The organism is Pseudoselenomonas caprae (assembly GCF_008271345.1).
Classification (GTDB): domain Bacteria; phylum Bacillota; class Negativicutes; order Selenomonadales; family Selenomonadaceae; genus Selenomonas_A; species Selenomonas_A caprae.
The window spans coordinates 1-44499 of record NZ_VTOZ01000026.1 but is presented as its reverse complement, the minus strand read 5'-3'; the positions used below and the strand labels follow the sequence as shown (position 1 = coordinate 44499).

Below are 44499 nucleotides of genomic sequence, written 5' to 3'. Positions count from 1 at the left end.
ACACGGTAATTTACAAACTGCAATTCAACGAAAAAATCCGCTAGCTCTCTACTGAGCCAGCGGATTCAAACCGTTCCTCATATTACATAAAACCAAGCGGCATCTGGATACGCCTCGATTTCCTGCACTTCGCGTTTTCCTTGGTTGTAGCGCAGTTCCTGATTCTTGACGCTGACCTTGGTGCCAGGCGCAATGGACTTTGTCAGGAAGACATTACCGCCGATGACTGCGCCCTTACCAATGACCGTCTCACCGCCAAGGATTGATGCTCCCGAGTAGATTGTCACATGATCCTCGATGGTCGGATGGCGTTTCTTGTTGAACAGCTTGCGGCCGCCAGAAGTCGACAACGCGCCCAAGGTCACGCCCTGATATACCTTGACGTGCTCACCAATCTCGGTCGTCTCGCCGATAACGATGCCTGTGCCATGGTCAATCATGAAGTACTTGCCAATCGTCGCACCGGGGTTGATGTCGATACCCGTCTTGCTATGGGCAAGCTCCGTCATGATGCGCGGGATTACCGGGACGCCAAGCTCATAGAGCACATGGGCAAAGCGGAAAATCGTGATCGCGTAGAGTCCCGGATAGGCAAAGATGATTTCGTCGGCACTCTCGGCGGCGGGATCGCCGTCAAAGACCGCCTCGACATCGGTTGCCAGGTACTCGCGGATTTCAGGGATGCGGCGCAAGAAGGCCAGCGTGATCTTCTGGGCTTCAACGCGTGTTTCCTCCAGCTTTTCCTCGTCGGGATGCTCCCCATAACGCAGGGCGATAGCAATCTGCTTGTTGAGACGGAAGGCGATATCCTCGATGACCATCGACAGGTTGTTGCGGATATCGTAGATGCGGTAGCTCTTGTCCTTCGTAAATCCCGGATAGGCCACGCGCACGAGTTCCTGGATCAGCTCATAGATGACCTTCGTGTCCGGCTGGTTGAATACGTCGAGTTTATCGATATGGCGTTTCTTGTCATAATCCGCCAATATATCTTTCGTAATATCATGTATCTCCGTTGAAATATAGTCCTTCATGCTGATACTCCTTCTGGCAATATCCATATAATATACAAAAAAGGTTCCAAAACCTGTCCAAAACAGGATTCGGAACCCTTTGATCTGTCCACTCATTGGATTCTTGTTTCATGGTAGCATACAAGCATACATCTGTCAATCAAAACCCACAAGTGCCAAAGCGAATTCAGAACAAACGCAAGGCTCTTACCAATGCGTCGATATCCTCCGGAGAATTATAGAAAGCAAGCGTCGGGCGAACTGTTCCTTCCAGGCCGAAATGACGCAGTACCGGCTGGGCGCAGTGATGACCTGCCCGCACGGCAATGCCGAACTGATTGAGTTTCTCGCCGACCGCCGTGATGTCATAGCCGTCCAGCACGAACGACAGCACACTGGCTTTATGGTCTGCGTGACCGATAAGATGCAGGCCCTTGACTTTCGCCATTTCTTTTTCGGCATAGACCAGCAAGTCATGCTCATGCTGATTGATGGCCGGCATGCCGATGGCCTGGATATACTCCAAGGCCGCGCCAAGACCAACCGCATCAGCGATGCTGCCTGTACCGGCTTCGAATTTGTTCGGCGCCGGATTATAGATCGTACGCTCAAACGTGACATCCTTTATCATATTGCCGCCGCCCTGATAAGGCTTAGCCGCCTCGAGGACTTCCTGTTTGCCATAGACCACACCAATACCCGTAGGGGCAAAGACCTTATGGCCGGAAAAAACGAAGAAATCGGCATCGATGGCCTGGATGTCTACAGGGATATGGGCAATGCTCTGCGCACCATCGATCAGGATGCGGACACCGTGGCGATGTGCAATGGCAGTAAGCTCAGCCACCGGAGTAACCGTACCCAATGTATTAGAAACATGCGTCACCGAAACGAATTTCGTACGCTTGGTAAATAACCGTTCATACTCTGCCACGAGCAGATTGCCCTTGTCATCGACAGGTATGACCTTGATGACAGCGCCCGTTTCCTGCGCAATGAGCTGCCAGGGTACGATGTTAGCATGGTGCTCGAGCAGTGACACGATGATTTCATCCCCGGGCTGCAGGTACTGTTTGACATAGGCCTGTGCCACCAGGTTGATGCCCTCGGTCGTCCCCCGCACAAAGACGATATTGTCCTTTGATGGCGCATGGATGAAATCAGCCACCGTCTGACGTGAGCCTTCATAGGCGTCAGTCGAACGGGCTGCCAGTTCATGGGCGCCGCGGTGCACATTGGAGTTCTCATGCTGATAGAAGTAAACTAAACGATCGATGACGGCCTGCGGACGCTGCGTTGTCGCGCCATTGTCCAGCCAGACAAGGTCATGACCGTTTACCTTCTCAGCCAGCACGGGAAAATCGCGGCGGATATCGGCTAGCGACTTCGTGCCCACGATAATGGAATCATTGGCTTTAGGAGAGCCCCCTTGCCCAGCGGCCACTCTTCCTGCCTGGGCGGGCAAAATTCCGGACTCTGCTTCGCGCACGGATACTACAGCCGGGCGAAAACCAGCCGCATCAGCAGGTGCCACGCCATCGGCCCCTGCTGCCTGCCCGCCAAACTCCTGCGCCAGGCTTGCCCACGCATCTTCATGGATGCCAGCCTTAGCTGCATAGGCTGAGGCTTTGGCAGCCGCCCGCCCTATGACACGGGTATCGCTGGTATGGACAAGATCCGCCAGCCCCTGTTCGCACTGTTCTGCCTCACGGGCAGAAAACTCAGGAAAGTACGCGCCAGCCCAGCCTGCAATCTCCGCCGGAGACGGCAGCCCTGCCGGTACGAATGGCTCAATAGTCATAGTACTCACCTACTTCAACATCTTCGAGCACTGCGATGGCATCATCAGCCAGGATAGCTGCCGAGCAGTACAGGGACAGAAGGTAGGAGGCAACGCCTTTATCATCGATACCACGATAACGGACGGACAAGCCACGGGACTGTTCATTCTGCAGGCCGGACTGGAACAGGCCGATGACGCCGCGTTTTGCCTCGCCCGTGCGGACCAGCAGGATGTTCGTCTTGCCGCCCTGCCCTTTTGGCTCTTTCTTGCCATCAACCAGCAGCTTGTTGGTCGGGATGATGGGGATGCCGCGCCATACGATGAAGGTGCCGCCAGCGATATTCGTCGTGACCGGCGGTACGCCGCGCTTCGTGCATTCGCGCTCGAACGCAGCGATAGCACGCGGATGGGCAAGGAAGAACGATGGTTCTTTCCAGACCTTGGTAATCAGTTCATCGAGGTCATCCGGCGTCGGTGCTCCCGTACGCGGCTGGATGCGCTGGCTGTCCGCGATATTCTTCAGCAGGCCATAGTCATCGTTGTTGATGAGCTGGCTCTCCTGACGCTCACGCAGGCTCTCGATAGCCAGATTGAGCTGCTCGCGGGCCTGGTCATACGGCGAGCTGTAAACATCCTGAATCGCCGTATTGACATTGATGATGGTCGAAATGGAATTCAGGCGGTACTCGCGCGGCTTCGTCTCATACTCCACATACCCCTGCGGGACGATATCCGATTTCTTCTCCGCACTGCAGAGCACATCGAGCGGGGTATCGCCTTCGACTACCTTATTCACGCGGTAAATACCAGACTCCAGCCCCTTGAACTCCAGGACCTTCGTGAGCCAGCGTGGCGTTACGGAACGGAACTGCGGACGCGTCTTGGTCACATCCGCAAGATTATACGCGGCCTCCTGTCCCAGTGCATTGATCTTTGCTTCTTCTTTTGCCATAGAACTACCCTCTTTCAGTAAAATGGATGGATAAAATAGAATATATGTCAATACTGTGGCATGGATGCATCGACATCGCGTGCCCAGCTATTGATACCGTCTTTGAGATTGAACATCAGGCCATGATAGCCCGCCTCCCGCAGCGTCCGGATGGCAAGAATGCTGCGCTTGCCCTCTTTACAGATAAAGACCGTAACTCGTGACGGATCGAGTTCATCCTGCCGCCTAGCCAACTGCCCAATGGGAATTACTTTGGCCTTGGGGAATTTGATAATGGCGCGCTCATGCGGTTCCCGCACATCGACAAGCGTTATTTGTTCGCCTGCATCCAGCCGCTGTTTCAGCTCCTTGGCTGCTATGGCCTCGACTGGTTCTTCTTCCTGCTTTTTCAGGCCGCAGAAATCCTGATAATCATAAGTCTCAAGCTCGTGGATGGAAGGATGCGTCCCCGAAATCGGGCAATCGGGATTATGCGGCAGCTTGAGCTCACGGAATTTCATGTTCCAAGCATCAATCACGAGCATCCTGCCAATCAAGGGCCTGCCGCCACCGACAATCAGCTTGATGACCTCGCCGGCCTGAATCGTGCCGAGGATTCCCGGCAAGACGCCCATGACGCCTCCCTGCGAGCAGGAGGGGACCAGCCCCGGCGGCGGTGGCGAAGGGTATACACAGCGATAGCATGGCCCCTCTTTGCCATAGAAGACCGTAACCTGTCCCTCAAACTGGAACATGGCGGCAAATACATCCGGCTTGCCCAGCAGCACGCAGGCGTCATTGATTAAATAGCGCGCCGGATAATTATCGGTGGCATCGGCGATGATGTCGTATTCGCCGAGAATATCGAGCGCGTTATCCGCCGTAAGCGGATAATCATAGGTGTTGACCTTGACCTGCGGGTTGATGCCGCGTATGGCCTCTTTGGCTGATGCCACCTTGGGACGCCCGATATCCCGCGTCCGATGGATGACCTGGCGCTGCAAGTTGGATAGCTCAACCTCGTCAAAATCGACCAATCCCAGCGTGCCGACCCCTGCTGCCGCCAGATACTGTGCCAGCGGTGCGCCAAGCCCGCCAAGTCCTACAATCAGTACCTTGGCCGCCTTGAGCCGGCGCTGTCCGGCCACACCGACTTCCTTCAGGAGCAGATGACGGCTGTAGCGCGAAATCTCATCGTTAGAGAGTTTCTCACGGTTCTCTGGTATCAACGGCGCATGTACGCCGCTGCCACCGGCAATCGTTGGAATCAGCATCACTTCCGCACCATCGGGTACTGGAGTGGCAAAGCCCTGCAATTCCTGAATACTGCGGTCGCCGACAAAAACATGCACAAACTCGCGCAGCGTTCCGTCATCAGCAAATACTGCCTCACGGATATCGGGATATTTTTCGGCCACTGCCGCCAGCACCTCAGCTGCCGTCCCTGCCGGAACCTCGACCTCTGAATGCTGCTGCGCAAAACCACGCAACGTCGTGGGAATCAAAACCGTCACTGCCATATCATCACTCCCTGTAATCTCTGATATAAAAAAGAGGCGCTTCAATCCCATCGGATCGAAGCGCCTCTAATGTCTGTAGTCAGCTCTTTTGCCACATAATATATCATCTATATCATAGTCTGTCAATATGTCATATATGTTTTTCTTTAAATCACATAAAACCATGCTGAATCCACATCCTCCTCAACTTCCTGAACCTGGCGTTTGCCTTTGTCATAGCGAAGTTCCTGATTCTTTACACTGACCTTTGTCCCCGGGGCAATCGACTTCGTCAAAAACACATTGCCGCCAATGACAGCCCCCTGGCCGATGACCGTATCACCGCCCAATATCGAGGCCCCCGAATAAATTGTCACATGATCTTCGATAGTTGGATGCCGCTTCTGGTTGAACAATTTGCGGCCGCCAGATGTCGACAGGGCGCCAAGCGTGACGCCCTGATAAACCTTGACATGCTCGCCGATTGTCGTCGTCTCGCCAATGACAATCCCCGTGCCGTGATCAATCATGAAATACCTGCCGATCTTGGCCCCAGGGCTGATATCGATGCCCGTCTTGCTATGCGCAAGTTCCGTCATGATGCGCGGGATGACAGGCACCTTGAGTTCGTAGAGCACATGCGCAAACCGATAAACGGTCGTGGCATAAAGCCCTGGATAAGCAAAGATGATTTCATCGGCACTCTCAGCCGCAGGGTCGCCATCGAATACAGCCTCCACATCCGTCGCTAGATACGCGCGGATTTCGGGAATGCGGTCTAGAAACGCCAACGTAATCTTCTGCGCCTCACCCCGCGTGGCCACAAGGGTCTCATCATCCGGCCGCTGCCCATAGCGCAAGGCTATCGCAATCTGCTTGTTGAGCCGGAAGGCTATATCCTCTACCACCAGCGAAAGATTATTGCGGATATCGTAAATCCGATAGTTTTCATCTTTGCTGAACCCCGGATAGGCTATCCGCACCAGTTCTTCAATCAGCTCATGGATGACCTTCGTATCGGGCTGATTGAATACATCCAACTTGTCAATCGGACGGTTCGCATCGTAATCCGACAGGATACGCTGCGTGTACGCATGAATTTCAGGAGAAATAATGTCCTGCATAACCTCACTCCTCGCAAAATCTTCTTCACATCTCATCGGCCTTTGCCAGCGCCTGCCCAAAATCTTCCAGCAAATCCTCAACATCCTCAAGGCCAACGCTTATGCGCACGAGGTCATCGGTCACGCCGGCATATTCCTTTTCCTCCGCACTGGAGCGGACAAAAATGGTCGAGGCCGGATGGATGACGAGCGTGCGCGCATCGCCGATATTTGAGACATTGAGCGCATAGTTCAGCGCGTTGATGAACCGGTACGCTTTTTCCTTGGTGCCGAGCCGCACGGTCAAAAGCGTGCCGAAATGTTTGCCAAACTGCTTGGCCGCCGTCTCATGCCAGGGACTGTCAGCAAGGCCCGGATAATTGACCGTAAGCCCCTGGGCCTGCAAAAACCTGGCCAGTTCCCGCGCATTCGTACAGGCCCGATCCAGGCGCAAGGCCAACGTATCAAGCCCGATGCCCGTCAGATAGGCATTAAACGGCGCCATACAGCCGCCATAGTCGGTGACCATGCGCATGCGCAGCCGCACGCTAAAACTCATGGGGCCGAACTGGAACTGGCGGAACTTCGGAAACCGCGCCGGGTCCCACTTGAAACGGCCGCTGCTGATGACGATGCCCCCCACGGAATTGCCATTGCCATTCAGCGCTTTCGATGTCGAATGGATTACGACATCGGCGCCTAACGCGAGCGGCCGGCAAAGATAGGGTGTCGTGACGGTGTTGTCCACAAACAGCGGAATATCATAGCTGTGCGCCAGCTTTGCCAGTGCCTCAATATCCACCACATTGAGTTTTGGATTGCCGATGGTCTCCGCGTAGATGAGCCGCGTACGCTCCGTGATAAGCTCCGCAAAATCAGCCGGCGCATCCCCCTTGGCATAGTGCACCCGAATGCCAAATTCGGAAAGATCCCGGAAAATCGAACTGGTGCCGCCATAAAGGCCCCCCGAGGCCACAATCTCATCCCCTTGAGAAACGACATTGAGTACTGCCTGGGAAACCGCCGCCATACCCGAAGCACAGGCCACAGCGCCGACACCGCCCTCCAGGGAGCGGATGCGCATCTCAAAGCTGGCAATGGTCGGATTGCCCACCCGGGTGTAGACAAAACCGGGCTTACGCCCGGCAAAGATCTTTTCCATATCTTCGGCCGTTTCCTGATAAAAGGCCGTACTCTGGTAAAGGGGCTGCGTCACCGCTCCTGTGGCCTTATCGGGGCCAAAAGAATCGTGCAACAGCCGGGTCGTGAATCTCATAACTCCCGCCCACCTTTTTGCACGACGAGGTCATAGGTGCCATCGGCGGCCTGGCTGACCGACAGGACCTTATGCCCTTCATCTTTCAGGCTGCGCGGCACGTTCTGGATGGGCTCGCCTTCATTGAGATGAACGCCCAGGATCTGCCCATCGTCCAAATCTTCGAGGGCCATCTTGACCTTCACGAACGTAATCGGACAAACGACATCGGTGATGTCAATCGTATCATCAATCTTCCATGCTTCACTCATAATACTTCCTCCACTGCCTGCTCAAACTTCTCCCAACCCACGCGGTCCAGGCAATTGGCAAACCGCTCGCTGGGCTTCGCGTTGTCCTCAAAGAATTTCAAGGCGACATCGACAATCTCGTAGAGTTTCTCTTCATCAAAAATAATCGGCAGGAAATGACGGCCGACGGCAATGCGGTTGCCATAGAGCCCGCCAAACGAAACGACAAAGCCATTCTCGCCCGTCCAGGCATCGGTGGGGCAGCTCTTGATGCACTTGCCGCAGTAAACGCATTTCTCTAAAGCCAGCGTCAATTTCTTACCCCCCTTATCCACTTCGATGGCTTTCTCGGGACACACAGCCCCACAAACACCACAGTAAATACAAGCATCCGATTTCCACTCAGGACGCACGCCGCCCTTGATGCCCATATCGTTTTCCTCGGTTTTCAAGCAGTTGTTGTGGCAACCCGTGAAACCGAACTTAAATTTATGGGGCAGCTCGCGGCCGCCATAGCGCTTATCAAATTCATTGGCCAGCTTGACCGTATCGATGAGACCGGAGGGGCAGACAGCCGCTCCCTGGCAGGCCGTAATCGTGCGCACGCGCGGGCCGCAGACGCCTACCTCCACGCCGCCTGCTTTCAGGGCTTTCTTGACGTCATCAATATCCTGCACGTTGATGAAGGGGATTTCGATGCCCTGCCGGCTCGTCAGATGCACATAGCCCTGACCGAACTTCTCCGCCACCTGCTGCACGGTGGCCAGCTGGGCCGCCGTAAAGTGACCGCCCACGGACTTGAGGCGCATGGAAAAACGATCCTTCTGTCTCTGCCGCATGAAGCCGCCCTTTTTGAGCTCTTTATAATCAACTGCCATCGTAATTCCTCCTAAATATCACACATATCATCAGCGAATCCGCAAATCTTCCTTCGTCACCACTTTATCGCGGCTGACCTGGAAACTGTTGAGCACCGGCTCACCGCCATTTAGGGATAAAATAAAATAGCTTGCCTGGGTATCGAAGGCCAGCCGCTTGTCCTCCTCACTAGGGCGGGAGGGACTGGCTGGATGGCTGTGCCAATTGCCCAGGAGCACGAGGCCCTGCGCCCGCAGCTCCTTGACCGCCGCAAACTGCTCCTTGGGATCCAGGGAAAAATGCTCCTCGCTCTGGTCGGTATTCGTCAGATAAAAGACCTTCTCCACCTTTTTGACACCGTCTTCGATCCGGCCTCCCAGCAGGCCGCAGTCCTCAATGGGAGCTGTGGCACGGGCATGGCGCACCATTTCCAGATAGTCTGTCAATTTCAATTCAACCGGCATCTGAATCCCTCCTTAATGGTTGCGCAGGTCGCAGGCCGGCTGCTCATAGTCGACGAGCTCCGTGATGGTCGGATGGTCACCGCAGACGGCACAATCATGATTGTGGGGAATCTTGACCTTGCGGAAGGTCATGGTCAGCGCATCATAGGTCAGCAAATAGCCACTGAGCAAATCGCCGACACCGAGGATATACTTGAGGGCCTCCGTTGCCTGCAAGGTGCCGATGATACCGCCCATGACGCCGAGCACGCCTGCCTGGCGGCAGGTGGGTACCGCGTCCTTCGGCGGCATCGCCGGGAATACGCAGCGATAGCAGGGCCCCTGTCCCGGCACATAAGTCATGAGCTGTCCCTGGAACCGGATGATGCCTGCATGGGAGTAAGCCTTCTGTTCCATGACGCAGGCATCGTTGATCAGGAACTTCGCCGGGAAATTATCCGTACCATCGATGATGAAATCGTAATCCTGGTCCCGGATGATGTCGCGGATGTTGGCCGACGTCACCAGTTCATTATAGGTATGGACCGTTACATCGGGATTCATCGCGGCAATGGTCTCCTTGCCCGACTGGATCTTCGGCTTGCCCACATCCTTCGTCTGATGGATGATCTGGCGCTGCAGATTGGAAAGGTCAACCACATCGAAATCCACCAGGCCAATCTGGCCAACGCCGGCGGCAGCCAGATACATGGCCGCCGGGGCACCAAGGCCGCCAGTGCCGATGACCAGCACCTTGCCCCCCAGCAGTTTTTCCTGGCCCTTGCCGCCCACCTGCTGCAGGATGATATGGCGGGAATAGCGCTCAATCTGTTCATTCGTCAAGCTGACACTCATCTTGCACCGCCTCCCATGAAGTACAGGAATTCCACCGTATCGCCATCTCCCACAAAGGTATTGTCAAAACCCGAATGATCCACGAATTCCCCATTCAGCTGCACCGTTACATATTCCGGCTGGTCGGCCTTTGCCACCACCAGCAGTTCTCTTACATTGATGGATTTCTCGATTTCCAGAGCTTCGCCATTGACCGTCAGTTTCATTTTCTCTACCTCCACGTACTAGAAAAAGCCTATGAGAAACGCCAAGTTATCCATAAATACACCTCGTGAAAAGATTCCACAGTGGTATTCCATGCCCTGAGCGTTTCCCATAGGCTTCCGTTTATCGAATGACCTACGGTGATACCGTTCAATCATATTAAACCGATATGTTTTACAAATCGATAGTGATATCTTACAACAACGCCTACGAAATGTCAACTATTTTTTATTTTTTGTAAAGCCAGGTCTCACCCTGCATCAATCCGCTCATCACACAGGCACCAGCTGCCCCGGCGGCCAGCACCGCCGCCAGCCTTGCCGGCGTGATGCCGCCGATGGCATAGACCGGGAGTGCTGACGCCTGGCAGGCCGCCTGCAAGAAATCCAAGCCCCGTCCCGGAAGGCCCTGCTTGCAGTCTGTTTCATAGATATGCCCCGCCACCAGATAGGAGCAGCCAAGGCGCTGGGCCTCCTCCACCTCATCCAGGGAATGGCAGGAGGTGCCAAGTACTTGCCATGCTGACCGCACCTTAGCGGAGAACTGCCGTAGCTTGGGAAGTGGCAGGTGCAGGCCGTCCGCCCGCAGCCTTGCAGCCACCTCCACCTGGCCATGCAGGATTACTGGCACGCCGTACTGCCGGCCAATTCCCATGACGTCACGAGCCAGCTGTTCATACTCGACCGCAGCCAAATCCTTTTCCCGCAGGACGATGGCCCTAGGGCCCTGGGCGGCAATCCGCGCCAGCCGCGCATAAAAATCCTCGGTACATAACTTACGGTCCGTAATGGCGATGACTTTTGACAAGTCAATGGTTGACCGGTCAAATCCTGACTTGTCAAAGATTGACTTGTCATTTTTTTCCCTACACATAGAGATAGTCATTGAGCACCGGCTGCAATCCCTCGGCGGCCATATCGGCATACATGGCCTCAAGACTGCGGGTATCGCAGATTTCAAACTGCTCATCGCCGGTGCGCGCCTCATCCTTGCCCGTATATTTTTCCTCATGGTCCCCAATGCCCGTGGACACCCCCGCGGAAATCTTCGTCGCGCAGATCTTGGCAATGCCGTTGCGGAAGGCGGCACTCTCCCGGGAGGAGACCGTTATGCCGGCAAAGGGCAGGAAGATGCGATAGGCGCAAAGGATCTGGCAAAGCTGCCGCTCGCCAACATCCAGGGGATTGATCTTATCGTTGTTGATGATGGGCCGCAGGCGCGGACAGGAAAGGGAAAACTCCGCCTGGGGATACTTGCGCTGCAGATAATAGACATGCAGTGCCGTAGCCAGTGCATCCTTGCGGAAATCCGACAGTCCCAAAAGCGCCGAAAAACCGACGCCGCGCATGCCGCCGCGCAAGGCGCGTTCCTGGGCCTCAAAGCGGTAAGGCCAGACGCGCTTATGGCCCAGAAGATGCAGCGTCTCATATTTCTTGAGGTCATAGGTCTCCTGAAACACCGTGACATAATCGGCCCCGCATTCGTGGAGGTATCTGTAACCCTCGGTGTTGACGGGATAGATTTCCAATCCCACGTTCTTGAAATACTTGCGCGCCAGCTTGCAGGCCTCACCGATATAGGAAACATTGGATTTGGTCTTGCTCTCCCCAGTGAGCAGCAGGATTTCCTCCATACCCGATGAAGCGATGACCTGCATCTCATGCTCGATCTGCCCTGCATCGAGCTGCAAGCGCTTGATGTCATTGTAGCAGTTGAAGCCGCAGTAGACGCAGTAATTCTCACAGTAGTTGGCGATGTAGAGCGGCGTGAACAGATAGACCGTGTTGCCGAAATGACGGCTTGTTTCCAGCCGTGCCCGCGCGGCCATCTCCTCGAGGAAGGGCTGCGCCGCTGGCGACAGCAAGGCCTTGAAATCCTCCACCGTGCAGCTGTCATGATTGAGCGCCCGCCGCACATCGGCGGCCGTATAGGAAGCGTAATCGTAGGCCTCCATCGCCGCGATGACCCGCGCCCTTACTGGCGAATCGATCTGTTCCATATCGGGGAAGTATTCCAGCGGGTCCTTACGGCTGGCTGGATCTTGTTCCAGCTGATGCTTCTTGGCCAGTGCCCCTTCGCTTAGTTTTTCCGAGTCGACAAAAAACTGATTTTCCATGCTGCGCCTCCTCAGTCGTGCAAAAAGCCAGTAAGGGGGTCCGAGGCAGCAGCCCCGCGGGTCAGCACGCGGCCCAGGCCCGCCAGATAGGCCTTGCGGCCAGCGGCGATGGCGTCCTTGAAGGCTGCGGCCATCAGCGGCAGATTGCCTGCCGTGGCCAGCGCCGTATTGGCCATGATAGCGGCCGCCCCCATCTCCATGGCTGCACAGGCCTCGGAGGGCTTGCCGATGCCGGCATCGACGATGATTGGCAAGTCGATCTCATCGATGAGGATCTGGATGAACTCTTTCGTGGCCAGCCCCTTATTGGAACCGATTGGCGCCGCCAGCGGCATGACGGCCGCCGCCCCTGCCTCCACCAGGTCCCGGGCCACATTGAGGTCCGGATACATATAGGGCATGACCACAAAGCCTTCTTTGGCTAGCCGTTCCGTCGCCTTGATGGTCTCCCCATTGTCAGGCAGCAGGTACTTCGAATCCCGCATGATCTCAATCTTGACAAAGTCCCCGCAGCCAAGCTCCCGGGCCAGACGCGCGATGCGCACGGCCTCATCGGCGTTGCGCGCCCCCGAGGTATTGGGCAAAAGGGTCACGCCTTTTGGGATATAGTCAAGGATGTTTTCCTGCTCCTTCGTATTGGCCCGGCGCACGGCCAGTGTCACGATTTCCGCCCCGGCATCCCGCACGGCAGCCTCAATGAGCTGCAGCGAGTATTTGCCCGAGCCCAGGATGAAGCGGGAGTGGAACCTATGCCCGCCAATCACCAAACAATCTTCCTGTTTTTCCATCTGTCATTACTCCTCTCCAAGCGATTTCCGAACCGATAACAACTCAGCCACCACCCATAAAGCAGACAATCTCCACCACATCGCCGTCTTGCAGCACCGTCGTTTCATAGTCCGCCTTCGGCAGGATGACTTCATTGTATTCCACGGCAATCGCCCGGCTGTCATAGCCCGCCTCCTGGAGGTAATCACAGAGGCTTTTGCCTGCTGCCGCTTTATCCTCACCATTTATCCTGACCATCTGCATCCTCCTGTAAAACCTGCACGAAAAAGGGAACCTGCCTGATTGGCAAGTTCCCTTCGGTTTACACGTATCATTCACCGCTCATCCCTACGTTGGCATTATCCAAATCAGGTTATGGGTCGGAGTCGTAACCTCCCTCTCAGCCTGCTGTGATGTTCCCATCGGCAAGCTCCCCTTGCTGTGCAATTGTCTTTGACTATTATACGTCAGCTTACGCAAAATTGCAAATTACTCAGATGACGTAGTCAAAATAGAACTGCAAGCGGCGGTATTGGTTCAGGAAGAAATAACGGTTAGCAAACGCAGCTTTTACGCGAGGTTCCACGTGGCTCGAGGCCAATTCCCGATAGACCGACAGCATTTCCTTCAGCTCCTTGGCCTTATAGACCTTGATGCCAAAGCCGCGGCCATTGATCAGTGGCCGACCCGAATACTCATAGTCCGCCAGCGGCAGGATAGATTCGATCCTGCCCTGCCGCACCGAAACCGCTACCTGGTCGCGCAGGATAAGGATGTCAAAATCGGCCGGATACTCGTAGCTGATGCCCCGGCGGGGAATCTCATCCCCCACCTGATATGGTTTCTTGACGGCTGCGGCTACCTTCGTGACGTTGTAGCTTTCGATATCGTAGTAGAATTCATCGAAGACATCGCCCCGGGCGCGGATGCCGCCGTTCACAAAGGCGAAGCCTGCCCCCTCGTCGGCCTTTTCGGCGGCGACGACGATACCGCCGCCGGCCACATCATAGCCATCCACCAACACGAACCGGCCCGTTGCCTGATGCTCCTGGAACACATCAAAGGCAATGACCTCCTTGAGGCTCAGGATGACTTCTGCCACATCGTTCAGCCGCAGTTCCTTGGCTCCCTCGCGGCTGTCGAGATTGGCCGCATCGATGGTCTTGACGATGTCAGCCACCTCGGCCTCCACCTCCTGGGTCGCCAGCTTGAGCTTGTAGGTACTGCCCTTGCGCAGAGGATTGCGCCCCATCCAGAATATCGAGGCCCGCAGGCGGTTGGACACGTGGGGGGCCTTGGCCCCAGGCGTCGTGATGATCTCACCGCGCTGGTTGAAGAACTCATCCCGGACGATGATGCCCGTGGATTCCCCGGCCAAGGCGCGCTCCTTCTTGTCCCGCTCCTGCCAGTAGGCAATGGACTGGATGACCGTGCGGCGCCCCGATGGGTAGATGGCGATCTCATCGCCCACGGCGAGCTTGCCGGCCTCGATGCGTCCGGCAATGATGCGGCGGTCGTCGAATTTGAACACATCCTGTATGGGCAGGCGCAGGTCCTTGTCGAGAATTTCTTTGCTGGCCTCGAGCAAATCGAGAGAATCCAGCAGCACCGGGCCATCATACCAGGGCATATTGACCGACTTAGTAGCGATGTTGTCGCCCTGATAACCCGATACCGGCAAATAGCGCAGGGGCTTTACCCCCAGCGGTTCCAGGAACTCCTTCATATCGTCAGCAACCTTGTGGAATACTTCCTCGGAGTAGTCCACCAAATCCATCTTGTTGACAACCACATAGACCTTCTCGATACCCAGCAGGGACAGCATATAGCCATGGCGCTTGGACTGCTCCTGCACCCCCTGTTTGGCATCAACAATCAAGAGAGCCGCATTGGCATTGGCTGCCCCCGAAATCATATTCTTGAGGAACTCCTTATGCCCCGGGGCATCGATGATGACATACTCCCGTTTCTTCGTCGCAAACTGGATCTGGGTCGTATCAATCGTGATGCCCTGTTTCTGCTCTTCCTCAAAGGCATCGAGGAGATAGGCATACTCAAAGGGCTTGCCCGTTTCCCTGGCGATGCGCTTGACCTTGTCCACTGCGCCCTGGGGCAGGGAATCCGTATCGTAGAGCAGACGGCCGATGACCGTCGATTTGCCATGATCCACATGACCGACCACCACGATATGCAGACCTTCTTGTTTCAATTTCTCATCCATTACATATACCCCTCTTTACGCAGTTTCTGCATCGCATAAGCATCTTCCTGGTCCTGCTTGCGCCCGGCACGCTCGCCAGTCTTCGTATGTTTCAATTCTTCAATGATCTTGTCAAGGGTATCAGCCTCCGACTCAATCTGTCCCGTGCAGCAGGCACAGCCCAGGCTGCGGTAACGCTTGCCGTTCTTGGCAAAATACAGGTCGATGATGGGAATATTCTCCCGGCGGATGTATTCCCAGATATCCAGCTCACTCCAAGCAAGAATCGGATGCACGCGGATGTGGTTGCCCTTGGGGAAATCCGTCTTGAACTGATTCCAGAGCTCCGGCGGCTGGTTGGTGTAATCCCAGCCATCATCCTGGGTACGCTCGGAGAAAACCCGCTCCTTGGAGCGGGAGCCCTCCTCATCGCGGCGCACCCCGACGATAAGACCGTCAAAGCCGTGCTGCTTCACCACCTGACGGAGGCCTTCGGTCTTGAGGGCCTTGCAGCAGGCCAGGCGCCCCTTGTCGGGACCGATGCCCGCATGTATGGCCTCCCAATTCGTATGGACGATGAGGTCAAGGCCGAGTTCCTTGGCGACGCGGTCGCGGTAGGCAATCATCTCGGGAATCTTGTGTTTCGTATCCACATGGATGAAGGGAAAGGGTACATGGCCGTAAAAGGCTTTCTTGGCCAGCCACAGCAGCACCGTCGAGTCCTTGCCGATTGACCAGAGCATGCCCAGCTTGCCCAGTTTCTTATACGCCTCCCGGAGGATGTAGATACTCTCCGCCTCCAGTTGATCCAAATGATCCATTGCCATTGTTATCGTCTCCTAACCTCAATACGCATTTGCTTTATTTTTTGCTACGATGATTTCCTGCTCGCTGCCATCAGGAAGTCTTAGCTGCCAGGTAAGCGACGCCGCCGAATCATGGGCATAAAGCCGGCCGCCGGCACCGCCAAGATCAGCGCTCAGATAGTAGAAAATCGCATCCCGCGGGCACTCCTTGACGCAGGCCGTGCAGCCCCAGCAGTCCCGCACCTCGCGGATGGCGGCTTTCCCCGCCGTCACTTCCAATAGATTTCCCGGACAGACCTCCGTGCAGCGGCCGCAGCCCACGCACTTTTCCGGTTCAATGCTGATGCTCATACCGTTCCCCCCGCTTGACCAGATCCCGATAGATGATTTTCACCTTTCCCTCCTCCAGCCGCGAATTGACATATTTTTCCAGCGCCGGATCTTTGCCCGGATAGTCAAGATTCTCGGCAAAGGAGTGCCAGCGCGTCTCCCGGCGGGCCTTCAGATGCTCGATGAGCACGCGGCAGATGAGCAGCCGCTCCTGCAGTTCAAAGAGCTGCACCAGCTCATAGCCATCCGCCGCCCGCAAGTCCTCACTGAGCCTTGTCAGCCGCCCGATATGTTTGGCCGCCAGGTCCAGCTGCCTTTCCGTATAGCGATAGCCAGTGGTAATCCCCCCTGCATACTCATCCATGACCTGCTGCATGGCCTCCTCAAGCCCCGCCGCCGTAAACAGCGGACTAGCTGCTGGTGGCTTCAGCAGTGCCGTGACCCGGTCCAAAATCCTCTGGCGGACCGCCGGGGGAAGGGCTGGCTGCCCCTGCCCTTCCGCATAGGCGGCGGCACTTTCCGCGGCAATCTTTCCCTCCACAAAGGCACCGGTCACATATTTCTGCGGGCAGCCGCCAGCCACGTCGCCAGCTGCGAACAGCCCCGGCAGCGTCGTCGCCCGCACCGCATCGATCCAATAGCCGCTGGCCGTATGGCCGCCCACCACATAGGGCTCGGAGCCCTCCACCTCCACATTGGCGCTGGCAGGGCCTAGCCCCGTCTCGCGCCACTTCATGGTCTGGGCCGGTGCCATGTTGAGATAGGCCCGCTCCAGCGAAGCCTGCTGCACCTCGGTGATGCCCTCGGTTTCCAGATAGCAGGGGCCCCGCCCGGCCAGATTCTCGCTGACCACGGCATACAGGCGCTCTGACGTCGTATTGCCGTATCTATGCTGATAGCGCTCCCCCGCTGCGTTGACCTGAGCCGCGCCGACGCCCTGGGCCAATGTTCCCGTCGGCGCAATGGTCCCCTTGCAGCGCAGGGCGATGAACCGCATCTCAAAGGTCGTCATCTCCGCGCCAGCCCGCAGGCCCATGGCATAGCCAGCCCCGGTATTGAAGGGACTGTACCACATCTTATGGCGGGAACGGCCCGGATGATTGGGCCGGTAGAGCCCGGCCGCACCGCCCGTGGCACAGATGACGGCCTTGGCCTGCAGGAAATACAACTTCTCCTGCCGCACGCCGACGCCCCAGGCGCCAGTCACCGAGCCATCATCAGCCTGCAAATAGTCGACGACACTTACATGTTCCAGCACTTCTACATTTTTGCTCTTGCGCACCGCCATCGCCAGCAGCGGCTTGATATTTTCACCATTTATCTTGAGATTGCGCCACCCACGGGAGACATACTGGCCCCGCTCATCCTTCAGGATGACCAGTCCCAGCTCTTCCATATGACGGGTCACTTCGTTGAGCCCCTGGGACATCGTCAGCAGCAGGTCATCGCGCACAATGCCCGCCGCGTCTTTCGCCGCGTAATCGGCATAATCCTCGGGACTGTGCCCCGGCGTGATATAGGCATTCAGGGCATTGACCCCGGCGGCCAGACAGCCGCTGCGCTTGATGCCGGCCTTATCCACCAACAGCACCCTGAGCTCCGGATGGTCTGTGGCCAAGGTAATGGCCGCATAGCAGCCAGCGGCACCGCCGCCCACAATCAGCACATCGGCTGTCTTATCCAAAACTTCCATTCGTCTTTCACATCCTGTATCAAATAACCACCGACTCTTCCTGTTTCGCCCGGTTTTCAATGATCTGGGTCTTCCCGCCGGCGAAACTGTAGACACGGTGAATCAAAACCAGCGCCCGGTCCCCCTCCTGCAAAGGTTTCTTTTCGAGGCTGCGCCAGCCATATAAGAGCTGGCCTTTGACCTCCACCACCACTTGCAGGCTGCTGCCCCGGAAATAGGTGGCCCTGACCGTGCCCTGTTCCGCCGCCAGGGGCATCAGGATTTCCTCCTCCTCGGCAGCAATCTCCAGGAATTCCGGCCGCAGGATGCCCTCATGGCTGCCTGCGCCATTCGTAAATCCCTTGAACACCGTATAGTCGGGAACATGCACCGATTCACCGATGAAATCCGCCACAAAGGGCGTCTCGGGATGCTGATAGATGGCAGCTGGCGAACCAGCCTGCTCCACATGGCCGTGATTCGTGATGATGATGTCATCGGCCACCTCCACCGCCTCATCCTGGTCATGGGTGACAAAGATACTGGTGATGCCCAGCTGATGGATGGTGGCCCGCAACCATTGTCTCAGTTCCTTGCGCACCTTCGCATCGATGGCCGCAAAAGGTTCATCCAATAACAGAAGCTCCGGCTCTGGGGCCAAGGCCCGTGCAAAGGCTACCCGCTGCCGCTGCCCCCCTGAAAGCTGCTGCGGATAACGGGTGGCAAATTCTTTAAGCCCAATAAGCTCCACAAGCTTATCCACCCGCGCGGCAATTTCCTTTGGCGGCACCTTCTGTACCTTGAGCCCAAAGGCGATATTTTCCCATACCGTCATATGGCGGAACAACGCGTAGTTCTGGAACACAAAACCAATGCCGCGCTTCCCCGCCGGCAGGTCGTTGACCCGCTTGCCCGCAATGAAGATATCCCCGCTGTCGGGATGCTCGAGGCCTGCAATCATGCGCAGGATGGTGGTCTTGCCACTGCCCGACGGTCCCAAGAGGCCGATAAGTTTTCCCTTTTCCACCGTCAGATTCACGTCATCTGAGGCCTTGAACGTGCCAAAATTCTTATGGATATGTTTAAGTTCTACTTCAATTGCCATTTCTTAGCCCCCGTTTCGCCCGCCATTCCACCAGATTCCGCAGGATCAGGATGATGACGGCCAGAATCACCAGAATCGATGCCACGGCAAAGGCCGCCGTGAAATTGTATTCGTTATAGAGGATTTCGATATGCAGCGGCAGGGTATTCGTCTTGCCCCGGATATGTCCCGAAACTACCGACACCGCACCGAATTCCCCCAGGGCCCTGGCGGTACAGAGTATCACGCCATAGAGCAACGCCCACTTGATATTCGGCAGGGTCACCCGCCGGAAAATCGTCCAGCCGCTGGCCCCCATCGTCGCCGCAGCCTCCTCCTCGCTGCGCCCCTGGGCCTCCATGACCGGCACCAGTTCCCGGGTGATGAACGGAAAGGTCACGAACACCGTGGCGAGGATGATGCCCGGCACCGCGAAGATGATCGCGATGTGCTCAGCCCGCAGGAAGGGATAGAGGGGACTCATGCGGCCAAACAGGATGACAAACAGCAAACCGGCCACCACCGGAGAAATGGCAAAAGGCAGATCCAGCAGCGAACTCCAAAAAGCCTTGCCGCGGAAATCGTATTTCGTGAGCAGCCAGGCCGAAGCCAGGCCAAATACCGTATTGCCAAGCACCGCCGCCACCGTTGCCTCTAAGGTCAGATACAGCGCCTTGCGCGCAAAGGGCTCGTCGAGAGCGGCCAGATAAGCCTGCCAGCCCTTGGCCAACGCCTCGCTGGCCACCAGGACCAGCGGCAGCACCAGCATGACCAGCAGGAAGGCAGCAGCCAGTCCGATAAGCCCCCATTGACTGAATTTATGCGGTTTCACTGCCAACTTTCACACCCCCTGTTTCTGCACGCGATAGCGCTGATACCCATTGATGACCAATAAGATGGCAAAGGACAAGAGCAGCAGCACCAGCGCAATGGCCGCCGCTGCCTGATAGTCGAACTGCTCCAGCTTAGCCATGATCAGGAGCGGTGCGATTTCCGTCTCATAGGGAAGATTGCCCGCAATGAAAACCACGCTGCCGTACTCGCCGACCCCCCGGGCAAAGGCCAAAGAAAAACCCGTGAGCAGCGGCGATACCAGCTCAGGAAGAATTACACGGCGAAAGGTCAGCCAATCGCCTGCCCCCAGCAAAGATGCCGCCTCCTCCACCTGCGGGTCGAGGTCTCGCAGCACCGGCTGGACGCTGCGGGCCACAAAGGGCAGGCCTACAAAGACCATCGCTAACGTAATGCCCAGCGGCGAAAAGGCCGAGGGAATCCCCAGTGCATACAGGTACTGGCCCAGCCAGCCGTTTTCCGCATAGAGCGTCGTAAGCGCAATGCCCGCCACCGCCGTGGGCAGGGCAAAGGGCAGATCGATAAGGCCATCGAGAAGCCCCTTGCCGAAGAACTCATAGCGGACGAGCACCCAGGCCAGCAGCAGCCCGAAGACACCATTCATCACCGCTGCCGCCAGTGCCGTCAGCAGGCTGATATAATACGCATGGAATACGCGGTAATCCAGCACCACTGCAAAAAATTTCTCCCAGCCCATGCCTGCGGTATACAGGACAAAAGCGGCCAGCGGAATCAATAAGATAAGCGAGAGATAAAAGAATGTGATGCCGCAGGTAAAGCGATATCCCGGAATGACTTTCTTATTGCTGAAACTGCTCACTTTCCTGCCTCCTTCACCGTGTCATTTCTTCTCATAGATCTGGTCAAAGGTACCGCCATCGGCGAAATGCTCCTTCTGGGCCTTTGTCCAGCCGCCAAAAGCCTCATCGATCGTCACGAGCTTGAGGGGCAGGAATACCTTAGCATACTTAGCGGCCACCTCTTTGTCACGGGGACGGTAGAAATTCTTAGCGGCGATTTCCTGGCCCTCTTTGCTGTAGAGGAAGTTGATGTAGGCCTCGGCCAGCTTACGCGTGCCCTTGCGCTCCACCACTTCATCGACTACCGCCACCGACGGTTCCGCCAGGATGCTGATGGACGGCACTACGATCTCATAATCGTCCGGTGCATCCTTCACCGACAGCAGGGCTTCATTCTCCCAGGCAATCAAGACATCCCCCTGCCCGCGCTGGACGAAGGAAGTCGTTGCACCGCGGGCACCGGAATCCAGTGCCACCACATGGCTGAACAGTACCTTGAGGAAATCCTTTATCTTGGCCTCATCGCCATTGTTATGCTCCTTGGCATATTCCCAAGCTGCCAGATAGTTCCAGCGGGCACCGCCTGACGTCTTCGGATTCGGCGTCACGATCTGCACATCGTCCCGCACCAGGTCGTTCCAGTCGTGGATGTTCTTCGGGTTGCCCTTGCGCACCAGGAAGACGATCGTCGAGGTATAAGGTGCCGAGTTATCGGGGAATTTCTTGATCCAGTCCTTGTCGATGAGACCTGCCTGGGCAATCTCATCCACGTCATAGGCCAAGGCCAGCGTGACCACATCTGCCTCGAGGCCATCGCGCACCGACCGGGCCTGCTTGCCCGAACCGCCATGAGACTGGGAGAAGGTCACGTCTTCGCCGGATTCTTTTTTCCATTCCTCCTTGAACTTCGCATTGAACTCCGCGAAGAGCTCACGGGTCGGGTCATAGGAGACATTGAGGAACTCCTTGCCAGCGCTGCCGCTGTCTGCCGCTGCATTGCCGCCGCACCCCGTCAGCGCCCCCATGGCCAATACCAAACCTGCCGCAAGTCCAAACCATTTTTTCGCCTTCATTTCAAACACTCCTCATCCTTCATACTAATGACCTCTATCAGAAACATATACGAAAAAAGCCTATGGACGCACAGAACGCTCAGACTTATCCTCGCGGTTCCTGTACGGCTCCATAGGCTTTCGTTTTCGAATGACCTGCGGTTATCCGTTTAATCATATTTATCATATATGCTTTCTTTCGATTGTTAATAGTCTATATCGGCTCAAGCCATTTGTCAAGTCTGTCATGCTGCCTGGCAGAACATTCAGATGCCCTCACCATCCAATCCGGTAAAGCGCTGTTTCTCCGTCCGCTCCATCTGCACGACGCTTCCACGCTTCACCACGATGACCAGCCGCCCATACTGCAGACGGCAGAATTCCTGCCGGATATGCTCGGCAACATGCTGGCGTTGTTTTTCACTCCATACCTGCTCGTCCCGCTGGCAGCCAAAACTTTCGATCCGCAGTTTTTCCTTCCACTCCACCTGGACCAAAATTCCATCCTGCGCGACCAAAACCACTTCACCGTAGCTGATGAGCTGCAAAATCTTGAGGATCTCAGCCATGACGCCAGCAGGAACTTCTCCCACACACAATTTTCTCCCGGCCATCCATCCGCCCCCTAAAATATACTTATCAGATATGTTTAATTTATATTGTATAATATACCTTTTCTTTGCATTCGTCAACACATTTCAGAAAAAATAATGTAATAGTGTAAACAAGCATACTTACAGTATTTGACAAGTCAACGGGGAAATGATATGTTGGACCTGATAGACATAGTATCTGAACACAGACAGAAAGGATGGTTTATGCTATGACAAAAGAAGAACTCCTCCAGGAGGTGCGCGCTGTCATCGCAGCTCCGAGCTGCTACAGCGGACTCAAGGAAGCCGCCGAAGCCTACCTCGCCGCTGTCGATCAGGCCGGTGAGCAGGCTGCCGCCGAAAGACTGCTGGCTGAGCTTGAAGCCGATGTCTGCAGCATCGATGATGTCATCCCGTTCTTCGCTTCCAATGAAGCCAAGAAACTTTTCGGCGAAGAACAGGCCACAGCCATGCTGGCACAGGCACATGAGGTCAAGGCCCAAGGCGGCGACACCTGCTTCTGCCCGGCCTGCACCGCTGGCAAGGCCATCCTCGACAATCGTGACGTCCTGTTGGGCTGATAAAAAAACTCTGTTTGCGACGAATCTCCGCAAACAGAGTTTTTTATTGCCTCAAATCTTGAATTTCTCGACCGCTGCCTCCATAGATTGTGCCATCTCAGTAAGCTGGCGGCTCGAGCTGGCGATCTCATTCATCGTCGCCGTCTGCTCCTCCGTTGCTGCCGATACTGTCTCGGCCTCGCTAGCAACACTGCGGCTCATCTCACTGATCTTGCTGATTGCACCGGAAATCGTATTGGTGCTCTCTGAAAGCGTCACGACAATGCGCTCCATCTCCTTGGTCTCGCCGACAACTTTCTCGACCATTTCAGCGATTTCCTTGAAAGTGGTTCCCGCGCCGTTGACAGCGCCAACGCCATTCTGTACCTGGCTGACACCATCCTGCATGACTGATACGGCACTGCGCGACTTCGACTGGATGGAACCGATGATGCCAGCAATCTCACGAGCTGACTCACTCGACTGCTCAGCGAGCTTACGTACCTCATCCGCAACGACAGCAAAGCCACGGCCATGCTCACCAGCACGCGCCGCCTCGATAGCGGCATTGAGGGCCAGCAGGTTCGTCTGCTCAGCGATCTCCGAAATCGCATCGACAATCGTGCCGATCTTATCCGACTCGTGACCGAGTTCCTCGATGACCTTGGCCGATTCACTGACCGACTGCTCGATGAGCTCCATCTGCTGCACCGCACTGGCTACCTTCTGCTCCCCGGCATCAGCCTGCGATTTTGCGGAACCGACAACGGTACCGGCATGATCGAGAGCCTTCTCGAATTTCTCCATATTCATCGACAGATGGTTGATATGCTCACTGGCATTCTCAACCTCCGTGAACTGCTCACTGCACGAGCCAGCCACATTGACGATCGAGTCAGCTACCTGCCCGCTGACCTCAGCCGACTGCTCGGAGCTGTTCGTCAGCTGCTGCGACGAAGAGGCTACCTGCTTGCTGGACTCTGCCACCTGACGCATCATGTCATGGACCTGCTGCTGGAGTTTCTGCAGCGCCTGGCTCATCTCACCAATCTCATCGCTGCGATGCATGACTTCCGTGAGGGATTCATCCTTGCGGAAATCACCAGTCGCCAGCACGCCCAGCCGGCTCGTGACCAGATGGATCGGGCCGACCACGGTCCCGGCAGCATAAAGGCCCAGGCCCACAAAAGCGGCCAGCAGGATGACAATGATGCCGCCCAGCTTCATGATGCTCGACCAGAACGTCGCATCAGCTTCGGCCCGTGCATCAGCTACCTTCGCATCAATGTAGTCGATCCAGACACCCGTACCGACAACCCACTGATATGGTGCGAACGTCGCCGTGTAGTTGCGCTTCGGCAGCGGCGTCGTCTCATTCGGTTTTGCAAACATCAGATCCGTATAGCCGCCACCATCTTTGCGGCCATTCTCGATCATTTCCTTGATGAAATGACGCCCTTCCGGGTCAGTCAGATTGATGCGCGACTTGCCCTCGGTATCGCGGCCGAGCAGAACGACGTTGACACCCTCATAAGTGTCGATCCAGAAATAGCCCGCACCATCATCGTAGCGCATGTCGCGGACAAGATCTGCCGCCTGCTTCTTCGCCTGCTCCTCCGTCAGCTCGCCCTTCTGCTGGCGGTCGTAGATCTGCTTGATGATCGTGATGGCTGACTCCGTCTCGATCTTGAGCTCACGCTCCACATCCTGGGTCAGCGTCCGGCGGTACGTCTCTACCTGCCGATCCGTCTCACTGATGAGATTCGTGATAAAAAGTGCACTGACCAGCAGTGTCGTCAGCACCGCCGTACCGACGACCATGATAACAAAACGTCCTTTCAAAGACATGGCAACCCCTCCTATGATTCATCCCAATGATTATGGAAAATCTCCTTACCTTTACTCTTTCTTTTCTCTCGTCCTAGATATTTCGACAAGAAAGCAGTAAATCCTCCTTGATTGCCACACCAAAAGAGGCTTATCGCAAAACGTTTTCCGCGATAAGCCTCTTCTTTCCTTATTCGTTTATTGCCAGCCCTGCATCGTCCAGTAGTCTTCGATTCCCTTGACCACCGGATAGAAGGCTTCCGTTATATTGGCGATATGGACCGCCTGCCAATGGCCGTCCTCCTGCTGCTGCAGGTCGACCTTGAGCATAAGCTGCGGTACGAGCCGGCCATAGGCTGTATCTCTGCCCGTGATGCCGACAACGGCCACAGCCTGGGTGCCGTTGGTCTGGACAGATTCCACGCGGACATCGTAGCTGTCCGCAAACTTCGTCATCTCGTCAGCGATCCACTTTGCCTGTCCATCCATGCGGCTGATCGGCGTGATCGCCGGATCCATATAGAGCTCCAGCGTCCGCTGGATGAATACGATATCGTCACTGCGCCGCTCAGCGATGTACTGCTGCATGAAGGCCGTGTCATGACGGAAAAACCAATCCTGCGGATACGTCTTGTGCAGGTTCTCGATATCATCGGCCAGCAGCTTGGTGCTCTCATCATACGTCGTCGCAATGAGGCCATCCACATCTGCATAGCGCTTCACCGTGTCATAGTCATGAGCCTTCACGCCGTCCATGATCTGCGCCAGCGCATACTCCGGCGTCCGCTCAGCCTGATACGAATAGCCGATGCTGCCACCGGCAGCTATGAGCACTGCCAGCATAGCCAGCAATATATGTTTCATCTTCATGGGTCATTCCTCCCAGACCTGGATCTTATTGCCATATAGCTTATTCTAGCGTCCTTCTCTGTAGATAAACTGAAGGAGTCCGCCTCACTGGCCATACTGCGGGATGGGCTTCTTCGTGAGCTTCTTGGTGATCCAGGCAAAGTGCGCATTGAGGTACTCCCCAACACGCTCGCCGATGTATTTCTTGCCATAGTAGTCTGGATGCAGGCCATCGGTCGTGTAGTTGGCACGCAGCCAGCCATTGCTGTCAGCCAGCATCGTCGATACATCGATGCAATAGCGCTGCTGCATGACCCAATCGTTGATATACTGCATATGCACCTGCCAGTCTCCCGGCGGTGCTTCGATATGCGCGCGCTTCACCATCAGGGACGGATTGATTGGCGTTGCCGTCAGGAACACGGGGATGATGCCATACGCATCACATTTGTCGCGCATGAGCTGCAGGTTCTGCACCGTCGTCCAGCCGTTGACCGTGCCGCGGAAATCGTTGACACCGCCCATGATGATCAGCACGCGGGGCGAGAACGGCAGGATATCGCGCTCAAAGCGCTCGATCATATCAGCCGTCGTATTGCCGCTATAACCGATATTCTTGACAGGAACACTCGCATAGGATTCCCAGTCATAGAGCAGATACCCCGGCGGCACCGACATGGCGCCGCCACCATGGGTGATGCTGTCGCCGAGAGCCGCGATCGGCGTCGGCCCCTTCACCTCGAAGAATACCTTCTCCGACCACTCGCTGGTCGGATTCCCGGCCCCATCGACACTGCGCACCTGCCAGAAGTAACGGCCTGGCGTCGTGAAGCCGCCCTCCTCATAGACATCATACTCGCCAGCGCTCAGCGTATGCACCAGCGAATTGCCCCAGCTGGCCACGCGGTATACGCTGACCTCATGCTGCTTGGCCCCAGCCAGCGGCACCCACGAGTATACCGGATAGACCGGCGCATAATCCATGCCGTCAAACTGCGTCGTCGGCTTGGGGGCCTTCGGATTGATCTCGCTGCCCTCGGTTATGGGACGCGGCTTCGAAAAGTGCCCGATGGCCTTGCCATTGTAGTCCAGCGCGCAAACCTTCCAATAGAACTTCCCTGCCTCGCTGCCGAAACGGCTCAGGTCGATATCCACGCCATTCGTGAAAATCTGTTCTTTCGTCACGGCAATGTTGGACGGATCATCCTGCTCCGACCGCAGGATAACGACCTGATACTGCACAGCGCTCGGCTGTTCCTTCCAGGTAAGCCGCACATGCTGGATACTAGCAGCAGCCGGCTGGCTGGCGGCTGCACGCACTGCCTTGCCCGCCTTGGCATCGCCAGGCAGCGCGATGACCCGCGAGGTATTCTGTGCCGTGCGCACCGTGCGCGGCGTAGATGAGGTTGCTGCTGCCGCCATCTCCGTCCCGGCCAATAATCCGACAGCCAGGCAAAGCGAGCCTGCCAGCAGCCACTTTTTCTTTATCGTCAGCTTCATATCTTCTATCAAACTCCATTCATATGCTGCCGCCTTCCGCGGCGACTTTCCTCATTATAGCACCAAGCCCCCCGATTATCAAAAGCAAATCTTCTGTCTTCCTAATCCTTGGAGTTTTTAGAAAAAACAATCATCAGTAGAAAGTCTTGCGACAGTTGACATGACAGTTTATAATACAAGCATGTTCAGCTGTCTTGTCAATGACAGCCGCAAAATCAACTGTATCTGAAAAGAGGTTTTACACATGATACTTGAACGCCTGGAACAGCTGCCCGTCGGCTCTTTCCACTACAAGCTGCTGCTCGTCACGGGCCTCGGCTGGCTGTTTGACTCGATGGACACAGGGCTCATCGCTTTCGTCCTGCCTGTCCTCGCCAAGGAATGGAGCCTGACGCCGGCGCAGGTCGGCTGGATTGGCTCAATCGGCCTCATCGGCATGGCACTTGGTGCCGTGCTCGCCGGCACTCTCGCCGACCATATCGGCCGCAAGAAGGTCTTCACCATCACGGTGCTGCTCTACAGCCTGTCGACTGGCATGTGCGCACTGGCCTGGAGCTATGAATCCCTGCTGTTCTTCCGCTTCCTCGTCGGCTTCGGCCTCGGCGGCGAGCTGCCCGTAGCGGCGACGCTCATGAGCGAATACGCACCTACCCACCTGCGCGGCCGCTTCATCGTGCTGCTCGAAAGCTTCTGGGGCGTCGGCTGGCTCGTCGCAGCCTGCATCGCCTATCTCCTGATCCCGGCCTTCGGCTGGCAGATTGCTTTCGTCATCGGCACGCTGCCAGCGCTCTACGTGTTCCTGATCCGCCTGCACATGCCTGAGTCGATCCGCTACCTGCTGTCGAAGAACCGCATCGACGATGCCAAGGAAATCATCCTCAGCCTCGAGCAGAAGCTCGGCGTCACGAGCCAGCCCTTTGCTGCTGCACTCAGTGCTGCCGAACGCGGCAACGAACAAAAAGCAGCCCCGAAATTCACGACACTTTGGACGAAACCCTTCCGCACGCGCACGGCCATGCTCTGGCTCGCCTGGTTCGGCATCGTCTACAGCTACTACGGCATCTTCATGTGGCTGCCGTCCATCGTCTACGCCCAGGGCTTTGCCGTCGTCAAGACCTTCGAGTACGTGCTCATCATGACCCTTGCCCAGCTGCCCGGCTACTATGCCGCCGCCTGGCTCGTCGATGTCATCGGCCGCAAATACACATTGTCGCTGTTCCTGCTGCTCTCGGGTATCTGCAGTTTCTTCTTCGGCAATGCCGCAGATGCTTCATCGCTTCTGATGTGGGGTGCTGCCATGAGCTTCTTCAATCTCGGCGCCTGGGGTGTCATCTACACCTACACACCCGAACAATACCCGACTGCCATCCGCGCACTTGGCAGCGGCTGGGCCGCAGGCTTTGGCCGCATCGGCGGCATGCTTGCCCCGATGCTCGTCGGTGTCATGCTCGCCAATGCCATGGGCATGAGCTACATCTTCATGATGTTTGCCTCGGTGCTCATCATCGTCTCGGCCATCGTCATCGGCCTTGGCAAGGAAAGCAAACAGAAAACACTCGAAGAACTCGAGACCGCTCTCGATTCCTAAGCATATCCATAGCAAAGGACCGGCTGCTACAGCCGGTCCTTTGTCGTCCCTTCAGTTCTCCGTCTCGCTTTCGAGCCGCAGGCCACCCGTCACTTGCTGCATGAAGGCCTTGGGCGTCGTATGGAGATATTTCTTGAACACCGCACAGTAATTCTTGTAATCGCCAAAACCGGTCTGCTCGGCCACCTCGTAGACACGCCAGGTGCCAGCCGCCAGCAGCTCGATGCTCTGCTGCAGCCGGTACTGCGCGAGCAGTGTCCCGAAGGTCTGCCCGGTCTCCTCCTTGATCTTGCGCGACAGGTAGCTCATCGATACGCCCTGCTCCGCGGCCAGCGTCTCGATGCTCAGCCTTCCCTGGTAGCCGTTCTTGATGGCCGTCAAGACATGGTGCACATAGGGATTGCCCGCATGATACTCGTGGAAAAGCTCCGGCACAGCAGGTGCCGCTGGCACTGCTGCCGCCTCGCCGGCAATGCGCCGCAGCACAGCGGCCAGTTCCTCCTCGTCCACCGGCTTCAGCAGATAGTCGGCGGCTTGCAGGCGCACAGCCTCCTGGGCATACTCGAAATCGGCATAGCTCGTGAGGAACACGATCCTTGCCGCACTGTGTCCGCGATGGAGCTGCCGCGCCAGTTCCAGACCGTCCATGCGCGGCATGCGTATATCGGTCAGCACCACATCGGGCTCGGTTTCCTGGATGGCCGCCAGCGCCGCCATCCCATCGGCAGCCTCGCCGACGACCTTGGCCCCCAGCCGCAGCCAGTCGATGGTGCAGACCAGCCCGCGCCGGATGATTTCCTCATCTTCGACGATGAAGAGCTTCAGCATACTTCTTCCTCCTGTCTTGGCAGGCGCATCTCCACGCGCGTCCCGCCGCTGGCCGGCTGCAAGAGCTTGAGCCCATAAGCCATGCCAAACATCAGCTGGATGCGGCGGTGGACATTGTAGATGCCCTTGTGTATCGAATTGTTCTCGCCCTCCCGCAGCAAGCGCTGCAGATGCGCGAACACCTCCGCTGTCATGCCCTGCCCCTTGTCCTCGATGATGACCATGAGATCATCGCCGATTGCGTTGACACTCAGCCGCACATCGATCGTGCCATCAGCGGCCTCGCCATATTTGATAGCATTTTCCAGCACGGGCTGGAACAACAGCTTCGGGATATGGCAGCCATGGGCGCGTTCGTCGATGTATTCCGTATAATGCAGCCGCCCGCCAAACCGGTACTGCTGGATCTTCATATAGCTGTGCAGATACTCCAGATCCTTCTCCAGCTGGACACGCCGCACCTCGCCATTGATGCTGTAACGCAGCAGGGCCGACAGCGCCTGTATCATCTTCATGGCCGCCTCAGCATCGAGCTTGACCATGAACTTGATGTTCTCCAGCGTATTGAACAGGAAATGGGGATTAAACTGCGACTCCAGCTGCCGCACCTCCGAGATGACCGAGGCCCGTGTCTCGGCCTCCTTCTGCCGCATGAGCTCCTGCAGGCTCTCCGTCATGCGGTTGTACTCTTCCTCGATGATGGCCAGCTCACTGCCTGCATGCACCTCCAGCTGCTGCCCGAGATGCCCCGCCTTGACGCGGGCAAACGCAGCCACGAGATCATCCACCGCCTTGGAGCGCGCGCGGCTTTCCCGTCCGACACTCACAAGGATGATGGGAATCATGATGAGCACCACACCGAGCAGTATCCCCGCCCCGAGCAGATACCGCAGCAAGAGATCTGTGACCGGCGATACGGCATAGACCGTATACCGGCGGCCATCGCCGTGGCTGATAACCTGCTGGCTCGTCACATAGTATTCACGGCCCTTGACCTGCACAAGGCCATCGCTCGACGAGCGGAAGGGCTCAGCGACCTTGTTCATCTGCACCGCATAGGATGCCCCCGCTGTGATCTGCGCATTGTCAAAGGGGTCCGCCACCACGAAGTCCAGCCGGTCCGACGTGATGTTGCGTTGCAGGTATTCGCCGGGTATCCGGAAGAAAAACCAGCCCGCGATCTGCCCCCCCTGCTTGACGGCCTGGCCCACCAGCAGATCGTGCACCCCGGTGTCGCCTCGCGTCACGAACTCGATCACCGGAGCCTCTGCCTGCTTTTCCATGCGCTGCAGGATGCCGCCCGCTGGATAGAAGGGCTGCAAGACATCCGGCAACAGCTCCGAACTGCCCAGCAATACGTGCCCCTCACGGTCAAGCAGATAAAACTGGGTGCCATCGTGGGTGATATTCACTTCATGATATAGATAGCTGTAGATTTCCGCCCGCTTCTGCGGATCCGTCTGCCACTGCGTCAGATCTGCCGATGTCTCCAGCGTCGCCACGGCGCGTTCCGTCCGCTGCCAGTAGTCGGCAAAGATCCCCTGCATGACTTCAGCCACCACGGCCCGCTGTTCGTGGTTCGTCCCGGTCACATAATGCTTCCAGCTGAACAGCATCAAAAGCGATCCGAGCACTGCCAGTATGAGCACCGGCATCAGCGCGTATTTGGTCAGCGCGCGCCGGACTTCCTCCTGAAAGGTATGCTGCATCCCGTCGCCTCCGTCTTATTTCTTCTTATAGTATATCATTATAGCGGACCTGCTGTCCAAACGAAAGAGTGCTGCCCCATGGACAGCACCCCTTGCCTATCGATAATATTCCTATCACTGCACGCTCGTGAAGATATCCTTGAATTTGTCGAGCCATGCTTTCTTGTTCTTGTTGACGACTTCCTCGTTGTCGGTGATCGTGTTGATCTGTGCTTTCTCAAGCAGGCCGACTGGAGCCGGTACATCGTCACGGACACTGCGGCGATGGAGTTTCTGCGTGATCAGCGTCTGGGCATTCTTGCTCGTGATGAAGTCGATGAACTTCTTGGCATTTTCCATATGTTTGGCATTCTTGATGATATAGATGCCATCCGGCTTGGAGATGACGCCCTCTTTCATGTAGACGAGCTTGACATGGGCACCATCGGCAACGTATTTCGCGCCGCCTTCCTCGAACGTGCAGCCTACGGCATACTCACCATCAGCTACGCCTTTGTAGACGGCCGAGGAACCAGACAGCAGCTTGCCATCAAGGTTCGCGCAGAATTTCTTGATATAGTCCCAGCCATCATCGGGATTGCCCTTGCCCATCGCATAGAGCATGTTGATGAGATGCTCATACGAAGACGAGGATTTTGACGGGTCAGCCATGGCAATCTTGCCCTTGAGGGCCGGATTCAAGAGATCCTCATAGCCTTCCACCTTGACATCGCCGATGAGGTCGGTGTTGACCATGATGACGCTCGGGATATCCGTGAAGCGCGTGATGGAACCTTCCTCATTCTTGAAAGCCGGCTGGATATGATCCTCGTTGGCGGATTTATACGGTTCGAAGAGGTCGGCTTTCGGTTTCATTGTCGACAGCGAACCGCCCCAGAAGATATCGGCCAGCGGATTGGCCTTCTCCGACTCCACGCGTTTCAAGAGCTCGCCGGTACCAGCCGCAACGACTTCCACCTTGACACCGCTTTCCTTCTCAAACTCCTCCACGAGCGGATTGATGAAGGACAACGGATGCGGGCAGTAGATGACAATCTTGTTTTCATCGCTGCCGCTGCCAGCAGAGCCTTTTGCCGCCTGCTTGTCACCACCGCCGCAGCCGACGAAGCACGTGGTCAGCATTGCCGCGCCTAAGAGCGTGGCAATAATCTTCTTGAGTTTCATGAGAAATTCCTCCTTTTGCTATGACATGTCATTTATAACGTCACATCGCGGCGGCCGGACACCTTGAAGAAGATGACCATTGCCGTGATTGTCGTCAACGTGAGGATGGTGGACAAAGCCGCGGCCGTACCGTAGCTGGCACGGATGACCTCGGTGTAGATGGCGACCGACATCGTCTTGGTCGCCCCTGTGAACAGGATGACCGAGGAACTCAGCTCATTGATGGCCGTGATCCACGAGATGATGGCACCGCTCATGACACCGGGCAGCATCATGACGGCCGTGACCTTGAAGAAGGTCTTGACCGGCGATGCGCCGAGGCTGATGGACGCCTCCTCAAGGCTCGGGCTCAGCTGGTAAAGGATAGCTGAACTCGAGCGCAGGGTGTACGGGAGACGCCGGATCACAAGGGAGATGATTATGATGAGAGCTGTGCCGGAAAGCAGCATCGGCTCTTCGTTGAAGGCCAGCAGCAGCGTGATACCAAGGACAGACCCTGGGATGATATAGGGGAACATCGTCAAGGTGTCGATGATATCGGTCAGCCAGCTCTTGCGCCGCGTAGTCAGGTAGGCAACCGTCATGCCGAGGAACACGATGGCCAGCATGGCCGCCGTACTGAATAGGTAGGTATTCGATACGGCCGTCCCCAGCTCGCTGAAGATGCGGATATAGCTGTCAAAGGAATAGCCATCGATGAAGATCGAACCGTTCGTCTTCAAAAACGATGTGTAAATGACGACGAGCTGCGGAATCATCGACAAGCCTACCAGCGTGTAGATGCAGACATGCATGATGACGTTCTTGACGCCATGCAAAGCACCCATCTGCATCGGACGCAGCGAGCTCATCGTGAAGGACTTGCGGTTGACCACGTACTTCTGCAGCATGAAGATCGTCGAGGTGATCAGCACCATGATGGCCGCCATCGCTGCTGCGAAGTTCGCCTGATCGCCGACCTCATTGATGAACTCCGAGTAGATCATGACCGGCATGACGTTGAAGCCCTCGCCGATCAGCATCGGCGTACCGAAGTCCGCCATGGCATTCATGAAGACCATCAGCGCACCAGCCAGGATTGTCGGCGTGATGAGCGGCAAGATGATCGTCACGACCTTGCGGATGCCGCTGCAGCCCAGGCTTTCCGCCGCCTCGATGAGCGCCGAGTCGATATTCTTCATCGCGCCGGCCACATAAAGGTAGATGAATGGATAGAGCTTGAGCGTCAATACCAGCAGGATGCCGGCAAAGCCATAGATAGACGGGAAATCAATGCCGTATTCGGCCAGCCACTTGGTCAGTATGCCGCTGCGGCCGCCGATCAAGATCCACGAATAGGCGCCGATGAACGGCGGCGATAAGAGCGAGATGATGATGCAGATCTCGACGATGCTCCGCCCCTTGACGCGGTAAAGCGTCATGAAATAGGCCAGCGCCGTACCGATGATGACCGCCAGGATCGTCACGCTCGTCGTGACCGAGAAGCTGTTGATCATCGACTGGTAGTAGTATTTGCGTTCAAAGAAGTGTGCGAAGTTCGCCATCGACCAAGCACCGGTCGCAGCATCCTGGAAGGCACTGACAAAGAGGGCAAACAACGGATAGATCAGGAACAGGCCAAAGATTATGATGGACAGCAGCGTAACCCAGGCCCAGAAATCCCACCGGAAACGTCTATTCATTTTCCACCACACCTTCCATCAGACTGCGGCTGCCATCGGCGATGAAGACATTGACCTTCATGGCATTCGGTTTCAGATAGACCGTGTCACCGACCTCCAGGATCTTCTCCGCATGGCCAAGATCCTGGCTGAACTCGATTGACGGCTGATCTGGCAGGATCATCTCCTCAGGGAAGCTCAGACTGTAATTCACATACTTGCCGAGGAAAACCTTCGTCGCCACCTCACAGCGGACGCCTTCGCCCTCACCGCAGATGGCAAATTCCTCGGGACGCACCGAGATGACAACCTCCTGCCCATCGGCCGCCTCCTCGCTAAGCGTTGTCATCGGCAGCCGGAACCCGTCGGCAAACACCACAGTCTTGCCCGCCCCATCCGCTTCGATATGGCCCTTGAACAGATTCGAGTGGCCGATGAACGTCGAGACGAAGATGTTATAGGGCCGCGTATAGATTGTATGCGGCGATGCCGTCTGCTGGATGACGCCCTTCTTCATGACGGCGATGCGGTCAGAGATCGACAGGGCCTCTTCCTGGTCATGGGTGACATAGACCGTCGTGATGCCGACCTGTTTCTGAACCTCACGGATGGCGGAGCGCATTTCCACACGCAGCTTCGCATCGAGGTTCGACAGCGGCTCATCCATCAGCAGCACGCTCGGATGGATGACGATGGCCCGCGCCAGCGCCACACGCTGCTGCTGGCCGCCCGACAGCCGCTCAGGCAGGCGGTCTTGATACTCAGTGATCTGCACGACATCGAGGATCTTATCGACCTTCGCCTTCATCTCATCCTTCGGCATCTTGCGGAGCTTCAGTCCATACTCGACATTCTCACGCACGGTAAGATGCGGGAAGATCGCATAGCTCTGGAAGACCATGCCGATGTTGCGCTTATGCGCAGGGATATCGTTGATGACCTGCTCGTTAAATTTGATTTCTCCACCCTCGATGCTGTTAAATCCCGCAATCATGCGCAGGAGCGTCGTCTTGCCACAGCCCGACGGCCCCAGCAGGGTGAAGAACTCTCCATTATGGATATGCTCGGTAAGACCAGGGATGATGGTAAGATCCCCATACTTCTTGACGACATTATCCACGGATATGGCAACACTCATGTGGAACTCCTCCATTCCATTGTTTTATCTTGTTTTCTACTGTATCTCTATTTTATCGAAACAATAAAATCAGAACAATCCAAAATAATGGATATTTGTCGTCAAAAATGAACTAACCTCTGCGAGGTTGTCCTTCACATTCTTGGAGGAGTAGTACGATGATAAACAAGCTAGTATTGAAAAAAGCAGACGCAATCGCTATAATAGAGATAGAAAAAAAGCCACCGATAGACGGATTACTCCCTCGCTCGATGGTTAATCTATTCTAGTAAGAATAACCGCCGGAGGTAAGGGATCGGCGGTTATTTCTTTTTTACCTCTATAATGAGGAGCAGGAGAAGCAGAAGCTTCAGCGTGTCCGCATCTATCAGTAACACCTCCACTTCGGGTTGACCAATCGACCGCGCTTGCGCTTGGCCTCAAAGCACCTTTCTGCGAGGGTGTGCGTTTCAAATAATCCGCCTACCGTATCTGGTGGCCTGGCAGGATATCCTGCCGAGCGTATTATATCATGTATATCCCATAGAGACAATAAGAAGGCGAGTGGCTGACTTGTCAAAAATTGACTTGTCAGCCTCCCGCCTTTTGAATACATTTCGGAATAACAACATATATATTAAGCGCCTCGCGCCAAATACCAGGTAACCAAAGGCAGCATTCCGCAATGCTTACGATATTCTGTTTCTATGGTCAGTTTACCGAGTTGACCGGTCAATAGCAAGGAAAATCAATCCTCTCGCTTACCATCCGGCAGGCTATAATTACTGATGACCTTCCAATATTGTTTTTCTTCCCAATAAGAAACGGCGTCTCCATATGTTTCTATACATATATCATCATGATGACAGTAAACATGATATTGCGTATCACGTATAAAACCATCTACGTTATCCCACAAAGCAGCCCCTAAACTAGGATACTTATTCTGCAAACACAGATTATCCGAATCAACTACCGCAATGATTAATTCATATACCTACGTCAGCCTATCCAAATACAACGGGATTTTATTGACGGCCAAAATCGTCAGAACTATAATTAGACTAGGAATTTATAATAGCTGTCCAGCCTATGGTAAACATCCGCGAATCAGGAGGGACGGCTATTTTTATGATATGGAGGATTCAAAATGCAAGCACAAGACTTGAAGAACACGATGCGAAACGTCATCTGGGACGATGCGCCCGTAGATGTCACGGAGGAAGTCAACCTCATCTGGTCTATCGCGAACAAGCTGCGCGGCCCCTACCAGAGCGATAAATATAAGAATGTCATCATCCCAATGACCATTATCCGCCGCTTTGAGTGTGCCTTAGAGAAGACAAAATCCGCGGTACTGCAGATGGTCAGCACCAATCCCAACATACCAGACAAGGTTCTCTATAAAGCCGCTGGTTATTCCTTCTATAACAATAGCCGTCTGTCCCTGAGCAAGCTGCTGGACGACTCGGCTAATATTGCGGAAAACTTCAAGTCCTATTTGCAGGGGTTCTCCCAGAATGTCAAAGACATCATTGCCAATCTGGAGTTCGAGAAGGAAATCATCAAGATGGATAAGCACAACCGCTTATATCGTGTAGTAGAGTCCTTCTCAGAAGTAAACCTTGACCCTGCGGTTATCGATAATGTAAAGATGGGCTATATCTTCGAAGACCTCATCCGTCGTTTCTCGGAAAATGCTGAGGCCGGCGACCATTACACGGGCCGCGATATCATCAAGGTTATGGTGGAGATTCTCCTGGCCGAAGGTGCTGATGATATCTTCGACGACCACAAAGTAGTCACCGTGCTGGACCAGGCCTGCGGAACAGGCGGCATGCTCTCCACCTCCTACAACTGGATCAAGCGGTTCAATGATACGGCGGAGGTCAAGCTGTTCGGACAGGAAATCAATCCGGAATCCTATGCCATGTGCGTCGCCGAAATGTTGATAAAGGGCGAAGATGCCGACAAAGTCCAGCATGTGGACACCATGAAAACCGATAGTTTCCCCAGCCAAAAAATGAGGTTCGTAATCGAAAATCCACCTTTTGGGCAATCCTGGGGCGGCAAGGATGCTTCTGAAGGTGTCGAATCTGCAGTAAAAGATGAATTCGACAAAGCACACAGCCGCTTTATGGCCGGCCTGCCTGGCACGGGCGACATGCAGCTCCTGTTCATGCAGTCAGCCATCGACAAGATGGATGACACCAACGGCCGCGCGGCCATCATCGAGAACGGCAGCCCCCTCTTTGCGGGCGGCACCGCCTCGGGTGAGAGCCAAATTCGCCGCTATATGTTAGAACATGATTTAATCGAATCCATCATCGCCCTGCCCACCGACCTTTTCTACAACACCGGCATCGCCACCTATATCTGGATTCTCTCCAAGAACAAGCGCGAAGAACGGCAGGGGAAAGTCCAGCTGATTGATGCGACCCAGCTGTACCATGGCCTGCGTAAATCTCTGGGCAAGAAACGCAACGAGATTACCGCCGAAGACCGCGAGGCTATTGTAAAACTCTATGCCGACTTCACCGAAAACGAGCATAGCAAGATATTCCGCGCGACGGAATTCATGTACCGCGAGTACGCCGTCATGCAGCCCCTGCAGCGCAGCTATGCCATCAATGAGGAGCGCATCGAGAATATGCTGGCAAAGGGTTCCTTGAACGGTATCTACGATGAAGCCAAGATTGCGGAACTGCAAGCTAAAGAAGACCTGTCAGACAAAGATAAGAAAAAGTTAGATACTCTGGAAGACGGACAGCCACTCTACGAGGATATCGTTACCACCCTGCGCAGCGCTGTCTCCGACACACTCTATCTGTCCCCGCGGGAATTCGAGCCAGTCCTCAAGGCAGTCCTGAAACCGCATGCCGTAGAACTTGCCGTACACAAGACGCTATTTGCCAAGATTATGGACGGCCTGTCCCTGATGGATAAGACTGCCGAAATCCAGCGTGACCGCAAAGGCAACATTATCTATGACAAGGAAACCAAAGACACGGAGATTGTCCCTTTTGAGGAAAGCATCGACGACTATATGGCCCGCGAAGTCCTGCCCCATATCCCCGATGCCAAGGCCTTCTTCGAAGAAGATTTAACCAAGAAAAAGCCCGTTATAAAAACCGGCGCCGAAATTCCCTTCACCCGCTACTTCTATAAATATGTGCCTCCAAAAGCCAGCGACGAACTGGCTCAGGAGTTCCTGGCACTGGATAAAAGCGTCAACGAGCGCATAGCAAAACTCTTTGGAGGCGCATTATGAGAGAAATGAAAAATAGCGGGATTGAGTGGATTGGAGGCATTCCAAACACATGGACAATAAAAAGAATGTTATACTGCCTGGATAGTGTTGTTGATTATCGTGGAAAAACTCCAGAAAAAGTTGATGAAGGTATACTTCTTGTCACTGCCAAAAACATCAAAGACGGAAAAATTGATTATGAAATATCCCGTGAATATGTTAGAGAAGAATTATACGATGAAATAATGCACCGTGGAAAATTAAAAATTGGTGACGTGCTTTTCACTACTGAAGCACCATTAGGAGAAGTAGCCAATGTTGATTCAACTAACTTTGCACTAGCACAACGGGTAATAAAGTTTCGAGCAGATGATACTAAGCTTGACAATTATTATCTAAAATATTGTTTGATGGCGCCAAACACACAACAGTTCTTGCAGATGCTATCCTCGGGTTCAACAGCAGCAGGCATCAAAGCTAGTAAACTACCATTAATAAAAATCCCTTTACCAGATATTGACCCCCAGAGAAAAATTGTATCTTTTTTGAATGATGTGTGCTTAAATATTGATAAAATAGCCTCAGACATCCAGCATCAAATCGAACTTCTCCAAGAATATAAGCAATCGGTTATCACTGAGGCAGTTACCAAAGGGCTGGATAAAAATGTGGCTATGAAGGATAGCGGCATTGAGTGGATTGGAAATATTCCTGAAAACTGGTCAGTAAAACCAATCAAGTATTTATATACTGTATACTCAGGTGCTACACCTAAAAGTAATGATATCGATAATTGGGATGGAGATATTACGTGGATTACTCCAGCTGATTTTAAAACAGAAGATAAATACATTTCTTCTGGTTCCAGAAACATCACCACAAAAGGATATAAAAGCTGCAATACTAATCTTGTTCCAGAAAACAGTATCATTTTTTCTAAACGAGCACCAATAGGTACTGTGGCATTAAGCAAAGGCATGTTATGTACAAATCAAGGATGCTTAGCTTGTGTTAACAATGATTCCTCTAACAGTTTATACTATTATTATTTGATGAGTGTTTTAACAGAACAGTTTATTTTATATGGTTCTGGCACAACCTTTATGGAAATATCTACTAGTAATTTTGAAAATTTCAAAGTAGTAGTACCACCAAAAACAGAACAAGACAAGATATCCAACTATCTTGATAAAAAATGTAACTATATAGACACCACTATCTTCGACAAACAAAAGCAGCTAGACACCCTAACCGAATACAAGAAATCCCTGATTTACGAGTATGTAACCGGCAAGAAGGAGGTGCCTGCAGATGCGTGAGATTTTATCGGAGCGGGAATACCAGACCTTTCTCCTCGAGCAGCTGCGGAATGAAAATGGCTTTCTTCTCCGCGATGCCAAGGAGTTTGACCGGACTGTGGCCATGGACAGGGAAATGCTCTTTGCCTTTCTGGAGGACACCCAGCCGGATGAGCTGGCCGCCCTGCGGAAAATCTATAAGGAACGTACCGAGGAAACCATCGTCAACTACATCAATCAGAAGGTAACCTCCAAGAAGGACAGCCTGATTTCCGTGCTGAAGCATGGCATCGAGCCCACCACGGGCATCGTCCTGAAACTGATGTATGATAAGCCCGCCTCTAAGCTCAATCCTGACCTTTATGCCAAGTATCAAAAGAACCGGTTCTCGGTTATGGAGGAAGTATGGGCAAGTGACGACGAGCGCGTGGATGTGGTCATTTTCCTCAATGGCCTTGCCATCATGACCTTTGAGCTCAAGTGCAACTATCAGGGCCAGTCCTATGCGGATGCTATCTATCAGTATCGCAAAGACCGCAACCCCAAGACACGCCTGTTCCTGTTCAAGGCTGGTGCACTGGTCAACTTTGCCATGGACCTCACCGAGGTGCACATGACTACGAAACTTGCCAAGGATACCACCTATTTCCTGCCCTTCAATAAGGGCAATGGCGAAGGCGTCCAGGCAGGCAAAGGCAATCCCGTATGTGAGGATAACTACAGCGTCAGCTATATGTGGGAAGACATCCTGCAGAAGGATACCATCTTGGAGATTATCAATAAATTCATCTTTGTTGAGGTTTCCGAGAAATTCAACGCGGCCACCCAGAAAACAGCAACGCGGGAAAACTTGATTTTCCCGCGCTATCATCAGCTGGATGCCGTTCGCAAGCTACTGGCAGATGTCAAGGTAAATGGCAGCGCCCTGAACTACCTAATCCAGCATAGCGCCGGTTCCGGCAAGACCAACAGCATTGCCTGGCTGTCCCACCGCCTTGCCTCCCTGCACGATGATAACGACAACATTATCTTTAACCATATCGTCATCATGACCGACCGCGTCGTGGTTGACCGCCAGCTGCAATCTGCCGTGCGCGCCATCGACCACAAGAGCGGCCTTATCCGCGTCATGGATGATAGCTGCACCTCCGCTGATTTAGCCAGCGCCTTATCGCAGAATACGAAGATTATCGTCACGACCATCCAGAAATTCCCCTTCATTGTCGATGAGGTCAAGAACCTCAAGGAGCAGCGCTTTGCCGTAATCATCGACGAGGCCCACTCCTCCACGGCCGGCAAGAATATCGCCGCCGTTACCAAGGCCCTGGGCTCAAAAGAGGCACTGGATACCGAGGAAGAGCGCGATATGGAAGATGCCATCGCCGAAGAGATTGAGCTGAATGGCAAGCAGGCCAATGTCTCCATGTTTGCCTTCACTGCCACCCCGAAGGCCAATACCCTGAAGAAATTCGGGCGTCTCAATCCGCAGGGGATGTATGAGGCCTTCCATATCTACTCGATGAAACAGGCCATCGAAGAAGGATTCATCCTCGATGTACTCCAAAACTACACCACCTATGATACCTTTTATAAGATCAACAAGATTATCGAGGATGATCCCGAGCTCAAGACCGCTGAAGCCAAGCGTAAGATTGCCCGCTATGCCGCGCTCCATGAGACCAATATCGCCCAGCGCATCGAAATCATCATCGAGCATTTCCGCACCTCCGTCATGGACGGACTGGATGGTACGGCCAAGGCTATGGTGGTTACCGGCTCCCGTCCGGAGGCCGTAAAGTACAAGCAGGCCTTCGACAGCTACATCAAACGGAAAGGCTATGATATGAAGGCACTCGTCGCCTTCTCGGGCAAGGTAAAGCTCGATGGCGACGAATATACCGAATCTGGTATCAACGGTTTTGCCGAGCAGAAAACCCGCGACAAATTCGACACACCAGAATACCGTGTCATGATTGTGGCCAACAAATACCAGACGGGCTTTGACCAAAAGCGGCTCTGCGCCATGTATATCCTCAAGAAACTCCGCGGGGTTGCGGCTGTCCAGACCCTTTCCCGTCTCAACCGCATTTGTCCGCCCTATAAGAAAAAGACCTTTATCCTGGACTTTGTCAATGACTATGAGGATATCAAGAAGGCCTTCTCGGTGTATTACACGGTGACCTTTCTCTCCAACTCCATCCGTCCCGAGGCTATCTACGAACTCGAGGCCAAGATTGATGCCTATGGCATCTTTGATATGGAAGACGTCGAAAAGGTCAATACGCTGCTATACTCCAAGGACAGCCACCGCAAGACGCGCATCGCCAGCGTCCTATATAAAGTGCAGAAACGGATGGAACATTACAAGGATGATGAGCACAGGAAACTGCTGAAACTGCTGAAAGGCTTTGTCAAATACTATGAATTCCTCATCCAGGTCACCAGTTTCGAAGACCATGCCATCCATAAGAAATACACTTTTATCGACTGCCTACTGGCCTTTGTCAATATCCGTCACAGCGGCGGCGGATTCGATTTGCGCGGCAAAGTAAAGGCCACCGATTTCGTCCAGAAACTCAATACCACCTATGTAAAAGAAACCATCGTGCCTTACCCTGTTGTTTCCTTGCCGGTGCCGGACGATATCAACGTATCACCAGAAACCTACAAGAAACTATCCCAAATCATCGAGGAAATCAACAGCCGCACCGGCAACAATTTTGACAACGACGTTGCCGTCAAATCCATGCTGCAACTGCGGGATATCATGCTCAAGTCCGACGACCTCAAAGCCAGCGCACAAAACAACACCGCTGCTAATTTTGAGATTTCCTTCTATAACCGGCTTGATGACATTCTCGTAGAAGGTTACGAACACAACCAAGACTTCTTCTCCCTGCTGCTAAGCAACGAAGAACTAAAGCGCTATTCCATGGGAATATTTGCCGATGAAGTATATCGGACGTTACGCGAAAACAATCTAAATATATAGTATTAATACAAAGGAGGCCTTTTGGTTGGCAAACATAAAAAAGTATACTCGGTTAAAATCTATGGATATACTCGAGTTAAAAGGATTAAACAACTGCCATATCGAATTTAATAAGAACCTCGTAGCAATCATGGGTGTTAATGGCATCGGAAAATCGACTATAATTCAAGCTTTAGCTTGCAGTTTTAAACCTGTAGATAGAGGTAACGAAAAAGATGTATTAGGGGAAAATCATCCTTTCTCTGAATTTTTTCGCCCCAATCCAGATGCAACTTGGCGAAACAGTAATTTTACATTAACATTCGAAGAGATAACAGAAGTAACAGAGAAAAAAGACGGAAAAAATGAAACTACAAAATATACGAAGACTTATCCTAGAGAGTATTCAAAAAAAGTTGATCGTTGGGCTCCACGAAGAGCATATTTGCCAATTAAAGATGTACGCTATATAGGTATTCAAACTTGCGTCCCAGAAATAGAAAAAAACAAAAAACAAGGTAGGATCTCGTACAAAAAGGAAGATTTAACAGAAGAATTATTTCAAAAAATATTAGATGATGTTAGGTATATCCTCAACAAAGAATATATAGGTATAACTGAAAACACTACCGACACCACGTCAATGGTCGGTGTCAAGACACCTGATATCGATTATTCAGCCCTTAGTATGGGAGCTGGAGAACAAAGAACATTTACTATAATAAAAACACTTCACGAACTAAAGAACAATTCGATAGTTCTCATTGATGAAATCGATCTATTGATGCATTCTGATGCATTAAAAAGAATGATACATAGGATTAATAATATTGCTATAAAGAAAAATATGCAAGTCATATTTACAACCCATTCGTTGGTTATGGATAAAATGAATAATATTGTAGATATAAAGTTTTTGCAAAAAGGCGAGCAAAAAACATTGGTTTTTGAAGGGCTTTCCTCTATCGCTTGGGATGATTTAACAGGAGAGTCATCTCGACCTTTAAAGATTTTTGTCGAAGATGATTTAGCAGAAACAATCATATATAGATTGGCAGCAAACTTGAATATAAGACACAAATTAAAGGTTATGCATTTTGGATCAATTGCAAACGGATTCACTATCGCTGCTTCATATTTATTGACTAATCAATCGCTGGATAATGTTTTAGTGGTTTTAGATGGAGATGAATATCGTAGTCTGGATGATAAAAGGAAGATGTTAAACCAACGCCTTTCTGGCTCAGAAAGAAATCACAGACAAAAAATAGAAAATGCTCTAGAAATAATATCTCAATTTTGTTTACCAGAAGGACAACCGCCTGAAGAATTCATATTTAACAAACTAAAAGAAATAAATACGGATGATGAAATTATTTGTGAAGCTAAAAAAATCTATGGAGTATGCAATACCCATGATTGGATTAATACAATTGTAGATCGAATTGGAGGTAATCGCGCAGTGGTCCTTGACCAGATTGTAACATTATGTGCGAACGAAGAATGGTGGAACACATACACTGATGATGTCGAAAAATGGCTAGAAGATCGAAAAGAAATATAAGTAAATTATTTCCTCTAAGTTTTACAAATGGATTTGGAACACTTTTTGTTATAATGTGCTACAATATAGTTAATGTAAATATTTCACAGCTAATGGCGTTGCAGGTTGACTGCCTGTAACGCAGAGGTCCGCTATACGGACAACA

Annotated in this window: 38 protein-coding genes; 6 read left to right on the top strand and 32 right to left on the bottom strand. The window is 53.9% G+C overall.

What is annotated here, in order from left to right; translation table 11 throughout:
• Nucleotides 1-77 precede the first annotated feature (77 nt).
• The 24 genes from FZ041_RS11380 to FZ041_RS14590 form a co-directional block, all read right to left on the bottom strand.
• Nucleotides 78-1034 (bottom strand): serine O-acetyltransferase, encoded by a 957-nt coding sequence (locus tag FZ041_RS11380; RefSeq protein WP_149189644.1) that lies wholly within the window; start codon nucleotides 1032-1034, stop codon nucleotides 78-80.
• Between the two features lie 166 nt (nucleotides 1035-1200).
• The gene (locus FZ041_RS11375) at nucleotides 1201-2814 is read right to left on the bottom strand and encodes a cysteine desulfurase (protein WP_149189643.1); all 1614 of its coding nucleotides are present in this window, start codon (nucleotides 2812-2814) and stop codon (nucleotides 1201-1203) included.
• Nucleotides 2804-3748 carry a family 2A encapsulin nanocompartment shell protein gene (locus FZ041_RS11370; protein ID WP_075430109.1) on the bottom strand — a complete coding sequence of 315 codons (945 nt, stop codon included), beginning with the start codon at nucleotides 3746-3748 and terminating at the stop codon, nucleotides 2804-2806. The genes FZ041_RS11375 and FZ041_RS11370 overlap by 11 nt, the downstream gene beginning before the upstream one ends.
• Nucleotides 3749-3795: 47 nt before the next feature.
• Nucleotides 3796-5247, bottom strand: coding sequence for a molybdopterin-synthase adenylyltransferase MoeB (moeB, locus tag FZ041_RS11365; protein ID WP_149189642.1), 1452 nt, complete (start codon nucleotides 5245-5247; stop codon nucleotides 3796-3798).
• 146 nt (nucleotides 5248-5393) lie between these two features.
• Entirely contained in the window at nucleotides 5394-6350 is a 957-nt protein-coding gene (locus tag FZ041_RS11360) for a serine O-acetyltransferase (protein ID WP_149189641.1), read from the bottom strand.
• Between the two features lie 25 nt (nucleotides 6351-6375).
• A complete protein-coding gene (locus tag FZ041_RS11355; protein ID WP_149189640.1) occupies nucleotides 6376-7605 on the bottom strand; it encodes an O-acetylhomoserine aminocarboxypropyltransferase/cysteine synthase family protein in 1230 nt (409 codons plus the stop codon).
• On the bottom strand, nucleotides 7602-7856 hold the full coding sequence (locus FZ041_RS11350; protein ID WP_033170738.1) for a sulfurtransferase TusA family protein: 255 nt from the start codon (nucleotides 7854-7856) through the stop codon (nucleotides 7602-7604). The genes FZ041_RS11355 and FZ041_RS11350 overlap by 4 nt, the downstream gene beginning before the upstream one ends.
• Nucleotides 7853-8713, bottom strand: coding sequence for a 4Fe-4S binding protein (locus FZ041_RS11345; protein WP_149189639.1), 861 nt, complete (start codon nucleotides 8711-8713; stop codon nucleotides 7853-7855). Before FZ041_RS11345 ends, FZ041_RS11350 begins: the two co-directional genes overlap by 4 nt.
• A 30-nt stretch (nucleotides 8714-8743) precedes the next feature.
• Nucleotides 8744-9157 carry a M67 family metallopeptidase gene (locus FZ041_RS11340; protein ID WP_149189638.1) on the bottom strand — a complete coding sequence of 138 codons (414 nt, stop codon included), beginning with the start codon at nucleotides 9155-9157 and terminating at the stop codon, nucleotides 8744-8746.
• A 12-nt stretch (nucleotides 9158-9169) separates the two neighbouring features.
• Nucleotides 9170-9991 (bottom strand): HesA/MoeB/ThiF family protein, encoded by an 822-nt coding sequence (locus tag FZ041_RS11335; protein ID WP_149189637.1) that lies wholly within the window; start codon nucleotides 9989-9991, stop codon nucleotides 9170-9172.
• Nucleotides 9988-10197, bottom strand: coding sequence for a sulfur carrier protein ThiS (gene thiS, locus FZ041_RS11330; RefSeq protein WP_033170735.1), 210 nt, complete (start codon nucleotides 10195-10197; stop codon nucleotides 9988-9990). Before thiS (FZ041_RS11330) ends, FZ041_RS11335 begins: the two co-directional genes overlap by 4 nt.
• Before the next feature lie 226 nt (nucleotides 10198-10423).
• Nucleotides 10424-11068, bottom strand: coding sequence for a thiamine phosphate synthase (locus FZ041_RS11325; protein WP_149189636.1), 645 nt, complete (start codon nucleotides 11066-11068; stop codon nucleotides 10424-10426).
• Nucleotides 11061-12311 carry a 2-iminoacetate synthase ThiH gene (gene thiH / locus FZ041_RS11320; protein ID WP_149189635.1) on the bottom strand — a complete coding sequence of 417 codons (1251 nt, stop codon included), beginning with the start codon at nucleotides 12309-12311 and terminating at the stop codon, nucleotides 11061-11063. The genes FZ041_RS11325 and thiH overlap by 8 nt, the downstream gene beginning before the upstream one ends.
• Before the next feature lie 11 nt (nucleotides 12312-12322).
• Nucleotides 12323-13099 carry a thiazole synthase gene (locus FZ041_RS11315; protein WP_149189634.1) on the bottom strand — a complete coding sequence of 259 codons (777 nt, stop codon included), beginning with the start codon at nucleotides 13097-13099 and terminating at the stop codon, nucleotides 12323-12325.
• A 43-nt stretch (nucleotides 13100-13142) separates the two neighbouring features.
• Nucleotides 13143-13337 carry a sulfur carrier protein ThiS gene (gene thiS / locus FZ041_RS11310; RefSeq protein ID WP_033170731.1) on the bottom strand — a complete coding sequence of 65 codons (195 nt, stop codon included), beginning with the start codon at nucleotides 13335-13337 and terminating at the stop codon, nucleotides 13143-13145.
• 235 nt (nucleotides 13338-13572) lie between these two features.
• The gene (locus FZ041_RS11305; RefSeq protein WP_149189633.1) at nucleotides 13573-15300 is read right to left on the bottom strand and encodes a sulfate adenylyltransferase subunit 1; all 1728 of its coding nucleotides are present in this window, start codon (nucleotides 15298-15300) and stop codon (nucleotides 13573-13575) included.
• Nucleotides 15300-16106, bottom strand: a complete 807-nt coding sequence (gene cysD, locus FZ041_RS11300) for a sulfate adenylyltransferase subunit CysD (protein WP_231473887.1) — start codon at nucleotides 16104-16106, stop codon at nucleotides 15300-15302. Before cysD ends, FZ041_RS11305 begins: the two co-directional genes overlap by 1 nt.
• Before the next feature lie 18 nt (nucleotides 16107-16124).
• Nucleotides 16125-16436, bottom strand: a complete 312-nt coding sequence (locus FZ041_RS11295; protein ID WP_033170729.1) for a ferredoxin family protein — start codon at nucleotides 16434-16436, stop codon at nucleotides 16125-16127.
• Nucleotides 16420-18108, bottom strand: a complete 1689-nt coding sequence (locus FZ041_RS11290) for an adenylyl-sulfate reductase subunit alpha (protein ID WP_149189632.1) — start codon at nucleotides 18106-18108, stop codon at nucleotides 16420-16422. The genes FZ041_RS11295 and FZ041_RS11290 overlap by 17 nt, the downstream gene beginning before the upstream one ends.
• A 19-nt stretch (nucleotides 18109-18127) precedes the next feature.
• A complete protein-coding gene (locus tag FZ041_RS11285) occupies nucleotides 18128-19192 on the bottom strand; it encodes a sulfate/molybdate ABC transporter ATP-binding protein (RefSeq protein ID WP_197018703.1) in 1065 nt (354 codons plus the stop codon).
• Entirely contained in the window at nucleotides 19182-20003 is an 822-nt protein-coding gene (cysW, locus tag FZ041_RS11280) for a sulfate ABC transporter permease subunit CysW (protein ID WP_143102226.1), read from the bottom strand. Before cysW ends, FZ041_RS11285 begins: the two co-directional genes overlap by 11 nt.
• A 9-nt stretch (nucleotides 20004-20012) precedes the next feature.
• A complete protein-coding gene (cysT, locus tag FZ041_RS11275; RefSeq protein ID WP_149189631.1) occupies nucleotides 20013-20843 on the bottom strand; it encodes a sulfate ABC transporter permease subunit CysT in 831 nt (276 codons plus the stop codon).
• A gap of 21 nt (nucleotides 20844-20864) precedes the next feature.
• Nucleotides 20865-21896 (bottom strand): sulfate ABC transporter substrate-binding protein, encoded by a 1032-nt coding sequence (locus tag FZ041_RS11270; RefSeq protein ID WP_149189630.1) that lies wholly within the window; start codon nucleotides 21894-21896, stop codon nucleotides 20865-20867.
• Nucleotides 21897-22141: 245 nt separating this feature from the next.
• Nucleotides 22142-22489, bottom strand: a complete 348-nt coding sequence (locus FZ041_RS14590) for a YezD family protein (RefSeq protein ID WP_222931161.1) — start codon at nucleotides 22487-22489, stop codon at nucleotides 22142-22144.
• A 209-nt stretch (nucleotides 22490-22698) separates the two neighbouring features.
• Between FZ041_RS14590 and FZ041_RS11260 the strand changes: the two genes are divergently transcribed.
• Complete coding sequence (locus FZ041_RS11260) at nucleotides 22699-23049, top strand: heat-shock protein Hsp90 (protein ID WP_149189629.1); 351 nt, start codon at nucleotides 22699-22701, stop codon at nucleotides 23047-23049.
• Nucleotides 23050-23100: 51 nt separating this feature from the next.
• Here the strand turns inward: FZ041_RS11260 and FZ041_RS11255 are convergent, their stop codons facing one another.
• The 3 genes from FZ041_RS11255 to FZ041_RS11245 all read right to left on the bottom strand — a co-directional run bounded on the left by FZ041_RS11255 (nucleotide 23101) and on the right by FZ041_RS11245 (nucleotide 27204).
• Nucleotides 23101-24876, bottom strand: coding sequence for a methyl-accepting chemotaxis protein (locus tag FZ041_RS11255; RefSeq protein ID WP_075444135.1), 1776 nt, complete (start codon nucleotides 24874-24876; stop codon nucleotides 23101-23103).
• Between the two features lie 177 nt (nucleotides 24877-25053).
• Nucleotides 25054-25725: a hypothetical protein gene (locus FZ041_RS11250; protein WP_149189628.1), complete on the bottom strand. Its 672-nt coding sequence runs from the start codon at nucleotides 25723-25725 to the stop codon at nucleotides 25054-25056.
• 84 nt (nucleotides 25726-25809) lie between these two features.
• Nucleotides 25810-27204: an SGNH/GDSL hydrolase family protein gene (locus FZ041_RS11245; protein WP_149189627.1), complete on the bottom strand. Its 1395-nt coding sequence runs from the start codon at nucleotides 27202-27204 to the stop codon at nucleotides 25810-25812.
• Between the two features lie 244 nt (nucleotides 27205-27448).
• Between FZ041_RS11245 and FZ041_RS11240 the strand changes: the two genes are divergently transcribed.
• The gene (locus FZ041_RS11240; RefSeq protein ID WP_149189626.1) at nucleotides 27449-28792 is read left to right on the top strand and encodes an MFS transporter; all 1344 of its coding nucleotides are present in this window, start codon (nucleotides 27449-27451) and stop codon (nucleotides 28790-28792) included.
• A gap of 51 nt (nucleotides 28793-28843) precedes the next feature.
• On the opposite strand, the gene FZ041_RS11235 is transcribed toward FZ041_RS11240, so the two are convergent.
• From FZ041_RS11235 to FZ041_RS11215, 5 genes are all read right to left on the bottom strand, one after another.
• Nucleotides 28844-29620 (bottom strand): response regulator transcription factor, encoded by a 777-nt coding sequence (locus tag FZ041_RS11235; protein WP_075444144.1) that lies wholly within the window; start codon nucleotides 29618-29620, stop codon nucleotides 28844-28846.
• Entirely contained in the window at nucleotides 29614-31329 is a 1716-nt protein-coding gene (locus FZ041_RS11230; protein ID WP_149189625.1) for a sensor histidine kinase, read from the bottom strand. Before FZ041_RS11230 ends, FZ041_RS11235 begins: the two co-directional genes overlap by 7 nt.
• A gap of 114 nt (nucleotides 31330-31443) precedes the next feature.
• Nucleotides 31444-32493, bottom strand: coding sequence for an ABC transporter substrate-binding protein (locus FZ041_RS11225; RefSeq protein ID WP_149189624.1), 1050 nt, complete (start codon nucleotides 32491-32493; stop codon nucleotides 31444-31446).
• A gap of 32 nt (nucleotides 32494-32525) precedes the next feature.
• Entirely contained in the window at nucleotides 32526-34175 is a 1650-nt protein-coding gene (locus FZ041_RS11220; protein ID WP_149189623.1) for an ABC transporter permease, read from the bottom strand.
• The gene (locus FZ041_RS11215) at nucleotides 34168-35292 is read right to left on the bottom strand and encodes an ABC transporter ATP-binding protein (RefSeq protein ID WP_149189622.1); all 1125 of its coding nucleotides are present in this window, start codon (nucleotides 35290-35292) and stop codon (nucleotides 34168-34170) included. Before FZ041_RS11215 ends, FZ041_RS11220 begins: the two co-directional genes overlap by 8 nt.
• Before the next feature lie 1129 nt (nucleotides 35293-36421).
• Here FZ041_RS11215 and FZ041_RS11210 point away from each other — a divergent pair.
• The 4 genes from FZ041_RS11210 to FZ041_RS11195 are packed head-to-tail and all read left to right on the top strand — an operon-like array spanning nucleotide 36422 to nucleotide 44354.
• Nucleotides 36422-38542, top strand: a complete 2121-nt coding sequence (locus tag FZ041_RS11210) for a type I restriction-modification system subunit M (RefSeq protein WP_222931159.1) — start codon at nucleotides 36422-36424, stop codon at nucleotides 38540-38542.
• A complete protein-coding gene (locus FZ041_RS11205) occupies nucleotides 38539-39840 on the top strand; it encodes a restriction endonuclease subunit S (protein ID WP_149189621.1) in 1302 nt (433 codons plus the stop codon). The genes FZ041_RS11210 and FZ041_RS11205 overlap by 4 nt, the downstream gene beginning before the upstream one ends.
• Nucleotides 39833-42811 carry a type I restriction endonuclease subunit R gene (locus FZ041_RS11200; RefSeq protein WP_149189620.1) on the top strand — a complete coding sequence of 993 codons (2979 nt, stop codon included), beginning with the start codon at nucleotides 39833-39835 and terminating at the stop codon, nucleotides 42809-42811. The genes FZ041_RS11205 and FZ041_RS11200 overlap by 8 nt, the downstream gene beginning before the upstream one ends.
• Nucleotides 42812-42836: 25 nt before the next feature.
• Nucleotides 42837-44354, top strand: a complete 1518-nt coding sequence (locus tag FZ041_RS11195; RefSeq protein ID WP_149189619.1) for an ATP-dependent nuclease — start codon at nucleotides 42837-42839, stop codon at nucleotides 44352-44354.
• The last annotated feature ends 145 nt before the right edge of the window (nucleotides 44355-44499 follow it).

Excerpts from the sequence above, each read along its gene's own strand:
- FZ041_RS11305 (WP_149189633.1), bottom strand. The coding sequence starts at position 15,300 with ATGGATGAGAAATTGAAACAAGAAGGTCTGCATATCGTGGTGGTCGGT.
- cysD (WP_231473887.1), bottom strand. The coding sequence starts at position 16,106 with ATGGCAATGGATCATTTGGATCAACTGGAGGCGGAGAGTATCTACATC.
- FZ041_RS11260 (WP_149189629.1), top strand. The coding sequence starts at position 22,699 with ATGACAAAAGAAGAACTCCTCCAGGAGGTGCGCGCTGTCATCGCAGCT.
- FZ041_RS11215 (WP_149189622.1), bottom strand. The coding sequence starts at position 35,292 with ATGAGTGTTGCCATATCCGTGGATAATGTCGTCAAGAAGTATGGGGAT.
- FZ041_RS11360 (WP_149189641.1), bottom strand. The coding sequence starts at position 6,350 with ATGCAGGACATTATTTCTCCTGAAATTCATGCGTACACGCAGCGTATC.
- FZ041_RS11315 (WP_149189634.1), bottom strand. The coding sequence starts at position 13,099 with ATGGAAAAACAGGAAGATTGTTTGGTGATTGGCGGGCATAGGTTCCAC.
- FZ041_RS11345 (WP_149189639.1), bottom strand. The coding sequence starts at position 8,713 with ATGGCAGTTGATTATAAAGAGCTCAAAAAGGGCGGCTTCATGCGGCAG.
- FZ041_RS11225 (WP_149189624.1), bottom strand. The coding sequence starts at position 32,493 with ATGAAACTCAAGAAGATTATTGCCACGCTCTTAGGCGCGGCAATGCTG.
- FZ041_RS11270 (WP_149189630.1), bottom strand. The coding sequence starts at position 21,896 with ATGAAGGCGAAAAAATGGTTTGGACTTGCGGCAGGTTTGGTATTGGCC.
- FZ041_RS11355 (WP_149189640.1), bottom strand. The coding sequence starts at position 7,605 with ATGAGATTCACGACCCGGCTGTTGCACGATTCTTTTGGCCCCGATAAG.
- thiS (WP_033170731.1), bottom strand. The coding sequence starts at position 13,337 with ATGGTCAGGATAAATGGTGAGGATAAAGCGGCAGCAGGCAAAAGCCTC.
- FZ041_RS11335 (WP_149189637.1), bottom strand. The coding sequence starts at position 9,991 with ATGAGTGTCAGCTTGACGAATGAACAGATTGAGCGCTATTCCCGCCAT.
- FZ041_RS11340 (WP_149189638.1), bottom strand. The coding sequence starts at position 9,157 with ATGCCGGTTGAATTGAAATTGACAGACTATCTGGAAATGGTGCGCCAT.
- FZ041_RS11380 (WP_149189644.1), bottom strand. The coding sequence starts at position 1,034 with ATGAAGGACTATATTTCAACGGAGATACATGATATTACGAAAGATATA.
- FZ041_RS11240 (WP_149189626.1), top strand. The coding sequence starts at position 27,449 with ATGATACTTGAACGCCTGGAACAGCTGCCCGTCGGCTCTTTCCACTAC.
- moeB (WP_149189642.1), bottom strand. The coding sequence starts at position 5,247 with ATGGCAGTGACGGTTTTGATTCCCACGACGTTGCGTGGTTTTGCGCAG.
- thiS (WP_033170735.1), bottom strand. The coding sequence starts at position 10,197 with ATGAAACTGACGGTCAATGGCGAAGCTCTGGAAATCGAGAAATCCATC.
- FZ041_RS11285 (WP_197018703.1), bottom strand. The coding sequence starts at position 19,192 with ATGGCAATTGAAGTAGAACTTAAACATATCCATAAGAATTTTGGCACG.
- FZ041_RS14590 (WP_222931161.1), bottom strand. The coding sequence starts at position 22,489 with ATGGCCGGGAGAAAATTGTGTGTGGGAGAAGTTCCTGCTGGCGTCATG.
- FZ041_RS11295 (WP_033170729.1), bottom strand. The coding sequence starts at position 16,436 with ATGAGCATCAGCATTGAACCGGAAAAGTGCGTGGGCTGCGGCCGCTGC.
- FZ041_RS11255 (WP_075444135.1), bottom strand. The coding sequence starts at position 24,876 with ATGTCTTTGAAAGGACGTTTTGTTATCATGGTCGTCGGTACGGCGGTG.
- FZ041_RS11220 (WP_149189623.1), bottom strand. The coding sequence starts at position 34,175 with ATGAATAGACGTTTCCGGTGGGATTTCTGGGCCTGGGTTACGCTGCTG.
- FZ041_RS11325 (WP_149189636.1), bottom strand. The coding sequence starts at position 11,068 with ATGTGTAGGGAAAAAAATGACAAGTCAATCTTTGACAAGTCAGGATTT.
- thiH (WP_149189635.1), bottom strand. The coding sequence starts at position 12,311 with ATGGAAAATCAGTTTTTTGTCGACTCGGAAAAACTAAGCGAAGGGGCA.
- FZ041_RS11350 (WP_033170738.1), bottom strand. The coding sequence starts at position 7,856 with ATGAGTGAAGCATGGAAGATTGATGATACGATTGACATCACCGATGTC.
- FZ041_RS11200 (WP_149189620.1), top strand. The coding sequence starts at position 39,833 with ATGCGTGAGATTTTATCGGAGCGGGAATACCAGACCTTTCTCCTCGAG.
- FZ041_RS11375 (WP_149189643.1), bottom strand. The coding sequence starts at position 2,814 with ATGACTATTGAGCCATTCGTACCGGCAGGGCTGCCGTCTCCGGCGGAG.
- FZ041_RS11205 (WP_149189621.1), top strand. The coding sequence starts at position 38,539 with ATGAGAGAAATGAAAAATAGCGGGATTGAGTGGATTGGAGGCATTCCA.
- FZ041_RS11370 (WP_075430109.1), bottom strand. The coding sequence starts at position 3,748 with ATGGCAAAAGAAGAAGCAAAGATCAATGCACTGGGACAGGAGGCCGCG.
- FZ041_RS11230 (WP_149189625.1), bottom strand. The coding sequence starts at position 31,329 with ATGCAGCATACCTTTCAGGAGGAAGTCCGGCGCGCGCTGACCAAATAC.
- FZ041_RS11235 (WP_075444144.1), bottom strand. The coding sequence starts at position 29,620 with ATGCTGAAGCTCTTCATCGTCGAAGATGAGGAAATCATCCGGCGCGGG.
- FZ041_RS11290 (WP_149189632.1), bottom strand. The coding sequence starts at position 18,108 with ATGGAAGTTTTGGATAAGACAGCCGATGTGCTGATTGTGGGCGGCGGT.
- FZ041_RS11250 (WP_149189628.1), bottom strand. The coding sequence starts at position 25,725 with ATGAAGATGAAACATATATTGCTGGCTATGCTGGCAGTGCTCATAGCT.
- FZ041_RS11245 (WP_149189627.1), bottom strand. The coding sequence starts at position 27,204 with ATGAAGCTGACGATAAAGAAAAAGTGGCTGCTGGCAGGCTCGCTTTGC.
- FZ041_RS11210 (WP_222931159.1), top strand. The coding sequence starts at position 36,422 with ATGCAAGCACAAGACTTGAAGAACACGATGCGAAACGTCATCTGGGAC.